The 57,671-nt window shown below is 36.9% G+C and carries 41 protein-coding genes and 1 tRNA gene (1 of these 42 running past the window's edge); 27 read left to right on the forward strand and 15 right to left on the reverse strand.

The features are described from left to right. Window positions 1–3: 3 nt before the first annotated feature. The 3 genes from HSM_RS07980 to HSM_RS07990 are packed head-to-tail and all read left to right on the forward strand — an operon-like array spanning window position 4 to window position 2,168. Window positions 4–1,368 (forward strand): sodium-dependent transporter, encoded by a 1,365-nt coding sequence (locus tag HSM_RS07980; protein ID WP_012340689.1) that lies wholly within the window; start codon window positions 4–6, stop codon window positions 1,366–1,368. Between the two features lie 30 nt (window positions 1,369–1,398). Further along, entirely contained in the window at window positions 1,399–1,614 is a 216-nt protein-coding gene (locus HSM_RS07985) for a glycosyltransferase family 25 protein (RefSeq protein WP_012340690.1), read from the forward strand. Window positions 1,615–1,619: 5 nt separating this feature from the next. Continuing rightward, a complete protein-coding gene (locus HSM_RS07990; protein WP_157857768.1) occupies window positions 1,620–2,168 on the forward strand; it encodes a glycosyltransferase family 25 protein in 549 nt (182 codons plus the stop codon). Between the two features lie 79 nt (window positions 2,169–2,247). Here HSM_RS07990 and HSM_RS07995 read toward each other — a convergent pair whose 3' ends face one another. Both HSM_RS07995 and HSM_RS08000 read right to left on the reverse strand, forming a co-directional pair. Continuing rightward, window positions 2,248–4,893, reverse strand: a complete 2,646-nt coding sequence (locus HSM_RS07995; RefSeq protein WP_012340692.1) for a PqiB family protein — start codon at window positions 4,891–4,893, stop codon at window positions 2,248–2,250. Next, complete coding sequence (locus tag HSM_RS08000) at window positions 4,871–6,124, reverse strand: paraquat-inducible protein A (protein ID WP_012340693.1); 1,254 nt, start codon at window positions 6,122–6,124, stop codon at window positions 4,871–4,873. Before HSM_RS08000 ends, HSM_RS07995 begins: the two co-directional genes overlap by 23 nt. A gap of 211 nt (window positions 6,125–6,335) precedes the next feature. Between HSM_RS08000 and proQ the strand changes: the two genes are divergently transcribed. The 6 genes from proQ to serS all read left to right on the forward strand — a co-directional run bounded on the left by proQ (window position 6,336) and on the right by serS (window position 13,309). Next, a complete protein-coding gene (proQ, locus tag HSM_RS08005) occupies window positions 6,336–6,971 on the forward strand; it encodes an RNA chaperone ProQ (protein WP_012340694.1) in 636 nt (211 codons plus the stop codon). A 79-nt stretch (window positions 6,972–7,050) separates the two neighbouring features. After that, window positions 7,051–9,078 (forward strand): carboxy terminal-processing peptidase, encoded by a 2,028-nt coding sequence (gene prc / locus HSM_RS08010; protein ID WP_012340695.1) that lies wholly within the window; start codon window positions 7,051–7,053, stop codon window positions 9,076–9,078. Window positions 9,079–9,142: 64 nt separating this feature from the next. Beyond that, window positions 9,143–10,570, forward strand: coding sequence for a L,D-transpeptidase family protein (locus HSM_RS08015; protein ID WP_012340696.1), 1,428 nt, complete (start codon window positions 9,143–9,145; stop codon window positions 10,568–10,570). 76 nt (window positions 10,571–10,646) lie between these two features. Then, window positions 10,647–11,210 carry a YcbK family protein gene (locus HSM_RS08020; protein ID WP_012340697.1) on the forward strand — a complete coding sequence of 188 codons (564 nt, stop codon included), beginning with the start codon at window positions 10,647–10,649 and terminating at the stop codon, window positions 11,208–11,210. A gap of 75 nt (window positions 11,211–11,285) precedes the next feature. Continuing rightward, window positions 11,286–11,918 carry an MBL fold metallo-hydrolase gene (locus HSM_RS08025; RefSeq protein ID WP_012340698.1) on the forward strand — a complete coding sequence of 211 codons (633 nt, stop codon included), beginning with the start codon at window positions 11,286–11,288 and terminating at the stop codon, window positions 11,916–11,918. Between the two features lie 101 nt (window positions 11,919–12,019). Then, window positions 12,020–13,309, forward strand: a complete 1,290-nt coding sequence (gene serS / locus HSM_RS08030) for a serine--tRNA ligase (protein WP_012340700.1) — start codon at window positions 12,020–12,022, stop codon at window positions 13,307–13,309. Window positions 13,310–13,355: 46 nt separating this feature from the next. Here the strand turns inward: serS and metX are convergent, their stop codons facing one another. Then, a complete protein-coding gene (metX, locus tag HSM_RS08035; RefSeq protein ID WP_012340701.1) occupies window positions 13,356–14,429 on the reverse strand; it encodes a homoserine O-acetyltransferase MetX in 1,074 nt (357 codons plus the stop codon). A gap of 187 nt (window positions 14,430–14,616) precedes the next feature. Between metX and HSM_RS08040 the strand changes: the two genes are divergently transcribed. The 3 genes from HSM_RS08040 (at window position 14,617) to HSM_RS08050 (ending at window position 17,013) form a co-directional block, all read left to right on the forward strand. Further along, the gene (locus HSM_RS08040) at window positions 14,617–15,312 is read left to right on the forward strand and encodes a SanA/YdcF family protein (RefSeq protein ID WP_012340702.1); all 696 of its coding nucleotides are present in this window, start codon (window positions 14,617–14,619) and stop codon (window positions 15,310–15,312) included. A gap of 465 nt (window positions 15,313–15,777) precedes the next feature. Then, window positions 15,778–15,853: transfer RNA gene (locus HSM_RS08045), tRNA-Asn, on the forward strand. A 188-nt stretch (window positions 15,854–16,041) separates the two neighbouring features. Further along, window positions 16,042–17,013, forward strand: a complete 972-nt coding sequence (locus HSM_RS08050; RefSeq protein ID WP_012340703.1) for a calcium/sodium antiporter — start codon at window positions 16,042–16,044, stop codon at window positions 17,011–17,013. A 20-nt stretch (window positions 17,014–17,033) separates the two neighbouring features. Here HSM_RS08050 and zevB read toward each other — a convergent pair whose 3' ends face one another. Both zevB and zevA read right to left on the reverse strand, forming a co-directional pair. Beyond that, window positions 17,034–18,041, reverse strand: a complete 1,008-nt coding sequence (gene zevB, locus HSM_RS08055; protein WP_012340704.1) for a zinc transporter permease subunit ZevB — start codon at window positions 18,039–18,041, stop codon at window positions 17,034–17,036. Then, the gene (zevA, locus tag HSM_RS08060; protein WP_012340705.1) at window positions 18,032–18,673 is read right to left on the reverse strand and encodes a zinc transporter binding subunit ZevA; all 642 of its coding nucleotides are present in this window, start codon (window positions 18,671–18,673) and stop codon (window positions 18,032–18,034) included. The genes zevB and zevA overlap by 10 nt, the downstream gene beginning before the upstream one ends. Before the next feature lie 231 nt (window positions 18,674–18,904). Between zevA and tsaE the strand changes: the two genes are divergently transcribed. The 5 genes from tsaE (at window position 18,905) to HSM_RS08090 (ending at window position 35,848) form a co-directional block, all read left to right on the forward strand. Further along, a complete protein-coding gene (gene tsaE / locus HSM_RS08065) occupies window positions 18,905–19,375 on the forward strand; it encodes a tRNA (adenosine(37)-N6)-threonylcarbamoyltransferase complex ATPase subunit type 1 TsaE (RefSeq protein WP_012340706.1) in 471 nt (156 codons plus the stop codon). A gap of 3 nt (window positions 19,376–19,378) precedes the next feature. Beyond that, window positions 19,379–20,587, forward strand: a complete 1,209-nt coding sequence (locus tag HSM_RS08070) for an N-acetylmuramoyl-L-alanine amidase (protein ID WP_012340707.1) — start codon at window positions 19,379–19,381, stop codon at window positions 20,585–20,587. Window positions 20,588–20,602: 15 nt separating this feature from the next. Then, entirely contained in the window at window positions 20,603–22,450 is a 1,848-nt protein-coding gene (mutL, locus tag HSM_RS08075) for a DNA mismatch repair endonuclease MutL (RefSeq protein WP_012340708.1), read from the forward strand. After that, complete coding sequence (gene miaA, locus HSM_RS08080; protein WP_012340709.1) at window positions 22,447–23,382, forward strand: tRNA (adenosine(37)-N6)-dimethylallyltransferase MiaA; 936 nt, start codon at window positions 22,447–22,449, stop codon at window positions 23,380–23,382. Before mutL ends, miaA begins: the two co-directional genes overlap by 4 nt. Before the next feature lie 694 nt (window positions 23,383–24,076). Next, window positions 24,077–35,848, forward strand: coding sequence for a YadA-like family protein (locus HSM_RS08090; RefSeq protein WP_012340712.1), 11,772 nt, complete (start codon window positions 24,077–24,079; stop codon window positions 35,846–35,848). Window positions 35,849–35,969: 121 nt separating this feature from the next. Here HSM_RS08090 and miaB read toward each other — a convergent pair whose 3' ends face one another. After that, window positions 35,970–37,394 carry a tRNA (N6-isopentenyl adenosine(37)-C2)-methylthiotransferase MiaB gene (miaB, locus tag HSM_RS08095; protein ID WP_011609310.1) on the reverse strand — a complete coding sequence of 475 codons (1,425 nt, stop codon included), beginning with the start codon at window positions 37,392–37,394 and terminating at the stop codon, window positions 35,970–35,972. Between the two features lie 150 nt (window positions 37,395–37,544). Between miaB and HSM_RS08100 the strand changes: the two genes are divergently transcribed. The 5 genes from HSM_RS08100 (at window position 37,545) to HSM_RS08120 (ending at window position 42,848) form a co-directional block, all read left to right on the forward strand. Further along, window positions 37,545–38,711 carry an FAD-dependent monooxygenase gene (locus HSM_RS08100; protein WP_012340713.1) on the forward strand — a complete coding sequence of 389 codons (1,167 nt, stop codon included), beginning with the start codon at window positions 37,545–37,547 and terminating at the stop codon, window positions 38,709–38,711. A gap of 158 nt (window positions 38,712–38,869) precedes the next feature. Next, complete coding sequence (potA, locus tag HSM_RS08105) at window positions 38,870–39,988, forward strand: spermidine/putrescine ABC transporter ATP-binding protein PotA (RefSeq protein ID WP_011609312.1); 1,119 nt, start codon at window positions 38,870–38,872, stop codon at window positions 39,986–39,988. Further along, window positions 39,972–40,832: a spermidine/putrescine ABC transporter permease PotB gene (potB, locus tag HSM_RS08110; protein ID WP_011609313.1), complete on the forward strand. Its 861-nt coding sequence runs from the start codon at window positions 39,972–39,974 to the stop codon at window positions 40,830–40,832. The genes potA and potB overlap by 17 nt, the downstream gene beginning before the upstream one ends. Continuing rightward, window positions 40,832–41,599 (forward strand): spermidine/putrescine ABC transporter permease PotC, encoded by a 768-nt coding sequence (potC, locus tag HSM_RS08115; protein ID WP_011609314.1) that lies wholly within the window; start codon window positions 40,832–40,834, stop codon window positions 41,597–41,599. Before potB ends, potC begins: the two co-directional genes overlap by 1 nt. A 163-nt stretch (window positions 41,600–41,762) precedes the next feature. Further along, the gene (locus HSM_RS08120; protein ID WP_012340714.1) at window positions 41,763–42,848 is read left to right on the forward strand and encodes an extracellular solute-binding protein; all 1,086 of its coding nucleotides are present in this window, start codon (window positions 41,763–41,765) and stop codon (window positions 42,846–42,848) included. A gap of 55 nt (window positions 42,849–42,903) precedes the next feature. Here HSM_RS08120 and mfd read toward each other — a convergent pair whose 3' ends face one another. Together mfd and ubiG are read right to left on the reverse strand one after the other, a co-directional pair. Continuing rightward, on the reverse strand, window positions 42,904–46,338 hold the full coding sequence (gene mfd / locus HSM_RS08125) for a transcription-repair coupling factor (protein WP_012340715.1): 3,435 nt from the start codon (window positions 46,336–46,338) through the stop codon (window positions 42,904–42,906). Between the two features lie 2 nt (window positions 46,339–46,340). Continuing rightward, window positions 46,341–47,057 (reverse strand): bifunctional 2-polyprenyl-6-hydroxyphenol methylase/3-demethylubiquinol 3-O-methyltransferase UbiG, encoded by a 717-nt coding sequence (gene ubiG / locus HSM_RS08130; protein WP_012340716.1) that lies wholly within the window; start codon window positions 47,055–47,057, stop codon window positions 46,341–46,343. Window positions 47,058–47,196: 139 nt separating this feature from the next. On the opposite strand from ubiG, the gene gyrA reads away from it, so the two are divergent. The 3 genes from gyrA (at window position 47,197) to HSM_RS08145 (ending at window position 51,784) form a co-directional block, all read left to right on the forward strand. After that, entirely contained in the window at window positions 47,197–49,842 is a 2,646-nt protein-coding gene (gene gyrA, locus HSM_RS08135) for a DNA topoisomerase (ATP-hydrolyzing) subunit A (protein ID WP_011609318.1), read from the forward strand. 361 nt (window positions 49,843–50,203) lie between these two features. Next, window positions 50,204–50,530 (forward strand): zinc ribbon domain-containing protein YjdM, encoded by a 327-nt coding sequence (locus HSM_RS08140; protein WP_012340719.1) that lies wholly within the window; start codon window positions 50,204–50,206, stop codon window positions 50,528–50,530. 36 nt (window positions 50,531–50,566) lie between these two features. Then, entirely contained in the window at window positions 50,567–51,784 is a 1,218-nt protein-coding gene (locus HSM_RS08145) for an aromatic amino acid transport family protein (protein WP_012340720.1), read from the forward strand. Between the two features lie 110 nt (window positions 51,785–51,894). Here the strand turns inward: HSM_RS08145 and murA are convergent, their stop codons facing one another. From murA to mlaF, 7 genes are read right to left on the reverse strand one after another with little or no spacing between them, the layout of a single operon-like run. After that, window positions 51,895–53,169 (reverse strand): UDP-N-acetylglucosamine 1-carboxyvinyltransferase, encoded by a 1,275-nt coding sequence (murA, locus tag HSM_RS08150; protein ID WP_012340721.1) that lies wholly within the window; start codon window positions 53,167–53,169, stop codon window positions 51,895–51,897. A gap of 19 nt (window positions 53,170–53,188) precedes the next feature. Continuing rightward, the gene (locus tag HSM_RS08155; protein WP_011609323.1) at window positions 53,189–53,440 is read right to left on the reverse strand and encodes a BolA family protein; all 252 of its coding nucleotides are present in this window, start codon (window positions 53,438–53,440) and stop codon (window positions 53,189–53,191) included. A gap of 12 nt (window positions 53,441–53,452) precedes the next feature. Next, complete coding sequence (locus tag HSM_RS08160) at window positions 53,453–53,785, reverse strand: STAS domain-containing protein (RefSeq protein ID WP_041605121.1); 333 nt, start codon at window positions 53,783–53,785, stop codon at window positions 53,453–53,455. Between the two features lie 3 nt (window positions 53,786–53,788). Continuing rightward, a complete protein-coding gene (gene mlaC, locus HSM_RS08165) occupies window positions 53,789–54,418 on the reverse strand; it encodes a phospholipid-binding protein MlaC (RefSeq protein ID WP_012340723.1) in 630 nt (209 codons plus the stop codon). Between the two features lie 35 nt (window positions 54,419–54,453). Then, complete coding sequence (gene mlaD, locus HSM_RS08170) at window positions 54,454–54,960, reverse strand: outer membrane lipid asymmetry maintenance protein MlaD (protein ID WP_012340724.1); 507 nt, start codon at window positions 54,958–54,960, stop codon at window positions 54,454–54,456. A 31-nt stretch (window positions 54,961–54,991) separates the two neighbouring features. Then, window positions 54,992–55,777 carry a lipid asymmetry maintenance ABC transporter permease subunit MlaE gene (gene mlaE, locus HSM_RS08175; protein WP_012340725.1) on the reverse strand — a complete coding sequence of 262 codons (786 nt, stop codon included), beginning with the start codon at window positions 55,775–55,777 and terminating at the stop codon, window positions 54,992–54,994. Next, entirely contained in the window at window positions 55,774–56,568 is a 795-nt protein-coding gene (mlaF, locus tag HSM_RS08180) for a phospholipid ABC transporter ATP-binding protein MlaF (RefSeq protein WP_011609328.1), read from the reverse strand. The genes mlaE and mlaF overlap by 4 nt, the downstream gene beginning before the upstream one ends. 219 nt (window positions 56,569–56,787) lie before the next feature. On the opposite strand from mlaF, the gene lptC reads away from it, so the two are divergent. After that, window positions 56,788–57,363, forward strand: coding sequence for an LPS export ABC transporter periplasmic protein LptC (lptC, locus tag HSM_RS08185; RefSeq protein WP_012340726.1), 576 nt, complete (start codon window positions 56,788–56,790; stop codon window positions 57,361–57,363). Then, window positions 57,344–57,671: the 5' portion of a lipopolysaccharide transport periplasmic protein LptA gene (gene lptA, locus HSM_RS08190; RefSeq protein ID WP_012340727.1), read on the forward strand. It continues 191 nt past the right edge of the window; the window shows 328 of its 519 coding nt (coding positions 1–328); it begins with the start codon at window positions 57,344–57,346; its stop codon lies beyond the right edge, outside the window. Before lptC ends, lptA begins: the two co-directional genes overlap by 20 nt.

Genomic DNA, 57,671 nt, shown 5'->3' on the forward strand with positions numbered 1-57,671 from the left:
ATTATGACAAACACCCCAAAAAGACAAACTTGGTCCAGTCGATTAACCTATGTCATGACAGTAGCCGGAGCAACCGTTGGATTTGGTGCAACTTGGCGATTTCCTTATTTAGTAGGTGAAAATGGCGGCGGTGCTTATGTACTGCTCTTTTGTATTGCCATGTTAGTTATCGGCATTCCAATGATTTTAGTGGAAAATGTCATCGGTCGTCGCTTACGTGTTAATTCAATTGATGCATTCAGTGATAAATTAGAAGGAAAAAATATTTCTAAAGCGTGGAAAATTATTGGCTATATGGGATTACTCGGTGCATTTGGTATTATGGCGTACTATATGGTACTTGGTGGTTGGGTAATGAATTATATCATCAATCTCATTACCGGTTCCCTAGATATTTCATCGGTAATTAACAAAGAATATGCCCAAAATTTTTATCAAGCGAGTATTACTGAAAGTCCGCTACAAATCATAATTTATACACTGATTTTTGTCGTCATTAACTATATTATTCTTGCTAAAGGAATTATTGGCGGCATTGAGCAAGCGGTAAAATATTTGATGCCCTTATTGTTTATTTGCCTTATCGGTATGGTTATTCGTAACGTTACTTTACCGGGAGCAATGGAAGGAATTATTTATTACCTCAAACCTGATTTTTCTAAAATCACGCCAAAATTGTTTATCCTCGTACTTGGACAAGTTTTCTTTGCACTAAGTTTGGGATTTGGTGTAATTATCACACTTTCCAGTTACCTCAGCAAAGAAGAAAATCTCATCCAAACCGCCGTTATAACCGGATTTACAAATACAATTATAGCTGTCCTGTCAGGCTTTATGATTTTCCCGTCATTATTTACTTTTGGGATTGAACCGAATGCAGGACCAACCTTAGTTTTCCAAAGTTTACCCATTGTTTTCTCACACTTATGGGCAGGGCGTATTTTTGCTGTTGTCTTCTTTAGCTTACTGCTCATCGCAGCCCTAACAACCTCAATCACCATTTATGAAGTAATTATTACCGCACTACAAGAAAAACTTAGAATGCGTCGTGCAAAAGCAATTTTTATCACGTTAGGCACAATTTTCTTAATCGGTAATATTCCATCAATATTAAGTGATAATTTGTTAAAAGACGTCACATTCTTTGGTAAAAGTATCTTCGATACGTTTGACTATGTCAGCGGTAATATTTTATTTTTATTGACCGCACTTGGGTGTGCTATTTTTGTAGGCTTTGTACTAAAAGAAGATGCGATAAAAGAACTCTCCCAAAATCCAAATTCTTTATTGACTCAGATTTGGTTCAATTATGTAAAATTTGCTGTACCATTAATTATTATCGTGATTTTTGTAAGTAATTTTGTTTAATCTAAAACTGTTTAATTTATAGAGGACACTATGCACCATATATTTATCTCAGATAAAAATAATGATATCCGTCGTCATCATATTGAAAATGAAACTAAAAAATTAGGGATTACCCCTAATTTTTATGATGCAATTATGGCTCGTGATTTATCAAAAGAAGAATTATCAACGCTTACTATCCCTAATACATTTTTAACCCCAGGAGAAATTTGTTGTGCAAAAAGTCATCTGGAGGGGGGGGGGTAAAACGATTGTTAGAAAGTAATCAAGAATACATTTTTATTTTTGAAGATGATATTCTCTTTTCTGATAACTTTACGCCTGAAGTCATTAACGAAATTACAAACTTTATATCCTCTTTGCAAAATCCATCTATTCTCGTTTTATTTAACAGCATTTATAAAAAGAAAAAAGTAAAAGATCTTAATAGTGCTATATCTATTTTTTCTGCTCACAATTTATTCTATGCTTGTGGCTATGTCATTAACAGACAAGCAGCAGAAAATATTCTAAACATCCAAACGCCAATCAAGTTTGAAATTGATGCTTTTAAGTTTTATTACTGGTTAGGTGCCTGCGATTTATATTGTCTAAATACTGACTTAGTAAAACCCGCTCCAGAAATTTCAAACTTATCAGAGATAGATTGCGACAACCCTAGAAAATATACAAAGCAACGCACAATTAAGAAAAATAACGCATATCGTCTTTTATACAACCAACTGAGTTGGCAAAATAAATTAAAAGCAAATATAAAGAGAATACAAAAAATGTTACATAAACCCTTTGAAAAATTGTAGTTTGTAATACATTCTAAATGGGTAGCTTTGTAGGCAGAAATCAATAATCTAACTTTTTAGGTTAGATTATTTCTGTTATTTACTCCTTTAAGATACCTAAATTCCAATTTTCTGCTGACGTTGGACGTTTTTCTTGCAATAAGAAACGTTGATTTGCTTTTGCTTGAGGTTGTATTACTTTACTTGATGGTGTAGAGAAAGAAATACCGCCTTTAAGCAATTGCTGCATGGTTCCCGTATTAATGGACAATCCGCTCAAGCCAATTTCCACACCGTACCCGGAAGAAATCCAAAACTCTGTATTTTGGCGAACAAAGTGTTGGTATTTCTTAGCAATTAATAAATGAACTAAAACTCGATCACCTAATTGATTTAGTTCCAGTTTAGATATAGTACCTACCTCTATACCACGATACATCACAGGGGATCCGATACTGATGTTTGTGGCATCAGTGGCTTCCAGAATAATTGGAAAGCCGTTGCCGTATTTGTTTGCCGGAGGTACGGACGAAAGCAAATTAAAGTTTGTTTTTTTTGCACCTTGTCCAATTTCTACATCAATATAAGGTTGTAATAAACTATCAATATTATCAATGCCACCGGCTGAAATGTGCGGTGAAATGAGGCGAAATTTACTGTTTTCTTTCGCAATGATATTCATGTATTTTGCATGAATTAATGCAGTAGCCTCGATTTTATGATCTTCGGTTAGATTAATTTGCTCTATTTCTCCTATAGAAAGCCCCATATAGCGTAGTGCCATACCTTTAGTCAAGTTTGTTGCATCATCAGCGATAAACGTAATAATTTGTCCTGCCGACTTAGCCTTCATTTCATTTGCATAAAGGGTTTTATTGCTTCCTGAGCCTGAATTATCAAAGCTGACAGCACCTTTCAAAGAACGGGCAATAGGGGTTGCCTGAATACTAATTCCCTTTGGCGTTATATCAATTTGTGCCGCACTTTCTACCCAAAAAAGACTTTTGGTTGTAAGTAAATGTTTATGTTTGGGGTAAATAAAAACATCAACTTCAAAATGATTAGCCGTTGGTCTAATATCTAAAATCTTACCAACTTCATATTGACGATAAAGTACAAGCGAGCCTTTATTTATACTTGGTAGATTTTTTGTAGTTAACGTGATATTAGGCTCTAAAATATTATCGGTAATACCGAATTCTGCACTGGTTAAATCCTTATACAAAGGATATTCTTGTTGTGCTTGTCCTTCCTTTTTACCGCTTGATATAACCCTAATTCCCCCTTGCAACCATTTTTTCGGACTAGCAGCTTCCATTCTTAAGCCATCAATACCCAAACTAATATCAAAGTTACTCGCTGCAATAAATAATGTATTTTTATGAATAAGTTGACGATATTTTTCCGCTATTGCTACTTGGAAAATAACGCGTTCCGGTGTACTGGTAATGTTGACAATTTCACCAATATTTTGGTGATTATAGTAAAGTGGTTGCCCTTCTGTAATACCGTAGGTTTCGGGTGAAATGAGGTTTATTACTAGGGTATTGGGTTGTTTGAGTAAAAGCTCGTTTTCTTTAATGACATGAAAAGTCGTTTGTGCTTCTCCCATACCGGCAATAACATCAATGTATTTTCCTCGCAAAAAATTTTTCACATCGGTTAAATCGCCGAGCGAAAGTCTTTGATCACGTAAAACAAGAATTGAGCCTGTTTTAAACAAATATTTCATATTCGGATCAACTAATAATTTCCCGTGTAAAATTTTTTCGCTATTTTCTACCGCACTTAATTCAGATAACACGCCAATTTGTATATCTTGCGAATAGATTTTAGTGTGTCCAGCATCTAATCCTGCTACATTAGGAACAATAACGTTGATTTCCGTACCTCTTTTAGCAGCTTGAATATTTTCATATAACGTATAGTGTGCATTATTTTCAGCTCTAGGACTTTCTCTTGGAGAATCAAATGCAACAGCCCCCTGTACTATTGCGTTTAAGCTATCTGCTTGAATATTGATACCTGATAAACTTAAATTTGCGTTGATTCCGGTAATGTTCCAAAAATGACTGTCTTTTTTGACAAAGTGAGAATAGGCTTTGTTGATGATAACATCAACTTCAACTTTTTTCTGATCTTTCGTGAACCGGTAATCGGCAATTTGTCCCACAGGAATTTTTTTAAAGTAAACCGAGGCTCCGCTGGATAAAGAACCCAAATCATCTGCCAGTAAATGAATTAACAAATCACCATCATTAACTTGTGTTAATGGAGCTTCGGTTTCCGCAATAAACGTATTTTCCGGCTTACCATCGCCGGGTTGTAATGTGATATAATTACCAGAAACTAAAGCATCAATTCCGGAGATTCCCGCCAAAGAAGCACTAGGCTGCACTAACCAAAATTTTGTATTTTCCTTGAGGATGCTTTTTGCCTCCGGATAAATATTTGCTAATACTTCCACTTTTTTGAGATCATCAGTGAAATTTACTTTTTTTACTACGCCAATTTGTAACCCTTGATAGCGAATTTGTGTTTTTCCGGCAACTAAACCGGCTCCATTCACAAAAGTTATCTTAATACTTTCCCCTTGCTCTTTAATAATCTGAAAGAACAAAAGTGTACAGATACATAATGCAATAAAGGGCAGTAACCAAAAAGGCGATATACGTTTGGTTTGTTTAATTTGGGCTTTCAATTCTTCCATTGTTTCTATTTGATTATCTAATTTTTTGTTTGTCATAAATATTCCAAAGTAAACGACTATCAAATTGTGAAGTCGACATCATTGTTAAAAATACCGTTGCTCCGAAATAAAATGCGGCAGGACCTACTGAAAAATCAATAAGTTGCCCTCTTGTTACTAATGACATCATCAGAGCAAGTACAAATAAGTCAAGCATGGACCAACGTCCTACGAAATGTACAAAATGGAGCAAGCGTATTTGCAGGTGAATCGAATGTTGCCATTTAAAATGAATGGAGAACAAAAGATAACACATAATTAAAATCTTACTGAAAGGAATAAAAATACTGGCCACAAATACAACAAATGCTACAAAGTAGCTTCCTAAATTGATAAAGGTCAGAACGCCGGACATTAATGTGTCTTCTGTTGCTATACCGTTCACATAAACTATCGACATTGGAAGCAAATTAGCAGGAATAATCATTACGACCGCAGCCAATAAGGTTGCCCAAGTTCGCTGTAAATAGACTTCATCTGAAAAATCAAGGCGTGATAGACAACGTGGGCAAATGGGGCGTCGTTTTCTATCCGTATGACAATGATTGAAAGTATGTTCACAATGCTTGCACGCAATAATAGGAAGATTTTTTTGTTGTAGCGGAGTTTTTTGGGGATAAAAATGCCGCCACAATTCAGCAGGATTGATTTTTATAAATAATAATGTGGTCAAAAGTGCGGTAAAAATAAATGCAATTAAATAGCTATTAATATGTAGGCTTGCATATTCTTGTACTTTGAACATGGTTACGCCCAAAGCAACTAAATAAACATCAAACATCACCCAGGGTTTTAGATAATTTAACGTTAACAGTAAGTGACGAGGTCTGATGTCTAATAGCTGTGATAAACGAAGTAAAATAACTAATAAAGCAAAGCTTATAGGCATAAATACCGCACATAGAAAAATCATAAATGCAGTGTAAGGATAGCCTTGAATTGCCATTTTCCATATACCTTGCCAAACAGACGCATTTACTGGCGTACCAAGCAGGTTGATGGTTAATAATGGGTACCCTAAGGCAAACGGCATTAAAATCAAAATAGTCAATGCGATGATTGCACAACGTTTCAAATTCCAACCGGAAGTGTTTTGCAGTACTTTGTGACAACGAGGACAATTCGCTGATTGATTTTTTTGTAATAAGCCAACAGAAACTAACGCATTACAATCAGTGCAACTTATAAGGCAGTATTTAGCTTGTGATAAATTAGTTTTTTTCTGCATGTTGTCTTATTGATGAATAATAAAGAAAGGCTATTCTAACCTAATTTTTATCGGAAATACTATTTTTCATTATAGTCATAAGAGAAAAGTGCGGTCATTTTTAGTGAAAGTTTCGTTTCATTTAAGTATTAATTGTTTATTTTTTTTTGTTTTAAGCTAAAATGTGGCGAGTTTTTTTATCTAAAAAGTCATTAAGACAGGAATATATAACATGACTGAAATTCAAAAATTAACAAATAACAAAGAAATTATTGCTTACTTAGCAGAAAAGTTCCCATTATGTTTTTCATTGGAAGGTGAAGCGAAACCATTGAAAATTGGTTTATTTCAGGATTTGGCTGAAGCGCTAGCAAACGATGAAAAAGTGAGTAAAACTCAATTACGCCAAGCCTTGCGTCAATATACTTCTAACTGGCGTTATTTACATGGTTGTCGTGCCGGTGCGGTACGTGTGGATTTAAATGGTGAACCTGCCGGTATTTTAGAACAAGAGCACGTTGAGCATGCAGCAGCTAAGTTAGCAGAAGCTAAAGCGAAAGTTGCTGAAAGACGTGCGGTTGAAAAAGCAAATAATCCAAAAGCAAATAAAAAACGCTCTGTACATCATTCAGGGAATAAGTCAGAAAATAAGAAATCAGCTGGAAAGAAATTCTCCAACCCCCGTCAAGTTGAACAAATTTTTGTCAACGTTGATTTAGCAAATTTACAAAAAGGAGATGTGGTGAGAGTTAAAGCGGGAGATAAAACTACTAAGGCTGAGATATTAGAAGTGGTTAAAGAGGGTGCCCGTGTTGAATTAGAGAATGGATTGATATTAACTGTAAGTGCGGATCGTTTATTTGCGTAATTTTATAATACATGGCTAATTTAGTACCTCATCTCCTCTGGTATTATTTTCGTGTTTAATTATTTTAGGAAAGTGATCTATGAAATTACCTCAACAACTGCGTTATTTGCTTTGTTTGCTGTTTGGCTTTGTTTTAAGTTTAAATTACGCCGTCGCAGTTGAACCAAAACTGAAACTAACGGATCTTGTTATTCCACAGATAACGCAAGAAAATCAATTAGCAACTAAAAGAACTGCTGCTCGTTTGGTTCATTCACATTATCAAGCAGTAGAACTCAATGATGAGTTTTCTCAGCGGATTTTTGATCGTTATTTGAAAGCACTTGATTTTAATCGTAATACTTTTTTGCAATCTGATATTGATAATATGAGAGCAACGTATGCGGATAAAATTGATGATGTGTTAAATGAGGGAAAACTAGATATTGCCTTTAATATGTATGAGTTATTGATGAAGCGTCGCTATGAGCGTTATCGTTATGCTCTATCTTTATTGGATGAAGAGCCTGATTTAAATGGCAATGATCAAATTGAAATAGATCGGGAAAAAGCGGATTGGCCAAAAAATGAAACTGAGGCAAATAAGTTATGGGAACATCGAGTCAAAAATGATGTGATTAACTTAAAGTTAAAAGGTAAAAAATGGCCTGAAATTCAAACGAGGTTAGTTAAACGTTATAATTTAGCTATTCAGCATCTAAGTAAAGTAAAGTCTGATGATATTGTACAATTGTATTTGAATGCTTTTGCAAGAGAGATCGATCCCCATACCAGTTATTTGGCACCTCGCACAGCTAAAAATTTCAATGAAAACATGAACTTGTCTCTTGAGGGAATAGGTGCAACTTTACAGTCAGAAGATGGTGAAACCACTATAAAATCGCTTGTTCCCGGTGCTCCGGCAGATCGTAGTAAAAAGCTTAAAGCCGGTGATAAAATTATTGGAGTCGGGCAAGCGACAGGGGAAATTGAAGATGTAGTCGGTTGGCGTATTGATGATGTTGTTGATAAAATCAAGGGGAAGAAAGGAACAAAAGTTCGTTTAGAAATAGAACCAGCTAAAGGTGGAAAATCTCAAATTATTACGTTAGTGCGAGATCGTGTTCGTTTAGAAGATCAAGCGGCTAAACTAACAGTTGAAACTGTTGCTGGTAACAAGATCGCCATGATTAAAATTCCGGGGTTTTATAATGGCTTAACTGAGGATGTACGTAAATTACTTGCTGAAGTTGAAGCTAAAAAAGCGGAAGCTTTAATCATTGATTTACGTGGAAATGGTGGCGGTTCTTTACCGGAAGCTATTGAGTTAACCGGTTTATTTATTACTGACGGTCCTGTGGTTCAAGTGCGGGACGCACATCAACGTATTCGTATATATGATGATCCTGATACAGAGCAAGTTTATTCCGGTCCCTTGCTTGTTATGATTGACCGATTTAGTGCATCCGCATCGGAGATTTTTTCAGCTGCGATGCAAGATTATAATCGAGCCATTATTCTTGGGCAAAATACTTTTGGCAAAGGAACGGTTCAGCAAAGTAGATCACTGAACTTTGTATATGATTCAAATAGTATGGCTCCTTTGGGTTTACTGCAATATACTATTCAAAAGTTTTATAGAATTAACGGTGGCAGTACTCAATTAAAAGGAGTCGCTCCGGATATTATTTTTCCCTCCTCTATTGATGATGAAGAATATGGGGAAGAAAAAGAAGATAATGCGTTACCTTGGGATAAAATTCCATCAGCGTCATATTCTGAAGTCGGTAATGCACGCCTGCCGGTAGATATATTGAATCAGAAACATCTTGAACGTATTGCGAAAGACCCTGAGTTTATTGCACTGGATGAAGATTTAAAGATTCGTGATGAAAGAAAAAAACGTAAGTTTTTATCGTTGAACTTTGCTCAAAGAAAAGCTGAAAATGATAAAGATGATGAAAAACGCTTGAAAGATCTTAATGCTCGTTTCAAACGAGAAGGGAAAAAACCACTAAAAGATCTTGAAGCTTTGCCGAAAGATTATGAGGATCCTGATTTTTATTTAAAAGAAGCTCAGAAGATTGCGGTAGATTTAATTGAATTTAATAAAAAAATGGCTGAGTAAAATAAGATTTAAAATATCCGCACTTTTGAAAAGTGCGGTCTTTTTTGTTATCTAAGGAACTAAAATGCGAAAAATTAAAGTTATCTTATTAATCTTATTATTAGGCACTACGACTCATATTTATGCACAACAAAAGTTTACTTCTGTAGATGAGATTAATAACATTACTTTAAGTAAATCACAATTATTGTTTGAATTAGATTTATTGGAACAACAACTATCCGAGGAATATCAGCCTAGATTATATGAACAATTACATTCTTTGCTCAGAAATATAGATTTACAATTTAAAACTACAATTGGTCGTATTTATGTTGAAAATGACTATGCATTGCTTTGGGAAGATAAGCAAGCTGAAAAAATGTTTTTACGTGAATATGCCGCAATAGTTGCAAGCGGAGTCTCTGAAAGAGCGGCAAGATTATTGAATGATATTTATAAAGCATCTGAAATAGGAGGGTTAGTTTATGATATGTTGCTGACCGACGCATTTTTGGATTATATGTATTATTCAAAAAATGCAAAAAATTTTGCACAACAGTGGTTCTACTCAACGAATAGCTACAAAGCTCAATTGCCATCAAAACAAGATATTCAACGATGGCTATCATCAATAAAACATAATGAAAATTTGATGTTCATCGAACAATTAGCTCAACATAATGAGCAATATGAGAAAATTATAACTTACCTGAGTAAATTAATACCCCAAGATGACAAGTCAATATTATACAAATTAGCAATTAATGCACAGCGTTTAAGGATTATTCCTGATTTTAACAACGGTATTTTTGTTAATATTCCAAGTTATCAATTAAATTATTATAGAGATGGAGAATTAGTTTTAAACTCTAAAGTCATTGTCGGTAAAAAAGCACGTAAAACACCGGTAATGTATAGTAAGCTAAGTAATATTGTTGTTAATCCGCCTTGGATACCTACTCCTCGTTTAATTAATGAAGATATCGTGCCAAAGATTAAACTTGATCCGGATTATGTTGCTCGTAATAGTTATACCATAAGTGATAGCAAGGGGCAGGTTATAGATCCTTCTTCAATAAATTGGAATACTATAGGCACTAATTTTCCCTATCGAATCCGCCAAGCTCCGGGAGGAAGTGCATTAGGAAACTATAAATTTAATATGCCCAGTTCAGATGCAATTTATTTACACGATACACCAAATAGAGGATTATTTAGCAAAAAAAATAGAGCATTAAGTTCAGGTTGTGTTCGTGTAGAAAAGTCAGATCAACTGGCGACAATTTTATTAACAGAAGCCGGTTGGACAGAAGAACGTAAGCAAAACGTGCTTAATAGTAAAAAAAATACTTCGGAGAATATTCGCTCCGATAATCCTGTATATTTATATTATGTTACTACTTGGGTTGAAAACGATGTCGTGAAAACATTACCTGATATTTATGAGTATGATCAAGTACCTCATTTAACTTATATTAACTGGAATATTATTAAATGGTATCTAAATTAAAATGTGAGCAGCAAGAACTAAATATTATGTTTGCTGTCGAAAGCAAATCATTTAGCACTTTATAACGAAATATTATATGAATGAAATTAATCAAAATCGTCGCAAATGGCTATCTTTAGGAGGGATTATTCTTAGTGCAGCCTTGTTACCTCAAAGTGTTTTAGCCGTATTACCGAAGCCTTCTAAATCTAAATTTTTATCTTTTAGAAACATCAATACTGGAGAGAGATTTCGTGGTGAATTTTTTGCCAATAAAGGTTTTTCCAGCTCTGATTTGAAAAAAATAGATCATTTAATGCGAGATAAACGCAATAATCAAATTCATAAAATGGATCCCAAGTTATTTCATAAATTTGTTCATATTCAAAACAACTTAGGTTTGCAAAATTCTGAAATTCAAATTATTTGCGGGTATCGTTCTCCGGCGAGTAATTCCGCCATGCTACGTAGTGGTCGAGGTGTCGCACGTAACAGCTATCATACTCGTGGACAAGCAATTGATTTTCGCATTGAGGGGGTTTCATTAGCGAAACTTCGTCAAACAGCAGAAAATTTGAAAAATGGCGGTGTTGGTTACTATCCTCGCAGCAATTTTATTCATGTGGATACGGGGCCAGTTCGTACTTGGCGAGGTAGCTAAAATACTAAACGTAATATAGTTGACCGCACTTTATTCAAAGTGCGGTTTTATTATTTAAATAAATAAGGAAATGATATGAATATTGAAATTGTGCCGGTAACGGCATTTCAGCAAAATTGTTCAATCATTTGGGATAATAACAAAAGTGCGGCTATTATTGATCCCGGTGGTGAAGCGACAAAATTAATTAAACGCATTGAAGAATTAGGCTTAAATCTTGAATTGATCTTACTGACCCATGGACATATTGATCATGTCGGAGCCGCACTGAAGTTAAAACAATATTTTAATGTAGAAATTTGGGGTTCTAATGAAAAAGATGATTTTTTATTTAATAGCTTACCACAACAATCTGAGCAATTTGGCTTACTTTTTGAGACTGAGGTATTTAAACCTGATAGATGGTTAAATCAGGAGTATGAAATTGTCCGTATTGGGGAAATGAATTTTGAAGTATTGCATCTTCCGGGGCATACTCCCGGTCATGTCGGTTTTATCGAATATAGTAAAAAAATTGCTTTTACCGGAGATGTTTTGTTCCAAAATAGTATCGGAAGAACAGACTTTCCAAGAGGAAATCATACTGAATTAATTCAATCTATTCGTGACAAGTTATGGAAGTTAGATGATGATATGATTATTATTTCAGGACATGGTAATTATACAACCATAGGAAAAGAGAAAAAATACAATCCTTATATCCGCTAAAAGTTAAGATGCAAATTATGTTATTGATTTACACTTAAAGGACAATTCACTAGAATAGTCAACATTTATTAATTTATCTTGAATTCTATAAAGGTAGCAAAATGATTGATCCAACTTTATTACGCAATAATCTTTCTGAAATTGCGGAAAAATTAAAAGTAAGACGTGGCTTTATTCTCGACGTAGATAAATTTTCACAATTAGAAGAACAACGTAAGACTTTACAAATTAAAACGGAAACTTTACAAGCCGAACGTAACTCTCGCTCAAAAACAATTGGTGCGGCAAAAGCTAGAGGAGAAGATATTTCTACTTTATTGGCAGAAGTTGATCATATGGGAGCCGAATTAAATACTGTCAAAGAAGAATTAGCGAATGTATTAACGGAAATTGAGCAATTGGCATTAACAATTCCCAATATTCCTGCTGATGAAGTACCTTTAGGAAAAGATGATTCTGATAATAAAGAAGTTTTTCGTTGGGGAACACCAAAAAAATTTGATTTCGAAGTGAAAGATCATGTTGCCTTAGGGGAAATATTAGGTGGGTTAGATTTTGCTGCTGGTGTTAAATTAAGTGGTGCTCGTTTTGCCGTAATAAAAGGGCAAATTGCAAGAATGCATCGAGCCTTGGCACAGTTTATGCTAGATTTACATACTGAGCAACATGGCTATACAGAGGCTTATGTACCTTATTTAGTCAATCATACAACACTTTATGGAACGGGGCAGTTACCAAAATTTGGTGAGGAGTTATTTCATATAAAACCCCTAGAAAATGAACAGACTTATGCGTTAATCCCTACCGCCGAAGTGCCTGTAACAAACTTAGTTCGAGATGAAATCATCGATGAAGCTGATTTACCAATAAAAATGACCGCACATACGCCTTGTTTCCGTTCTGAAGCAGGTTCTTACGGTCGTGATACTCGAGGTTTAATCCGTATGCATCAATTTGATAAGGTTGAATTAGTACAAATTGTTGAACCGGAAAAATCAATGGAAGCACTGGAAGAATTGACAAATCAGGCAGAAAAAGTATTACAACTTTTAAATTTACCTTATCGTAAAGTTTTATTGTGTACAGGCGACATGGGATTCGGAGCTACTAAAACATATGATTTGGAAGTGTGGATTCCGGCACAAAATACGTATCGTGAGATTTCTTCTTGCTCAAATATGTGGGATTTCCAAGCACGTCGTATGCAAGCCCGTTGTCGTGCAAAAGGCGATAAAAAAACACGCTTAGTACATACTTTAAATGGATCGGGACTAGCTGTTGGCCGCACTTTAGTTGCCATTCTTGAAAATTATCAAAATGCAGATGGCTCTATTACCGTACCGGAAGTATTACGCCCTTATATGAATGGAATAGAAATTATTGGTAAATAATCTGTTGCCGAAAGATAACAACGCTCCTTTTGGGAGCGTTATCTCATCAAGCCAAACCTGTCATAATCTTACTCTCAAAGAAATCATAATCTACTAAAAAAGCATCATGTCCATAATCTGAAGGAAATTCATAATAATTTAAATCAACGCCGCTTTGCTCCAATAATGCTTTACTTTTATGTAGATCGGTCAATTTAAACAGCTGATCAGTAGTAACTGCAACCAAAGTATAGCGTGCTTTTATACGACTTAATGCAGCCTTAATGTCCTTATAGTTCCAAGCCGGATCATATAAATCTAAAGCCCGCAATAAATGCACATAGCTATTGGCATCAAAACGTTCCAAAAATTTTTTCCCTTGATAAGTTAAATAAGATTCAACTTGGAAATAATCTCCCCAATACAGACTTTCCGCTTTTTTAGCTCGTCCAAACGCTTTTTCTAATTGAAAATCGGTACGATAGGTCAGCATACCCAACATTCTCGCAATAGATAACCCTTTACTTGGAGGCAGTCTGTCATAATAATCTCCATTATTAAAATGAGGATCATTAATAATCGCTTGACGCATCACATGATTAAACCCGATTGCCTCCGCACTTAAATAAAGTGACGAACAAAGATTAACCACTCTGCTAACGCAATCAGGATAATCAATAGCCCATTGTGTCGCTTGCATTCCCCCGAACGATCCACCAATCACAGCATAAAGTTTTGCTATATCCAATGTATTCAGCAGTTCTCGCTGAACTTTCACCATATCTTGTACAATAATATGCGGAAACTGACTACCGTAAGGTTTATTTGTATCAGGATTAATGGACGAAGGACCTGTTGTCCCTTTACAGCCGCCCAATACATTAGAACAAATAAAAAAATATTTACTCGTATCAAGTGCCAATCCCTCCCCCATAAAACTCTGCCACCAACCATTTTGCGATTTATCAGCAAAATAGGGTTCAGCATCGCCGGTCAAAGCATGACAAATTAAAATGACATTGCTCTTATCTTTATTTAAAGTACCATAAGTCTGATAAGCAACTTCAATATTTTTTAATTGCCCACCTTGTACTAACATCAAGGGATAATCGGTAAAAAGCGTTAAAGTTTGTACAGCCATGTAAATTTCTCAAAAATCTTAATAAAAAGCACCGCACTTTATAAAAGCAACCCATGTAAACTACTCATACTCTGTTTCATTGTCAAGGAATTTTTAGCCATCCAAACATCTAGACAGCCAATAAAATTTACTTGAAATTACCCGCTTTTTTCATTATTTTGTAGCCTCCGAACGAGGCAGCTATAAAATGAACTTAGATTTCACACAACTTTCTTTTCCACAATGGATAATAACACTCGTCAAGCGATTACTACATTACGGCTTTGCTTTCAGCATTTTTACATTTTTTTCCCTTATTATCATTGATCGTTGCATAGCTTGGTATGTTCAGGACAGAATTTATACAAAAATTGAAGAACTTCCCTCCCGCCCTTATGGTATTGTATTAGGCACAGCGAAATACTTTAGTAAAAATAATCCCAATCTCTACTACAACAATCGCCTGACTGCTACTGTTGAGCTTTTTAAACAAGAGAAAATTGATTATTTATTATTGAGTGGTGATAACAGAACAATGCAATACAATGAACCCATAACCATGTTTAAAGATTTGCGAAAAATGGATATTCCGGAAGATGTTATGTATATGGATTTTGCCGGTTTTAGAACGTTAGATTCCGTCATTCGTGCAGATAAAGTCTTTAAAGCACAGCCCATGACAATTATTACCCAACAATTTCACTGCGAACGGGCCTTATTTATCGCAAAATTCTACGATATTGATGCTATCTGCTTTGCGGCAAAATCACCTGCCAACTACTTATCTGTACGAATGAGAGAATTATTTGCAAGAGTAAAAGCGATTTTAGATATTGTATTAGAAAAAGAGCCTTATTTTTTGGGAAATCCAGAACCGCTCCCGACGCCAATAACTCAATTATGATCTTCGCTAAATAATCTAGTAAGCTTATAAAAAAGACAATAAAGTTAAAAATCCCATCAGACAACATATTATTTTCCAACCATTTTCTACCGCACTTTTGACAAAACATTTATTAATCACGAACAAGTAAAAATTTTAAGGTTTTACACAGACTTATATTTGTCAAGATTGAAAAAAGAAAAAAAACAGAAAAATTTTAAAAAAAACTTCTAGACTTAATGTAACCATTTGAAAAATAATAAAATGTCATTTTACAACCAATTTTATATGAGGATATGGAAACCCTAGATTTTACAAGGTTTAAGCGAAATAAATCTTGAATAATTTACAGAGTTATCCACAGGTTATGTGGATAGTAATTTGCATGAAAAAATTTTTACTATAATAAAAAAATCCTGTTGACAAGCATACACCAGATCATTATCATACGCACCTCTCCTTATGAGACCATATTTATGGTATTTTTCCTCCTTAGTTCAGTCGGTAGAACGGCGGACTGTTAATCCGTATGTCGCTGGTTCAAGTCCAGCAGGAGGAGCCAGTTTTTTCTTTTGGGTTGTTTTTATTTGTCTCCTTTTATAAAAACTCAATTTACCAAAAGACTTTAAGCCCATTTAGATCTTCTCCTTGTATGGGCTTTTATTTTTTCTTTTCTATATTCAAATTTCTCGAAATTTATTTTATACTCGCTACTTTCACACTTCATTTATATCTCGTTTAGGTTCAAATATGTTATTCCCTATACTCGCTATTATTTCAGGTTTAATTATTTTAGTTTGGAGTGCTGATCGTTTTATTGACGGTGCTGCATCGCTGGCTCGTTTCCTCGGTATGTCCGCATTATTGATCGGCATTATCATTGTTGGTTTTGGAACATCTGCCCCTGAAATGATCGTTTCTGCCCTTTCCGCTTTAAATGGAAATCCCGGGCTTGCTTTAGGTAATGCTTATGGTTCAAATATTGGTAATATTGCCCTAATTTTAGGTTTAACCGCCTTAATCAAACCTGTTATAGTTAATTCGCTGGTTTTAAAACAAGAATTACCCATTTTAACTTTCGTCACTTCAGTTTCTGCTTACTTAATTTATGATGCTGAAATTTCTCATTTAGATGCAATTATTTTACTTGTTATTTTTGCTATATACATGGCTTGGAGTATTTGGCAAAGCAAAAGATCAGCACAAGACAGTTTTGCCGAAGATGTAACAACAGAATTGGAAGAAAAAAAAACCATATCAGTAAAATTAGCAGTATTCTGGATGATTACGGGATTGATTTTACTAATGGGAAGCTCACAATTATTGGTGTGGGGAGCTGTTCAAATTGCTTCTCAATTAGGTGTGAGTGATTTAGTGATCGGTCTTACTATTGTAGCAATTGGCACTTCATTACCTGAGTTAGCAGCCTCAATCATGGCGGCTCGTAAAGGTGAAGTAGATCTTGCGGTTGGTAATATTATTGGTTCTAATTTATTTAATACCTTAGCTGTCGTTGGCATAGCTGGCTTAATTTCCCCAATTCAAGTGAGCAATGAAATATTTACTCGAGATATGTTAGTTATGGGAGGATTAACGCTCTCACTGTTCTTTTTCGGCTATGGATCTCATCAAAAAAATGGCTCGATTAATCGTATTGAAGGCGGTTTATTGATAACAAGTTATATCGTCTATACTTATTTCCTCATTACCACCGCACTTTAAACAATAAATTAATTGGGAGATTAATTTCTCCCAATTAACAAAGCTCCCCCACGTATCGGTAAAGTTGTGCCATACATTAAACTCAAGGCAAAAAATATAATCATCAGACCAGCAAGTATCCTGACTAAGATATGCCAAAACTTCTTATGTGTTGAAAAATAAAAATGCCCTAACTGAACCGCACTTTTCCGTGCATACAACACAATTAATGCAAAACCTGACAGCATTAATCCAACACCTAGTGACATCGCTACAGTAGCCAACATTCCCCAAACATACAAATCCAACATATACGACAAAAATAGGATAAATATTGCTCCAGAACAAGGACGCATTCCAATAGTGAAAATAACCAAACATTGTGATTTTAAACTCTGTGCTTGCTGTAACTGTTGCTGATTAGGTAAATGCTGATGCCCACAAGAACAATTATCCGTATGCTCATGAAATCTTGACAAATTTTGTACCGCACTTTGCATACCTATTTTATTGGTAGGTATTGAAGAGAGCGTGAATTGCTTGATTTTTAGCGACTGACTATTTTTTTTCAAAAAAGACTTGCTCCCTTGCCAAATCCATTGCAATCCCAAAATAATCATCAAGAAATAAGCTCCACGTTCTAACCAAAGCTGACTTAATTTAAAATAGCTCGAGGATAACTGTAAAATAGCCACAACAATTAATGTCAGGGAAATCGCCACAATACCTTGCATTAAAGAAGCAAAAAAAGTTAATTTCATACTGGTTTTGAGCTGGGATTGATGGGTTGCTAAATAACTACCAATAATAAACTTTCCATGACCAGGACCTAACGCATGGAGAACACCATAAATAAAACTCACCACAATTAATCCCATTCCTGCATAAACAGGGGCTTGTTTTACTTGATGCAAGTAACTTGAAAGTAATTGATTAAATTCTCTCTGCCAAATTAAAACGTGTGAAAATAAATATGATAACAAATAAATGCCACCTAACGATAAAAATACAAGCAATAATATAAGTTTATAGGTTCTTTTTATTGACATTGGATAACTACTTTTTGTGCAAATATAACGCCTAACGAGCTGTCTTCATCACGTTGGTTACGATCTAAAGAGGCAGCATATTCTCGTAATTTTTGATCAACTTGAGGTTCGACAACATTTCCTTGACAATGTTGCGGAAGTGACGAAAAATCTACCGCACTTTTCTCCTTGTCTTTATCGTAATACATAGATACATAGTAGGTTGAATCATAAGTAGATAATTCAAAAAGGTTATTGGATAACTCCTGAGGTTTAGCTAATAAAAAATCAAAAAAATATAAAACTTGTGCACCGTTAGATTTTAATCCATAGTTTTGAGGAATTGCAGAATACTTAATTTTATTTCCTTTCTTATCATACAAATAACTAAAATAATGTTCATTAACAACATTTTGGATCATATCATCAATAAATTTTTGTAATTCTTTTTGATCATCTTGCAAAAAAGCCAAATCATATAAAATAGCAGATGAACTTGATTCATCTAAAATCCATTGCATAGAAAAACCAACTAATTTTTGCTTGTCAATAATGGGTTTTGTCTGCATTTCAATAAAAGCGTGTGGGTGAGCTAAACTGTATATAGGCAAAAAACCAAGAATGATCCCGAATAAACGAATGAATTGTTGCATATTCTTCCAATCAAATAACTAAGTACGCATTATGCTATCACAATATAGCGTTGATTTTTATCTTTTCAAAAAAATCATGAGAAGTTGAGTTTGCGGAAATTAAGCCCCCTAAAGAACAGAGTTTTACGGCACCGTCAGATAAAAAACTTACGGATTATCACACATAAAGCTAACAAAAATCAGTAAAAGTGCGGTACAATTCGCAAGTTTTTCACTTTTAAAACGTGGCTTATGAACTATCAAACATACATTCCTGATGAATATACTATGTGTCAATTTGGTAAAAAGTTGATACATAGTATTGCTCAAATCAAAAGTAACAAAGGAATAACCCTTTATTTACAAGGTGATTTAGGAGCAGGAAAAACTACGTTAAGTCGAGGAATGATCCAAGGTATAGGACATACCGGTCATGTTAAAAGCCCTACTTATACCTTAGTTGAAGAATATCATCTTGATGAAAAAGATATTTATCATTTCGATCTTTACCGCCTTAGCGATCCTGAAGAATTGGAATTTATGGGCATTCGAGATTACTTTAATGAAAGATCCATTTGCTTAATCGAATGGGCAGAAAAAGGGCAAGGCATATTACCTGAGCCTGATTTAATCGTTCATATCAATTACTTTGATGATGCACGTAGTATTGAATTACACTCTATATCAGAACAAGGCCATTTAATTATTCAACAATTAGTTTAAACCATGAATTACTTACAACGCTTGATTTTCATTATTTTAGCGATTTTCGCCTTTAATCATGCTTTTGCTCACGTTTGGACAATTGCCATCGATCCCGGACATGGGGGAAAAGACCCCGGTGCTATTGGACGTCGTCTCAATATCTATGAAAAAAATGTTACCCTTTCCATTGCTCGTGAACTAAAGAAATTGTTAGATAAAGATCCTCACTTTCGTGCCGTACTCACACGAGAAGGCGATTATTATATTTCAGTCTCTAAACGCTCGGAAATCGCACGTAAACATAAGGCAAATTATCTCATCTCCATTCATGCCGATTCATCTGAATCAAGTTTGTTACGTGGTGCATCGGTTTGGGTTTTATCCAATCGCCGAGCCAATAGCGAAATGGGACAATGGCTGGAAGATCATGAAAAACGTTCCGAATTGTTAGGCGGTGCTGGTGATGTCTTAGCTTCACATAAAGAAAAATATCTAGATAAAACTGTATTGGATCTGCAATTTGGACATAGCCAGCGTGTTAGTTATGAACTTGGTTCAGTTGTTTTACGTCACTTTGCTCGTATCGCAAAATTAAGTCGTAGCACACCGCAACATGCCAGTTTAGGCGTTTTACGTTCCCCTGATATTCCGTCTATTTTGGTTGAAACAGGTTTTCTTTCCAATGCAGAAGAAGAAAAAAAATTAAATACCCTTGCCTACCGTAAAAAATTGGCAAAAGTTATTTATGATAGTTTAGTAGAATATCGCAAACGCAATTTAAAAGTAGATCTCAATACCACAAAGAATACCCGCCAAACTAAACCAAAAACCAACAGTGCGGTAGATAATACAAATAAAACACCCGTTAAAGACAGCGGTATTCGTCATAAAGTAAAAGCAGGCGAAGGATTAACGAGATTAGCAAGAATCTATAAAGTGAATATTAAAGATATTATCAGTTTAAATAAACTCAATCGTAATCAACTTTGGCTTGGTGAAATAATAAAAATTCCTGCTAACAATGAAAATACACCAAAAGAGAAAGAGAAAGCGAAAGAGAAAAAGAAAGCTAAAGATAAAAATGCAACATTCCATGTAGTGAAAAAAAATCAAACACTCTATGCAATTTCACGTCAATACAACATTCCTGTGAAAACTTTGCTCAAACTCAATCCCAAACTAAAAGATGGCAAAGTACAAACAGGGCAAAAAATTAAATTACGTGAATAAGGGCTAAGCAAACGTATGACAATTAAAATTCTTCCTCCACAACTGGCTAACCAAATAGCGGCGGGCGAAGTGGTAGAGCGTCCGGCTTCTGTCGTCAAAGAACTGATTGAAAACAGCTTGGATGCAGGAGCGACACACATTCAAATTGAGATTGAAAATGGTGGTGCAAATTTAATTCGTATTCGTGACAACGGCATAGGAATTGCAAAAGATGAACTCCATTTAGCTCTTGCTCGCCACGCAACAAGCAAGATCGCCAGCCTTGATGATCTTGAAATGATTTTAAGTTTAGGCTTTCGTGGCGAAGCACTCGCAAGTATCAGTTCAGTTTCCCGTTTAACCTTAACCTCTCGTACAGCACAACAAAATGAAGCATGGCAGGTTTATGCACAAGGTCGAGATATGGAAACCAGCATCACACCCGCTTCTCATCCGATTGGCACAACAGTTGAAGTAGCAAATTTGTTTTTTAATACGCCTGCCAGACGCAAATTTTTACGTACAGACAAAACTGAATTTGCACATATTGATGAAGTAATCCGCCGTATAGCGTTGGCAAAACCTCAAGTTGCTTTTACGTTGACCCATAACAATAAATTAATACACCGCTATAAAAGTGCGGTAACAAATGAGCAAAAAATTAAGCGTATTGCGACTATTTGTGGCAATGATTTTATGCAAAATGCGTTACATATTGATTGGAAACATAATGATCTACATCTTTCCGGCTGGGTTATACAACCTCAGTTTGCTCGTCATCAAAATGACCTCAATTATTGTTATATCAATGGCAGAATGGTGAAAGATAAAGTGATTACTCATGCTATTCGTCAAGCTTATTCAGAATATCTGAGCAATGAAAAATATCCGGCATTTGTATTGTTTATTGATCTCAATCCGAATGAAGTAGATGTAAACGTACACCCAACCAAGCATGAAGTTCGCTTTCATCAAGCTCGTCTAATTCACGATTTTATTTATCAAGGCATGACAAATGCACTCACCTCTGAACAAACCAATATTCCAATACAGAGTGAACAATCCAATCCAACCAAAGTTGCCGAACCTCAAGGTATTTGGAACTTGACCACGCATAACAAAGGTAATCGAGCGACTGCCGGCAAAAATATTTTTGCCCAGCAACCTAAAGATTATGATAAAAAATCGTCTCAATTTAAACCGCACTTTGCAGCAAATTACAGCGAAGTAACGCCAAAGAAAGCAGTGCAAAAAGCCTATGCAGAATTACTCGCAACACATGAAGAAAAAACTATCGCCTCTTCTACTCTACCCCATCAATTTACACACAATGCAACGCATATCAGCGAACAGAAAAATGTTTTACATGCACTTGCATTAATTGAAAATAAGGCATTGTTATTGCAACAAAACCAGCAATATTTCCTCCTTTCTATTCAGGCATTGCAGCATTTCAATATCCGCTTACAGTTGCAACAAAGTAATATTGCACAACAAACATTGCTTATTCCGATTTTATTGCGTTTAAATAAACAACAATATCAATCTTGGCAACAGCAAGCTCTATTTTTTCAACAAAGCGGTTTCGATTTTACAGACAATTCTGCACAACGCAGAATAACTCTAAACCGTTTACCTATTTGCTTGCGTACACAAAATATACAAAAAATAATTTTACAGTTATTGGATCAACCTCATGAAAAATACACTATTTTTCTTACCGCACTTTGCTCACACTTGGAATTTCCCTCGCTCAGTACTTTCTCCGAAGCTGTAAATTTACTCACAAAAACTGAGCAACAATTTTCAACCCAACATCAACTAGAATTCCAATCTTTATTAGTCAAAATAGAGTGGGATCACTATTTAGATAAATTGCAATGAATAAAAAATCAACTGCTATCTTTTTAATGGGGCCAACCGCTTCCGGCAAAACCGACCTCGCTATCCAATTACATCAAGAACTTCCTGTTGAAGTCATCAGTGTCGATTCAGCTTTAATTTATAAAGGCATGGACATTGGTACAGCAAAGCCCAATGCACAAGAATTAGCACTAACACCTCATCGCCTAATTGATATTAAAGATCCAAGTGAAAACTATTCTGCCGCAGAATTTCGCCGAGATGCCTTGCGAGAAATGCAAAAAATCACGCAACAAGGAAAAATTCCGCTTCTTGTTGGCGGTACAATGTTGTATTACAAAGCCTTATTGGAAGGACTTTCACCGCTTCCTTCAGCGGATGAAAAAGTGCGGTTGGAAATAGAACAAAAAGCAGAAAAATTTGGTTGGGCAACACTACACAACGAATTAGCCAAAATCGACCCAATATCAGCACAACGTATAAATCCCAACGACAGCCAGCGAATTAATCGTGCATTGGAGGTCTTCTATTTAACAGGACAATCTTTAACAGAATTAACCGCACAAAAAGGCGAAGAAATTCCTTATCACATCATACATTTTGCTATCGCACCTGAACGAGCTGTTTTGCACCAACGCATTGAACAACGTTTTCATAAAATGATCGAACAAGGCTTTCAACAGGAAGTCGAAAAACTTTATCAACGCTCGGATCTACACCCTAACCTACCCTCTATTCGTTGTGTCGGTTATCGACAAATGTGGGAATATTTACAGGGTAATTATGGTAAAGACGAAATGATATTTAGAGGTATTTGTGCCACAAGGCAATTAGCAAAGCGACAACTTACATGGTTGCGTGGTTGGAAATCGCCCATAGAATGGCTAGACAGCTTAAACCCAAAAAGTGCGAAAGAAAAAATCATAAAAACTATAAAACATAACTGTAAATAAAGTTCACAAAATCGTTTTTTTCTATAAAAATTTAGGATAAAATGGCTCGAATTTTTACTTGACAAATAAAATAGAACCGAAGAAATGACAGCCTACAGCCTACAGCCTACAGCCTACAGCCTACAGCCTACAGCCTACAGCCTACAGCCTACAGCCTACAGCCTACAGCCTACAGCCTACAGCCTACAGCCTACAGCCTACAGCCTACAGCCTACAGCCTACAGCCTACAGCCTACAGCCTACAGCCTACAGCCTACAGCCTACAGCCTACAGCCTACAGCCTACAGCCTACAGCCTACAGCCTACAGCCTACAGCCTACAGCCTACAGCCTACAGCCTACAGCCTACAGCCTACAGCCTACAGCCTACAGCCTACAGCCTACAGCCTACAGCCTACAGCCTACAGCCTACAGCCTAGTATATTGCCTAAAATCAACCTTGCAAGGTAAATTTGTGAGGTTGGACATGTTCAAACAACATCTTAAAAATCACCTATTTCAACCTCAACCTTTCGGCGAAAGTATTATTCGCCTTTTTTTGTTGTGTCTTAAAAAGCAAGGCATCGCCGATTTATTTATCAATCTATCTAAAAAGTAACACGTTTAATCAATAAACAACCGTAAAAAAGTTAAAAAAATCAACAAAATAAATCAATAAAAAAACCTAATTTTAAAAGCTTAAAGAGAGTGAATTTATGAACAAAATCTTCAAAACCAAATACGATGTAACAACGGGTCAAACGAAAGTTGTGTCTGAATTAGCGAATAACCGTCAAGTGGCGAGCCGTGTTGAGGCGACGGAGAGTAAGCCGAAGTGCGGTGTGTTTTTAGGCATGTTTAAGGTGTTGCCGTTGGCGTTGGTGGTGTCGGTAGCTCTCTCATCAAATACTTTTGCTGCATGGATAGGCACTTATGGAGGTACTGTAGGTTCAGAAAAAAGAGAAATGGAATATATTTATAAAGGTAGGGATAAATATAGATTACATGGAGTTGCTTTGAATCCTTCAGGAAATAATAATGGCTCAAATTATTCTAAAGTTAGTATAGGAGGTGTGGCTGTAGGACATGATGCTTGGGCATCAGGGGATAATTCAACAGGTGTTGGGGCAGACGCACACGCTATAGGTATGCAGTCTGTGGTAGTGGGTAATAATTCTGGAGCTAACAATCAGTCTGTCGCTATAGGAAGTGACGTATTTGCTTATGGTAAATCTGCTATTGCTATTGGTAATGATGATATAGATGATCATAGGTTTAATGATAGATTGCCGGTAACAACGATTAACAATTTGTTTAGTAACCTTGGTTCGAATCTAGAATTTTTTAAAGACGGTTGGTCTTCTTTTGCAAAAAAATACATCAGTGACAACGGTACAGATAATCGTCATTACAGCCCTACGTATGCTAAAGGCGTGGGTAGTATTGCGATAGGTTCAAGAAACATTGCGGGTGGAGAGTTTGCTACTTCCTTAGGTGCATTATCTTTTGCATTAGCAGACAGGTCAACAGCCATTGGAGTTCGTGCATTTGTTGACCAAAATTCCACAGGTGGTGTTGCTATTGGAGATGAATCAAGGGTTTTTGCTGCAAATTCATTTGCTATAGGAAATAAAGCTGAATCAACAAATAAAGGCTCTTTATCATATGGTTCAGGAGCAAAAGCGGTAGGAGAAGGATCCATAGCGATAGGGTCGACAGTAATATCTAATGCTAAATATAAAGATGGAACGGATGAAAAGTTTAGAACAAAACTTATGTCTGAATTAGGTATTGGAATGGTTACCGAAAAAGTAGATACTTCAAATCACGTAAAAGAAACCTCAGCAAAGGTAAGTAATCTTAAAGTTGGAAATAATAATGAAATTGTTCAATCCGGATTTTCTGCTCATTTAGATAGAGATCAAATTAATGAAAAAATTAATAAGGTTATTCAAGGCTTAACATTCGCTTATGAAGAAGAAAAAGATACTTTATTATCAGTAGGTGGTACAGATATCAAGAAAACAAAGAGCGATGGAAAACATGGCATAACTGTTGGGTATTACACTGTCAATAGTGGTGATAATACTGTCGCTATAGGTACAGCTTCCTATGTAAAAGGAAGAAATTCTGTCGTTTTAGGTGCGTTAAATAATGTCGGACAATATGCAAGTAATACGATAGCGATTGGGGTTGGGACAAATGTACATAAAGAAAACTCAATCGCTTTAGGAACGGGCACAACAGTAACAGGTGCGGGCGTTGTGGCTATCGGTTCCGGCGTTGGTGTAACAAAAGACAATACAATAGCTGTGGGTTATGGAGCATTGGGAAAATCAGGAGAAAGTATTGTTTTAGGTAATTCAGCAACATTAGAAGAGCATGCCTCAAAATCTATCGTGATAGGTAATGGTGCAAAAGTTGAAAATACAAAGAAAGATGACACAATTAAAAAACTAAGTTGGCCTGAGGATGAAAAATATAGGAATGGTGAAAAAGAATTAGAAATGTCGGCTATTGCTATAGGAACTAGTGCAACAGCTAACGCTCAAAATAGTGTAGCGTTCGGAAATGAAGCTCAAGTAAGCATGGAAAATTCTGTGGCATTAGGGAATAAATCACATACAAAATATTTCTATCAAGATGATAATAACAAAAACATAGCCACGCTCATCGGAAACGGCAAAAATGATGCGATTAATTTAGATCCCTATGTTCCAGAGGGTTCTAGCTATAACTTAAAAACTGATAAAGCGGCGGGTATTGTGTCCGTCGGTTGGACAAAGGATAACAGTAGAAATCAAGAACTGGGCTTAAGACGGATTGTCGGGGTGGCACCGGGTGCGTTGGATTCTGACGTGGCGACGATTGGACAATTAAAAGCCTTAGAATATGTAAAAAGAGAAGGCTTAGTCGTTTATTATACGGAAGATAATGGAAAAATATATAAATTAGTTAAAGGAACAGATGGAAAATTCTACAAGGTCAATACCAAAAATGGCACACCATTAGATAAACAAGAAATTCCAAAAGAAAAAGTATTAGTTGGGGCTAAAGGGCATAACGAGAAGATACAATACATAAATGCTGATAAACAAATTGCGGACATAGGAGAAAAGATAAGATTCGGGCATTTAGCCGATGGAGAGATTTCCAACAAATCCGATCAGGCGATTACTGGGGCACAACTTTATGATCTTAAAGGTAAGTTGGGGTTGGAATTAGAGACCAATAATACACAATTCAAAGGACATAATTTTACAGCAGTTGAATATATTGAAGGAACACAAGGATCGCAAAATACTTTTAAAGGTGCAATAACGGAACTGATTAAAGCCGTCAATAAAGGTTATAAGTTCAGTGATGGAACGAAAACTATTGATAAGATTTATTTTGGCTCAACGATTGAAATAAAACCAGAAGATATTTCTGATAATGGTACTCAATATAAGAGTAAAAATTTAAAAACAAAAGTTGAAAAAAACAGTTCAAAGGCACAATTCACCATCGGCTTAAAAGACGATCCAGAATTTAATACTGTAAAACTTACCGGCACCCCTACAGAGAACACTCACGCCGTTAATAAAAAATACGTTGATGACAAACTCAAAGACGTGGCTTCAAATATCCACTTTATGTCAGTACATACACCGACCACAACACCAAAAACAAAAGGCAATTACAACAACGACGGTGCAAAAGTTGAGGGGGCGATTGCGATTGGTGTGGACGCAAGTGCCGCTTCTGAAAACTCCATCGCTATGGGTAAAGGCTCGAAAATTGAGGCGGAAATATCGAACGCCGTCGCTATCGGGGCGAATAATCATCTCAGAGGGAAGAATAAAGGTCAAGATAAGCATACGGTGGCTATTGGTTCAGACAATATCATCACCGGACGAAAAGTTGTGAATTTAGGTTCGGAGAATAAGATAGGCAGTTCTGAAAATAATTATAAAACTGACCCATCAGCAGGTGCGGTCAGCATACGAGTGATCGGGGATAATAATATCGTTCGTGGGGTATGGAATACCGTCATCGGTGAAGAGAATAAATTTACAGATTCCTCAGTCTATGTTCATTTGATGGGTGATAAAAATACCGTCACAGATTCTAAAAATACCATCATATTAGGCGATAACAATATTGTCTCAAAATTAGCAAACTCTATCATCATTGGTAAAAACATAACTGCTAAATCTAATGTTAAAAACGATAATAATTTAATCGTCATGGGTAACCAAGCCCAAGCAACAAATGCGAATAACAGTGTTGTGATCGGTGCGTCTGCAAAATCTACAGCGACAAGTGCGGTTGTGATTGGACAAGGTGCCGAATCCAAAGCCCAAAGTGCGGTAGTTTTAGGTAAAGGGGCGACTGTTCAAGCCAACGCCACCGGTGCAGTAGCGATTGGTGAAGGGGCGTCTGTATCTACAAATGCTGGTAATTCGATTGCGTTAGGGAAAGGATCGCAAGCGACGGCTAAAGCGAATGCAAAGGCAAATGCTACTGTAGAGGGCGTGAATTTTGCCTTTGCAGGTGGGACTGGAAATAATAAGACAGTATTAAGCATAGGTAAAGCTGGAACAGAGCGTGTCATTAAACACGTGGCAGCGGGCGAAGTGAGCAAAATCTCAACAGATGCTATTAACGGAAGTCAATTGTTCAGTGTGACAACAGAATTTGCAAAACTGGCAAAAGATGTCCTTGGGGCGGAATTAGGCACAACTAATCAATTCAAAAAATCAGCATTTAAGACATTAAAAGCCACAAGTACGTCTACGGATACCGCACAAAACAAAACATTTAGAGAAGCGATTAATGCAAATATAGACCAAATTAATAAAGGCTTGGTATTTAGCGACGGCACAACGCATGGCACAAGACAGCTGGGCGAAAAGATCACCATACAAGCCGGTGTTGTTGATGGTGGCGATTATGTCAGCGATAACATCAAAACGAATTACGGTAAGGATCAAGGAGTATTCCTAATTGGAATTAAAAAAGCTCCACGTTTTGAAAAAGTCACAGTAACTAAAGATGTTGAAGACACAAGTCCTGAAATGACCTTAACCACGAAAAAATATGTGGACGGAAAACTTGCCAATGTCGCCGCTAAATTTACCGTCAAGGGCGATACTAACGGAACAGACGGCAAAGGGTATGAATTAAATAAAGACAATACGGAATTGAATATTAATGGAGATGCTAAAAACATCACCACAGAGGTGGATAAAACCGCTAAAAAATTAACAGTATCGCTTAATAGTGCTTTAACAGGCATTACATCGATCGGAAAAGACGAGAGTAACAAAATCACGTTTAATGGTGGTACAACTATCACAGCCGGCGGTGCAGGGTTAACTTTAGCGAATGAGGGTGACAAAGTTAAAATCTCAAATGTGGCTGATGGTACAACTGCTAATGATGCGGTGAATAAAAGCCAATTGGATACAAAACAAGATAAATTGACAGGTACTATCACCGCAAATAATGGGCTACAAATTACATCGGGAGATGGTAAAAATACTGTCGCTAGTAACATCACTTTAGGCTTAGAAACTGGCTTAAAAGACAAAATCGACAATGCCTTAAGTAAAACCGAAGCAGGGAATACCTATGCGAAAGTGGATGCGTCGAATATAAACAATGGTAATCAAACAGCATGGAGAAATAAACTAGACGTCTATTCTAAATTGGAAACAACGAATGAAATCGCCAAAGCGAAAGAAACAGTCACAAATGGTGCAGGAATTACGGTTACAGAAACGGCTGCTGGAAATGGAGCTAAAACATTTAAGGTTGCATTAGAAAATAGTTATAAAACAAAAATAGATGATATAGGTACCGGAACTGTATCAGATAAAAATGACAAAACCGTAACGGGTGGCAAAGTACACGAAGCTATTGAGGCGGCAAAAACTGATATAAAAGGTAAACTGTATGCAAACACAGCAACATTTGGCTTAAAAGGTAATGATAGTCAAGAAGTTAAAAAGACACTAAATAATAGTATAGAAATCAAAGGAAGTGAAACGGCTAGAACTAGTGGCACAAATATTTATGTATCAAAAAATGATGAAAACGGTCTAAAAATCGAATTGGGTGAAACGTTAAAAGGAATAACTTCGATTACTAAGGGCGATAATAAGTCTAAAATCGACTTTAAAGATGACAGTATTGATTTAACGCCAGTTAATGGAAAAACTGTCTCTATAACAAAAGACGGTAAAATCAGCGGCTTATCAGATGGTCAAATTGAGAACGCCTCAAAAGACGTGGTCACAGGAAATCAATTGCATGATCTAGCGGGTAAATTAGGCGTTAGTGTGGATACAAATTCTAAAACCGGTTTTACCGCACCGTCGTTTGTCGCCGTCAATTATCAAGGGCAAACAGAAACTAACGGAAAAACCACCTTTAAAGAAGCAATCAATGATTTGATCGTGGCTGTGAATAAGGGGTTTGTAATTAGTGATGGAACCGATAATGGAACGCTTAATCTAGGAGATACATTACAAATTAAAGCGGGTAATATCGATAAACCTGATGCACAAACCTTAGGATTTACCAGCGATAACATTAAAACAAAATATTTATCAAATAAAAAAGAAGTGTTAATCGGGATTAAAGAAAATCCGAATTTCAAAACGGTAACAGTAACTGACACAATTGATGAAAAAACGCCGGAAAATACGTTGATCACGAAAAAATATGTTGATGAAAAATTAGCCACTAAAGCAGGGACATTTAACGTGAGTTCGGATAAAGGTGACACAAACAATATCACCGGCACTTTATCTGTCAAAGGTAAAGAAGATGATGCTAATGGCAAACATAAAAATATTAAAACAGAAGCGACAGGATCGAATTTAACGATAGCACTTAATAGCGACTTAAAAGGTATATCGACTATTGGAAAAGATGATAAGGCTAAGATTAGCTTTAATAAAGATACTGCTAAAAATGAGATCGAGTTTAGTTTGGGAGATAACACGAAATATAAATTCGATGAGAATGGATTAGACTTAGGAGGTAAAAAAATCACCGCACTTGCGAGCGGTTTAGGGTTGAAAGATGCTGGTACTGGAAACGGAAATGCCGACATTATTAAAAAAGTCCTCGAGGGAACTCTTGATAATGGCAGTAACATTAAATCCACTAACGCCGTCAATGTAAAAGACCTTTCCGAAGTCGCCAAAGCCCTTGTGGAAAAAGGACTATCCTTTGAGGGTAATGGTGGTTCTTCTGATAAAGTCACACGCAAACTCGGCGACACTTTGAAAATTGTGGGCAAAGGAAGTGGTGCTAACTCAATAACAACCACTGAAAATAATATTAAAGTGTCTAAAAATACAGCAAACGATGGACTGGAAATTGGCTTGTCTGATACTTTAATAGGTATTAAATCTGTTGGTAATGGCGATAATGCGAAAATTACTTTAAGCGGAAGTAATGGAAGCAAGGACAAAATTACCTTCAAAGCAGGTAGTTCAGAGGTTACCCTAGCCGATGGTAAATTTAGCGGCGTGTCTGAAATTAATAAAGAATCAGGCAAAGCTGCGTTGAAACTTGAAGCCGACAAAGCGACCTTAGAAAGTGCTAGCGGTAATTCCAAAGTGGAATTAAAAGATAAAGCAGTAACAATTACAGCTAAAGAGGATAAAGGATCGTTAAAACTCACCGAAAACACTGCAACCTTAGAAAGTGCGAAAGACGGTTCAAACCTGGCATTGGATAATACCAGTGCAACGTTAAGTGCGGGTAAAAATAAGGGCAGTATTAAAGTTACCAATGGAGCGGATAACAAAATTGAGTTAAGTCCGGAAAACGGCTCAACCGTTACGTTGAAAAAAGACATGACAAATGGCGGAGTGCAAGCCACCGGCTTGTCTACCATCGGTAAAGATGAGAATAACGCTTTAGTGTTTAAAAACGGTACGAGTGGCACGAACACGGCAGAGTTAAAAGTGGGTGGTGCGACTTTGACCTTCACGCCTACTGGAAATGGAATAAGTGGAACTAACCAAACAGTGAAAATCTCTAATGTTGCGACTGGTAAGATAGAAAGTGGTTCATCAGAAGCCATCACTGGCGGACAACTTTCCGATTTAGCAAGTAAATTGGGGGTTGAGGTTGACAGTGGGAAAACTGCGTTTACAGCACTATCATTTAATCCGATAAAAGGCGGTACTAAAGACACTACTAGTGGCACGACTGCGGCTGCCCCAACAACCTTTAAAGAAGCTATTACACAGTTAATTACCGCCGTGAATGGTGGCTTGACCTTTAAAGGGAATGATACTTCCCAAAGTAAAACCACATTACAATTAGGTGGAACATTGACCATTGATAGTTCGAGTGCTGGTAGTGAAAAAGACATTACAGCAAAACTGGAACCGTCTAATGGTAGTGATCCTAAAGATAACGGTAAATTAACGCTGACGTTAAATAAAGCTACTTCTGTAGATAAAAATGACGAAAAAGTCATTACCTCAAAAGCCGTAGCAACTGAGCTGGAAAAATATACGAAAACTGCTGATTTAGGTAATACGTATTTGAAAATAGACGGGTCGAATATTGGTGGTGCTTCAGGTAAACAAAAATTTGGTAGCAATGTCGGTATTGCTGAAATCAAACTTGGCGAAACTGACAAGAGCGACACTGAATTGGTACAAGCTAAAGCTTTAATCAGCTATCTAAAAGGTACAGGTCAAAAATCCGTTAAAGTATCCGATAATCCAGAAACTAAGGCTGAAGGAGACTATTCTATTGCTATTGGCGATAAAGCGGTAGCACAAAATGAAGGTGCAATTGCTATCGGTTATGGTGCTAATGCTAAAAATAGAAACGCACTTGCCATAGGCAGAGATAGTGAGGTATTGGGCGAGCATGCTACGGCTATCGGCTACAAAAATAATGTATCACGCAATCATTCCGGTGCATTCGGGAAACAAAACACGGTTAAAGGAGATCATTCCTATGCTGTGGGTGCTTATAATACGCTAGCTGGCGAACACACTTATGTCTTGGGTTCAAATATCACGACAGACGACAAAGTAAAAAATGCTGTTATCTTAGGTAATAACTCAAAAGGTGAGAAAGATGCGGTATCTGTGGGTAGTGATACGCAACAAAGACGAATTGTTTATGTTGCCGATCCAACGAGTAAATATGATGCTGTGAATAAACAATATGTCGATGCACTTGGATTAAAATTCAAAGGTAATGATGATAAAAATATACACAGAAAATTATCAGAAACATTAGAAATAGTTGGTAAGGGATTAAATAAAAACCAAACTACTAAATTTAATGGCACAAATGGAAATATTGCCGTTAAATCAAGTAATGGTAAAGATAAAAAATTAGAAATATCTCTTAATGAGAAATTATCAAATATTAAAACAATAGAAAATAAAGGTAGTTCAATAGAATTTAATGCAAATGATAAAAATGGATCTAGCAAAACAATTAAAAATTTACTTCTTACAGGAAATGGAACAAAAATGGTTCTTTCTTACAAAGGAGTACATTTAAATGAAAAACAATTGATTGGACTAAAAAGTGGACTATTAGAAAAACACAACGGAGAAGATAAAGATAGAAAAGATTTAGACTATTTAATAGAAAATGTTGATAAATTATCTATTAAAACGCATGCAGTTAATGTAGGAGATTTAGCTAAAATTTCTAAGGAAATAGTTGAAAAAGGGTATAAATATAACGCTGATATTCCGTCAGGTAATAGCAATGATACCAGCATAAAACTAGGCTCAACTATATCTATTGTTAAATTATCCGGTACATCAACAAATGGAGTAATAACATCTTCACAACCGAGTACACCTACAATAAATATTGGAGACTATAAAGGAGATAACCTAATCACTCGATATACTAACGAGAGTGGAAACGCCAAGATCGAAATCGGGTTTAAAGACGCACCGATGTTTAGCAAAGTGACACTTTCTACACCGCAAATTTATGGTAATGGTACAGGTAGCGGAAATGCTGTTAGTGATAACGATTTGATCACCAAGTCCTACCTTGATGCTGCATTAAAAGACTTTAAGTTTAATGTGGAATATGGTGATAAGAAAGTCCAAATCGGTCGCAACGACACCTTGAAATTTGCAGATGGGCTGAATATTAAATTAGAGTTAGCCCAAAATGGTACTACAAAACCAAGTGCGGGTAGTTCTGCTACATCGATGACGGCACCAACTACAAGCACTCCATCAAGTAGTGCAGTTGGATCAATTGGTGGAGATAGTGCAGGTAGCACAAGCACTACAACAACATCAAATTCTTCTTCAAGCACTGCTCAGTCAAATGGTGCAGGTACAAATGGCAAAAGTGGTACAAGCAGTACAGCTTCGTCAGGAGCTACTCCAAGTACGACAACAGCCGGCACAGCAAGCAGTACAACATCGAACACTACAGCGGTGGTGACGATTGGTACGACTGAGGACTTGACAGGCTTGAAATCTGCCGAGTTTAACGGCGATAACGGTAACACGACTCACATTACCGGCAATGAAATTGTGTTGAAAGATCAGGCAGGTAACGCTCATACACAAACGGCGACATCGCAAATCATCACGGATAATACAGATCCCGATAAGGAAAAAGCGGTTGTGACAACGGCTGAGGGCGTGACAATGTCTGTGGTCAGCGATGATCAGGTTTTGGTCAATGATCAAACAGCAGAAGCGAATGTTTTAAGCAATGGCAAGCACACAACCGAGGTGAAAGCCGGTGAGGTTGCTATTAAGGACAAGGCTGGTAAAGATGTCGTGAGCTTGAAAGTGGCTGACGGTGAGGACGGTCAAGATGGCAAGGGAGCTACGCTGGCGTTTGCTAAAGGCACTGACGGTAAATCGGGCACTGGCGTAATCACGGGCTTGAAAGACCTAGATGCCACGGCTGACGGTTCAAGTGCGGCGAATAAAAACTATGTGGATGAAAAAGTGTCCGACTTAGATAGCAATCGTCCGTTTAACTTCTACATCCAAGAGGGCGATGACTATACCAAAGTCGTGAAAGGACGTGATGGTAAGTTCTATGATCCTAAAGATTTAGAGGGGGCGAAGTATGATGCAGAAAGTAAAAAATATACTTCTCAAGATGGACAAGAAGTTACACCAGAATCGGATAAAGTCATTATTCGTGCCGAACCGACTGCCGCACCTATCGGGATGAATAACGTAGCGAGTGGTTTGGGACTGGCAGATCCTGAAACTGATCCTAAAAAAGTTGAAGAAGCGAAAGCAGAAACGGCGAAATTAGAAAAAGATGTGACGGATAAAAAAGCAGCCGTCAGCGAGAAAGCCAAAGCACTTTCTGAGCAAGCGAAAAAAGCCACTGATTGGATGCTTGTTATCAATGGTTTAGAGCAAGCCATGAATGCCATGCCTGAGGGTGAGGATAAAACGAAACTTCAAACTCAATTGGAGGAAAACAAGAAACAGCTTGAAAAAGCTAAAGAAGAGCTAGGGAAAGCAAAAACTGCTTTAACCGAGGCTCAGACAGAATTAACAAAAGCCAATGACGCTTACGAGAAAAACTACGAGGGCTATGAAAAAGTTGCTGACTTAGTGAAACCTGATAGCCAAGCGGATTTAACCAACGTAGCCACCATTGCTGACGTGCAAGCGGTAGCGAAATCGGGCTTGAAGTTTAAGGGCAATGATGGTGTTGAAGTGCGTAAACAACTCAGCGAAACCTTAGCAATTAAAGGTGAAGAAAATGCAAGTGACGAGAAGTTTAACAGCAACCTCACCGCCGCCGGCAATATCAAAGTGGAAATGGCACAAGATGGCAAAGGCTTAGAAGTTAAATTGTCTGACCAGTTGAAAAACATGACTTCGTTTGAAACTCGTGAAGTGGACGGTAAGAAATCCCACTTGGACAGCAACGGTTTACAAGCGAGCAGTCTAGACAGCGAAACTTTTGTAAATGCACAGGGTACCCATATTACGGGCAAAGGAAATCATGCCGGTCAATCAGCAAGTTATACCCTCGATGGCGTGGCGATCACAGGTAAGAACGAAAGCGTGCAGTTGAATACGACCGCTCTTTCCTTTGCAACCACTCGAGACCAAGCTGGTAAACCTGTCGGTACAGGGGTTATCCGAGGTCTGAAAGACTTGGATGCCCATGCTACCGGTGATATGGCGGCAAATAAAAACTATGTGGACGAAAAAGTGGGTGCTGCCGTTAATCGCCTAGATAATGTCATCAGTACCAACAACCGAACCTTACAGGCGGGTATTGCCGGTGCGAATGCGGCGGCAGCATTGCCTACAGTAACGATGCCGGGTAAATCGACCATTGCGTTGTCCGCAGGGACTTACAAAGGCAGAAATGCGGTAGCGATAGGCTATTCACGTCTAAGCGATAATGGTAAGATAACGCTGAAATTACAGGGCAACAGCAACTCTGCCGGTGATTTCGGCGGTGGCGTGGGTGTTGGTTGGACATGGTAGTCTAGTTTAACCGCTATAAAAAAGCAGTGAGTAATCACTGCTTTTTTTATGATAAAAGTTTCACCGCTCTTTTTAGTTTTTGACGTTCGACAAAATCGAAAAGAAAATCCTGTTAAATTAATTACCCTTGATAATGTCCGACGCCCAGCTCGTCTTCTTTACGAGTGCGGTTAATAACGACTTGCGGAGATTGAACAATACGTAACCCCATTTCATCTTCGGTACGAACTACCTCACCTCGCAGAGAATTGGTATAGACATCAGTAATTTTAATATCTACGAACTTACCGATCATGTTAGGCGTTCCTGCAAAATTAACTATACGATTTGTTTCCGTACGACCTGTTAATTCCATAATATCTTTTTTCGATGGACCTTCAACCAATACACGTTGCTCTGTCCCTAACATTGCTCGACTAAATTGTGCTGCTTGATTGTTAATGCGTTGTTGTAGCAAATATAGGCGTTGTTTTTTCTCTTCTTCCGTTACATCATCAGGCATATCTGCTGCCGGCGTTCCGGGACGAGCAGAATAAATAAAGCTAAAGCTCATATCAAAATTCACTTGAGCAATTAAATTCATCGTGTCTTCAAAATCCTGATCCGTTTCCCCCGGAAACCCAACAATAAAATCTGAACTAATCTGAATATTCGGCCGCACTTTTTTCAATTTGCGAATAATTGATTTATATTCAAGTGCGGTATGATTTCGCTTCATTAAATTCAGTACACGATCTGAACCGCTTTGCACAGGTAAATGTAAGAAACTCACCAATTCAGGCGTATCCGCATATACATCAATAATATCATCAGTAAATTCAATTGGGTGGCTGGTGGTAAAACGTAATCGATCAATTCCATCAATAGAAGCGACTAAACGTAATAACTCAGCAAATGAACAAATACCGCCATCATGTGTTGGTCCACGATAAGCGTTCACATTCTGCCCCAATAAATTGACTTCACGCACCCCTTGCTCTGCAAGTTGTGCAATTTCGAATAAGACATCATCTACGGGACGACTTACCTCTTCACCTCGAGTATAAGGCACTACACAGAATGAACAATATTTATTACAGCCCTCCATGATAGAAACGAACGCTGTCGGTCCTTCCGCTCTCGGTTCCGGTAGGCGATCAAATTTCTCAATTTCAGGAAAACTTACATCAACCACCGCACTTTTTCCACCACGAATTTGATTAATCATTTCAGGTAGGCGATGCAATGTTTGTGGTCCAAATACAATATCAACATAAGGTGCACGTGAACGAATATGCTCCCCTTCCTGTGAAGCCACACAACCGCCCACACCAATTACCAAGCTCGGATTTTGTTTCTTTAATTCTTTCCAACGACCTAACTGATGAAACACTTTTTCTTGTGCTTTTTCACGAATAGAACAGGTATTTAATAGCAATACGTCTGCTTCTTCCGGTACATCAGTCAGTTCTAAACCATGGGTATTTAAAAGCAAATCTGCCATTTTCGAACTATCATATTCGTTCATTTGGCAGCCCCAAGTTTTAATATGTAATTTTTGTGTCATGTCAGTTTTTAAAATTAATATCTAAGTAAAAAATCAGTCGGTCATTTTACCGAGTTGTTGTAGCTGTTGCCAGCTAAAAATCAGATTTTATTTTTTAAATTTAACCAATAACGCTAAAATAGCGAAAATTAGTCTGTGGAGAAAACACGTATGCAAAAAGATATTATTGTTGTTGGTGGCGGTATGATTGGTGCGGCTTGTGCGACAGGATTAGCTCAATTGGGATTACAAATTCACGTCATTGAACATCATTCTCTACCTGAATTTGATTCGACATCGGAGTATGACATTCGCATTTCTGCAATTAGTGCTGCATCAGTTAATTTATTGAAAACCCTAAAGGCATGGCAGCATATCGAAAAAATGCGTATTTTCCCTTATCGAGGACTGGAAACTTGGGAAATTGAAGGTTTTGCAACCCAATTTCACTGCCAAGATTTACAGTTAGCGGAACTTGGATTTATGGTAGAAAATAATCTTATTCAACTAGGATTATGGCAGACATTTTCTTCCTACCATAATATTACTACCAACGTGGAAAATGCGATTAAAAATGTTGAAAAGTGCGGTAAAAATTGGCGTATTTTTTTATCCAATGGAGAAAGTTATCAAGCACCTCTCATCATTGCAGCTGACGGTGCCAATTCACAATTACGCCAAATTGCAGGCATAGGTTTGACAGGCTGGCAATATCGACAAGATTGCATGCTCATTTTAGTGAATGTAGAACAAGATCAACAACATATTACTTGGCAACAATTTTATCCCTCCGGACCTAGAGCCTTGTTACCATTACAAAATAAGCAAGCCTGTTTAGTTTGGTATGACAGCCCACAAAAAATACGTGAATTAAAACAGCTGTCAAATGAAAAACTTGCAGAAGAAATTCATCAAGCATTTCCCCCTAGACTGGGCAAAATAAACGTACAAAAATTTGCGACTTTTGCACTAACACGTCGTCATGCACAAGATTATTTCAAACAAGGTATTGTTTTAGTTGGCGATGCCGCTCACACGATTAATCCTCTTGCCGGACAAGGTGTCAATTTAGGTTTTAAAGACGTCAAAGTCCTGCTTAGTGTAATTGAAAGTGCGGTAAAAAATAATGAAGATTTTTCAACGGATCATGTTTTACAACGTTATCAAAACCGACGGAAGCCTGATAATTTACTGATGCAATCTAGCATGGATTTGTTTTATAAAGCCTTTAAAGAAGATAGCATGCCATTAAAAATAGCTCGTAACTTGGCATTACTGGGTGCAAACAAAATCACGCCTCTTAAAAAACAAGCGTTGAAATACGCACTTGGTTTGTAAAAAATCACCTAAAAATGAAATCATCACTTTCAATTATGAGCTAATCGCTATATCATTAGCCATTCAAAACTAAGGGCGCTTGCAATTTTATTGTGGGCTTTTTATTTCTACTCAATACCTGAACAAACGCAGGTTCATTAGGGAGAAAACCAAAGCTAGTGGAAAATACAGTTCAAAACAAGCCTATTATTGAGCTTCGTTCTCTTACTAAGTCTTATGATACAAAAACCATTATCAATAACTTCAATTTAACTATTAATAACGGTGAATTTTTAACAATTCTAGGTCCGTCAGGTTGCGGTAAAACAACAGTGTTACGTTTGATTGCCGGCTTTGAAGAGTTAAATGAAGGTCGTATTATTCTTGATGGTGAAGATGTGACGGATATACCGGCAGAGCGTCGTCACATAAACACCGTATTCCAAAGTTATGCCCTGTTCCCACATATGACGATTTTTGAAAATGTGGCCTTTGGTTTACGCATGCAAAAAGTACCGAATGCAGACATTAAACCTCGTGTAATGGAAGCATTACGCATGGTGCGTCTAGAAGAAATGGCGGATCGTAAGCCAACTCAGCTTTCCGGCGGTCAACAACAACGTGTCGCCATTGCAAGAGCGGTAGTAAATAAACCTAAAGTTTTATTGCTTGATGAATCTTTATCCGCTCTTGATTATAAATTACGTAAAGAAATGCAAAATGAGTTGAAAGCATTGCAACGTCAGTTGGGAATTACCTTTATTTTCGTTACTCACGATCAGGAAGAGGCATTAACTATGTCAGATCGTATTATCGTAATGAACAAAGGCACTATCCAACAAGATGGTTCACCACGTGATATTTACGAGGATCCTAAAAATCTATTTGTGGCAAAATTTATCGGTGAAATCAATATTTTTGATGCGATAGTTATTGAGCGTACAGACGAAAAAACTGTTAAAGCCAATGTAGAAGGTCGTGTTTGCGATATTCATACAGAGTTGACTGTCCAACCAAATCAGAAATTAAAAATCTTGTTACGTCCAGAAGATATTATAATTGAAGAACTTGATGAAAATGAAAGTTCCAAAGCAATTATTGGACATGTTGTTGATCGTAGCTATAAAGGCATGACATTAGAGTCAAGCATCATTCTTGATCATAATAAAATGAAAGTATTGGTGAGTGAATTCTTTAATGAAGATGATCCGCATATCGATCATTCAGTGGGTCAAAAAGTGGCACTAACGTGGCATGAAGGCTGGGAGGTTGTACTGGACGATGAAGATGAACAGTAATAAATTTCAAAACTTAACTGTTAGTGTCATTTTCGGCTGGTTACTCTTCTTTGTTTTAGTACCAAACCTGCTAGTCTTAACAGTTAGTTTTTTATCAAAAGATAGCAGTAATTTTTATGCTTTGCCTTTTAGCTTGGAAAGTTACGCAAACTTAGTTGACTCACATTACGCCAAAGTAATGTGGAATTCACTCCGTATGTCTGCGATTGCAACTGTTATCTGTTTACTTGTAGGTTATCCTTTTGCATTTTTCATTGCCAAAATAAAACCCTCATACCGTCCATTTTTGCTATTCCTCGTTGTTTTACCTTTTTGGACGAATTCGTTAATTCGTATTTACGGAATGAAAATCTTTCTTGGTATGAAAGGTATTTTAAACAATACCCTAATTGCAATCGGTATTATTGACACACCAATTCGTATCTTGAATACCGAAACTGCGGTAATCATTGGATTAGTTTACATCTTACTGCCTTTTATGATTTTACCGCTTTACGCTGCCATTGAAAAACTGGATCTTCGTTTATTGGAAGCTGCAAAGGATTTGGGAGCAAATTCATTTCAACGTTTTATTAGAATCATTATTCCATTAACAATGCCGGGAATTATCGCAGGTTGTTTGTTAGTTCTATTACCCGCAATGGGAATGTTCTATGTGTCAGATTTGCTTGGCGGTGCGAAAGCAGCCCTAGTAGGTAATGAAATTTATGTCCAATTCTTAAAAATAAGAAACTGGCCTATGGGTTCAGCAATTAGTATAGCACTTACTCTACTAATGGCTTTATTAATTTTTATTTACTATAAAACAAGTAAATTATTAAATAAAAAAATGGAGTTGGAATAATGAGTCGTTTACTACGTAATGTCTTTTTGTTTGTGGTATACGCTTATCTGTATATCCCGATTATTATTCTAATCAGTAATTCATTTAACAATGATCGTTTCGGTAATACTTGGAAAGGTTTCGGTTTCCAATGGTATGAGCGTTTATTCAACAACGATACTCTCATTCAAGCCGCTATTCATTCCATCACTATTGCATTTTTTGCAGCCTCATTAGCAACAATTATTGGGACATTAACTGCTATCGCACTTTATCGTTATCGCTTCCGTGGTAAACAGGCTATAAGCGGAATGCTGTTTATTGTGATGATGTCGCCTGATATTGTTATGGCTGTCTCCCTACTTGCATTGTTTATGATAGTAGGTATCTCTTTAGGATTTTGGTCATTACTTTTAGCTCACGTAACATTCTGTTTGCCTTATGTTGTAGTCAGTGTTTTCTCTCGTCTAAAAGGTTTTGATAACAAAATGTTGGAAGCGGCAAAAGATTTAGGTGCCGGTGAAGTAACAATACTACGCAAGATCATTTTACCGTTAGCGTTGCCTGCCATTGTTTCAGGTTGGCTACTTAGCTTTACCATTTCATTAGATGATGTAGTTGTGTCCTCATTTGTCAGTGGTGTAAGTTATGAAATTTTACCATTAAAGATTTTCTCCTTAGTGAAAACCGGGGTAACCCCTGAAGTCAATGCACTGGCAACACTAATGATTATTTTCTCTTTAATCTTGGTAATACTCAGTCAACTTGTTGCCAAAAAAGGGAAATAATAATATTCCAAAACTGTGAAATAATATTTCACAAATGATCCTATATCACATAAAATAACACGCCCTACTTTCGGTAAGGCGTTTTTATTCCTTCAACACCGAAGTATATTCCGCATGTTAAAAGTGCGGTCGTTTTTTACTCTTATATTGGAGAACAATAGAAATGAAAAAATTTTCAGGTCTTTTCACACTGGGAATGATCGCTGTAGCTCTAGCGGCTTGTAATGATAAAGATACTCAAAAAGCAGAGACTCAAGCACCTGCTGCTTCTACAGGTGATACTGTTTATCTTTATACTTGGACAGAATATGTTCCTGATGGATTATTAGAAGGCTTCACTCAAGAAACAGGCATTAAAGTCAACCGTTCAAGTCTAGAATCTAACGAAACAATGTATGCAAAAATTAAAACTCAAGGTGCTGCCGGCGGTTATGATGTTATTGCTCCGTCAAACTACTTTGTTTCAAAAATGGCTCGTGAAGGTATGCTAATGGAATTAGACCACAGCAAATTACCTGTCATCAAAGAATTAAACCCTGATTGGTTAGACAAACCTTACGATAAAGGTAACAAATACTCTTTACCTCAATTGTTAGGAGCACCGGGCATTGCATTTAATACAAATGAATATAAAGGCTCTGACTTCACATCGTGGGCTGATTTATGGAAACCTGAATTTGCCGGTAAAGTTCAATTATTGGATGACGCACGAGAAGTATTCAATATCGCATTGTTAAAATTAGGACAGGATCCAAATACACAAGATCCTAAAATTATCGAACAAGCGTATGAAGAGTTATTAAAATTACGTCCAAACGTACTATCTTTCAACTCAGATAACCCGGCTAATTCTTTTATTTCAGGGGAAGTGAGTATTGGTCAATTATGGAACGGTTCTGTACGTATCGCTAAAAAAGAAAAAGCACCTTTAGATATGGTATTCCCGAAAGAGGGGCCTGTTCTTTGGGTTGATACATTAGCCATTCCATCAACATCTAAAAATCCGGATGCTGCACATAAGTTAATTAACTACATGTTAGGTGCAAAAACAGCAGCACAACTCACCTTGGAAATTGGTTATCCAACCTCTAATATCAAGGCGTTAGAATTACTTCCGGCTGAAATTACTCAAGATCCGGCAATCTACCCTACAGCTGAAGTTTTACAAAACAGTTACTGGCAAGATGATGTCGGTGATGCAGTTCAGTATTACGAAGAATTCTATCAAAAATTAAAAGCGGCAAAATAATCTTTGCACACAAAAGAAATGCTCCCATTGGAGCATTTCTGTTTTGAAAATAAGCTTAAGCTAAATTCCCAACTAAATTTTTCACAAATTCCAACCGCTCTTTATGTGACGTCAATGACTTACTAAACCTAAACTTAGTCGGTCCGTCAAATTTAAATACAGTAGGCTGAGACTGAATTAATTGCACAAATTTCATCGGATCAAGTTCTGCATTTTCAGAAAACTCAATAAATCCCCCATTAATTGTGCTATCAATTTTGACAATTTTTAAGGTTTTTGCCAGCAAACGTAACTCAGCAATTTGCATTAAATTCTTACCTGCCTCCGGTAATAAGCCAAAACGATCAATCAACTCTACTTTCAATTCATCTAACTCTGCCTGATTTTCCGCTCCGGCAATCCGTTTATAAAAAGATAATCTCATATTCACATCACCAAGATATTCTTCCGGTAATAATGCGGGTGCACGTAAATCAATCTCTACTTGCTGTTGTGTTAAAGTATCCAAAGAAGGTTCTCGCCCTTCTTTTAATGCAGCGACAGCATTTTCCAATAATTCCATATAAAGCGAAAAACCGATACTTTCAATTTGACCGCTTTGCTCATTTCCGAGCAATTCACCGGCTCCCCTAATTTCTAAATCATGGGTAGCCAAAATAAATCCGGCACCTAAATTATCTAGACTTTCCAGTGCCTCTAAACGCTTAACGGCATCTTTGGTCATTGCTTTTGGATGAGGTGTCAACAAATAAGCATATGCCTGATGATGAGAACGTCCAACTCTTCCTCTCAGCTGATGTAATTGGGCTAATCCAAAATTATCCGCCCGTTCAATAATAATCGTGTTAGCCGTTGGGACATCAATCCCTGTTTCAATAATAGTAGAGCAAACCAGTACATTAAAACGCTGATGATAAAAATCGGACATTACACGCTCCAACTCTCTTTCTCGCATTTGCCCATGCCCAACAACCACTCTCGCTTCCGGTACAAGTGCGGTCAGTTTTTCTGCACAATTTTCAATACTTGCCACATCATTATGTAAATAATAAACCTGTCCTCCCCGTAAAATTTCACGCAACACAGCTTCTCGAATAATCAAATCGTCTACCTGTCTTACAAAGGTCTTTATGCTCAATCGTCGTGCCGGCGGTGTGGAAATAATTGATAAATCACGGATGCCACTCATCGCCATATTTAATGTTCGAGGAATAGGTGTTGCCGTTAGGGTTAAAATATCAATATTGGTTCGTAGCTGTTTGATTTTCTCTTTTTGGCTCACTCCGAAACGATGTTCTTCATCAATAATGAGCAAACCGAGATCGCTGAATTTTACTTCTGACTGAATTAATTTATGCGTACCGATTAAAATATCAATTTTACCTTCATTCAAGTGTTGTAAAATTTGTTTCTGCTCTTTTGCCGTTCTAAAACGTGACAACATTTCGACATTAACCGGCAGATTGGCAAATCGATCTTTAAAATTTTCATAATGTTGCTGTGCCAATAAAGTCGTAGGAACCAAAACCGCTACTTGTTTATGGTTCATCACGGCTAAAAATGCCGCTCTCATTGCCACTTCCGTTTTACCAAACCCCACATCACCACAAACTAAACGATCCATAGCTTTTTTTTGGCACATATCAGAAATAACCGCATTAATTGCCATTTTTTGATCGGGTGTTTCTTCAAAAGGAAACGTGGCAGCAAATTGTTTAAATTCTTCTTTATCATATTGAAATGCAAAGCCTTTTTTAACTTCACGTTGAGCATAAACATCCAGCAGTTCAGCAGCAACATCACGAATTTTTTCTATCGCCTTATGTCGGGCCTTTGCCCAACTATCATTACCAAGTTTATGTAAAGGTGCATTTTCATCAGATCCGCCAACATAGCGACTAATTAAATGCAAAGAGGTAACGGGTACATAAAGTTTTGAATTATTCGCATATTCCAATAATAAAAACTCAGCTTTAATTCCACCATTTTCTAAACTCACCAATCCACCATAGCGTCCAACACCATGCTCTAAATGCACAACAGGTTGTCCTATTTTTAATTCAGCAAGATTGCGAATGAGTGTATCGGGATTGGCAACTCTACGTTTATTACGCTCACGTTGTTGCACTCGCTCTCCCAATAATTCAGTTTCACAAATAATGGCAACCTTATCCTCATTATCAATAATAAATCCATGTTCTAAACTACTGATGAGCAGGCTTTTAGCTGGCTTATCTTTTTCACCCAAATCCTGAATTTGCGTTGGTTTGAGCTTTAAAGGTAAGAGTAAATCCAATAATGTTTCCCGACGCCCTTCTGTTTCTACTGAAAAAATAACAGTTCCGTCAAATTCCTCAATAAACTGACGCAATTTTTGCAAAGGTTCTTTTTGTTGTACTTGAACGGTTAATTCCGGCAACGGCTGCACAGGTAAATTTTTTTGACGAACAGAAGTGCGGTCCAATTTTTTACTTTTTAAACTCAATCTTGGATAATTTTTTAACTGCCGATTAACTTCATCAATGCGTAACCACAATTTTTCCGGCATCAGCAACGGACGCATCGGATCAACACGACGGCTTTCATAACGTTGTTCAATATCCTGATAAAAACGTTCTGCTTGCGGCACAATTTGTTCAAAATCCACAAACAATGTATTTTCAGGTATGTAATCAAACAACGTCGCCATTTGATTAAAAAAGAGCGGTTGCCAATATTCGATTCCGGAAACTAGAGTTCCTTTACTGATTTGTTGATAAATATGTTCAGGATCTCGTCTAATTTCCGCAAAAGTTTCTCTAAATTGACTACGAAAAAATTCAATGCCTTTTCTATCTGTTGGGAACTCTTGTGCAGGTAATAAATTAATACGTTGAATTTCCTCTAATGTACGTTGCGTATCTACATCAAAAGTACGAATACTATCAATTTCATCATCAAAAAAATCCAATCGAAAAGGCACCGCACTTCCCATCGGAAATAAATCCAATAAAGCACCTCGTACTGCAAATTCGCCATGTTCCAGTACTTGTTCGACTGCTCGATAACCGGCATTTTCCAGCTGTAAACGAAATCTTTCGATATTTAATCGATCACCTCGTTTTATCAATAATACATTGTGTTGTAAAAATTCTGCCGGACAAACTCGTTGCATTACAGTCGTAATTGGTGCAATAAAGATACCTTTGTTGCTATGTTGCAACTGAAACAAGGCACTTAAGCGAGCTGAAATAATTTCTTGATGCGGCGAAAAATTATCGTAGGGTAAAGTTTCCCAATCAGGAAAAAATGTAACAGGTTGTTGAGTGAATTCAGTTAAAATTTTTTCTAAACAGACCGCACTTTTAACATCAGGGGTCATCACAAAAATCAACCCATCATATCGCCGTACAATTTCTGCAATCACAAGACTATCAGCCCCCTGTAATACATTACCTAGAAGTTTATGCTCATTGGGCTGGGTAGGTATGTCAAAATTAAAATACATCATATTCAAATGGATTTATGTTGAAAAGTTGCCATGTAATTTGCACTGACATCTTGATTTAACCAAAATTTTCCGGTTAAAAGATTGTAATGATAACCACAAATATTTTTACAGACTAAATTTGCTTGGTCAGTCCAATGCAGTAACTCAGCCGGTTTGATAAATTTATCGTAATCATGTGTTCCTTTCGGTAACATTTTAAGTATATATTCTGCACCTAAGACCACTAATGCCCATGCTTTAAATGTGCGATTAATAGTCGAAAAAAATAAGACACCATTCGGTTTTAATAAAGCTCGGCAAGACTGAATGATGGATAAGGGGTCAGGAACATGCTCCAGCATTTCCATACAAGTAATCACATCAAATTTTTCAGCGTAAAGTGCGGTTTGTTTTTGTAAAAATTCTTCAACGGTAATTTGCTGATAATCTATGACCAGTCCTTGTTCCTTGGCGTGTAAACGAGCGACTTCAAGAGGAGCAACGGTCATATCAATTCCTGTTACTATTGCCCCTTGCTTTGCCATAGCCTCAGACAAAATACCGCCACCACACCCCACATCAAGCACTTTTTTTTCCGTTAGTCCGTTAGCTTGCTGTTGGATATATTGTAATCGTGTCGGATTAAGTTGATGAATAGGTTTAAAATCTCCATTCGGATCCCACCAACTTTTTGCCATTTTTTCAAATTTTTCTAATTCTTGCGGATCAAGATTTTGCATTTTTATCAGTCCGTATAGCAGTAAAAAATAATTACGCTATTATTCCTTAACTGCGTTAAAAATTCACTACAAAATTTCGAGAAAATCAGAAGTTATGCTATAATCTCGCCAATTTTTCGTACCTAATTAGGAAATCTCAATGACTGATTTTACCCCCAACGTTACTCCTGTGAGTATAGAAGAAGAGCTTAAATCTTCGTATCTTGATTATGCGATGTCTGTAATTGTCGGGCGAGCTTTGCCTGATGTACGTGACGGTTTAAAACCGGTGCATCGGCGTGTGCTTTTTTCTATGGATCAAAGTAGCAATACTTACAATAAAGCCTACGTAAAATCTGCTCGTGTTGTAGGGGACGTTATCGGTAAATATCATCCTCACGGTGATAGTGCGGTGTACGATACTATTGTTCGTATGGCACAACCTTTCTCGTTACGCTATATGTTGGTTGATGGTCAAGGTAACTTCGGTTCGGTAGATGGTGATGCACCGGCTGCAATGCGTTACACCGAAGTACGTATGCAAAAAATCACCCAAGAATTACTCACCGACTTAGATAAAGAAACAGTGGATTTTTCGCCAAACTATGATGGAAAAGAAATGATCCCTGATGTCTTGCCAACCAAAATTCCAACATTATTGGTCAATGGTTCTTCTGGTATCGCTGTGGGTATGGCAACCAATATTCCGCCACATAATTTAAATGAAGTATTGGATGGCTGTTTAGCCTATGTGGATAACGAAGAAATCAGTATTGATGAACTAATGCAGTATATTCCTGGTCCTGACTTCCCTACTGCCGCTTTAATCAATGGACGTAAAGGAATTGAAGAAGCATACAAAACAGGACGAGGAAAAATCTATGTTCGTGCAAAAGCGGAAATTGAAACTAACGATAAAGGTCGAGAAACCATTGTTGTTACTGAAATTCCGTATCAAGTCAATAAAGCAAAATTAGTAGAAAAAATTGCGGAACTCGTGCGTGAAAAGAAAATTGAAGGCATCAGTAATGTACGAGATGTGTCAAATAAAGAGGGTAACCGTGTTGAAGTAGAAGTTAAACGTGATGCAGTCGGTGAAGTCGTACTTAATAATCTGTATGCCTTAACCCAAATGCAAGTGACGTTTGGGATCAATATGGTTGCCTTGGATCATGGTCAACCAAAGCTATTAAATTTAAAACAAATTATTGAAGCATTTGTTCGCCATCGCCGTGAAGTTATTACTCGTCGCACTGTATTTGAACTTCGAAAAGCTCGTGAGCGTGCACATATTTTGGAAGGCTTGGCAATTGCCTTAGCGAATATTGATCCTGTTATTGAATTAATTCGTGCCTCTAAAACCGCTGATGAAGCTCGTGTCGGTTTATTATCTCAAGCTTGGGAATTAGGTAATGTAGCAACAATGCTCAGTGCAACAGGCGTAGATAGTTCTCGTCCGGATAATTTGGCTGATAACTTAGGCATCATCGACGGTAAATACTATCTTTCCGATGAACAAGCTCGTGCAATCTTAGATTTACGTTTACAACGCTTAACGGGGCTTGAACACGAAAAAATTGTTACTGAATATCAAGAAATATTAATTGAAATTGGCAAACTTTTACATATTCTAAACAGTGCGGATCGTTTGAAAGAAGTCTTGTGTGAAGAACTGGAAAAAGTAAAAGAAGAATTTGGTGATGCACGTCGCACTGAAATTACATCGGCATCCGGCGATATTAATTTAGAAGATCTTATTACCCAAGAAGATGTCATTGTTACACTTTCTCATGCAGGTTATGTAAAATATCAACCGCTTACAGACTATGAGGCACAACGCCGTGGCGGTAAAGGTAAATCTGCAACTAAAATGAAAGATGAAGATTTTATTGAGCGTTTATTAGTTGCCAATACTCATGACACTATTCTTTGCTTTTCAAGTCGAGGCAGATTATATTGGTTAAAAGTATATCAACTACCGCAAGCAAATCGAGGGGCTCGTGGTCGTCCTATTGTTAATATTCTCCCATTACAAGAAAATGAACGTATTACGGCAATTCTACCAGTGGCTGCCTATGAAGAGGATAAATTTATCGTCATGGCAACTGCCGGAGGGCTTGTGAAAAAAATTGCGTTAACCGAATTTAGTCGCCCTCGTTCAAGCGGTATTATCGCACTTAATTTACGTGATGAAGATGAATTAATCGGCGTTGATATTACAGATGGTACCAATGAAATCATGCTCTTCTCATCACAAGGTCGAGTAGTTCGTTTTGAGGAAAATGCAGTTCGAGCAATGGGACGTTTAGCGACAGGGGTACGAGGTATTAAACTGGCATTAACAAATGATATTTCCGATGATGAAAGTGCGGTAGAAATTGAGGATATTTCTGATGAGGATACAAAAGAACCTCTTGATCTCAATGTAGATAAAGTGGTGTCATTGGTTATTCCAAAAAATGACGGTGCAATTCTAACCGCTACACAAAATGGTTATGGAAAACGTACCGCACTTTCCGAGTATCCAACCAAATCTCGTAATACTAAAGGGGTCATCTCAATTAAAGTCAGTGACAGAAATGGTAAAGTAGTCGCTGCAACGCAAGTAGAGGAAAATGATCAAATTATGCTGATTACCGATGCTGGTACATTGGTTCGTACGAGAGTGAGTGAAATCAGCATTGTCGGACGCAATACTCAAGGTGTTCGACTCATTCGAACAGCGGAAACAGAACAAGTCGTTAGCTTAGAACGAGTTTGTGATACTGATGAAGATGAAGAAAATATCGATAACAATTTTGAATAGAGAACAGACTAAATCATCATAATTTCAAGGGCGATTATCGCCCTTTCTTTATGTCCAAAAAATATGACTCTCTACCTTATTTATACCCACTTAATATGTGCTTTTTTAGCTTGGCATTACTGATTATTCGAGGGCTGATACAAATGGATAATAAATCAGCAAAAATACTCAATCCGCTATTTTTTCCTGATTTACTCTGTCTAAGTGCGGTCGTTTTTTCTCGGATTTTTTCATAATTGAAAAATCAATAAAATATGTCATTATTTAATCCCTCATTTCTCTACAAAAAAGCTATTTTCCCTTTTTGGTAAAGCGAATTTTTTTGCTATACTCGAGCACTGCTTTTATTAGGAGAAACAATATGGAACAAATGCCGAATTGCCCAAAATGTCAGGGTGAATACGTATATCACGACACAATTAATTTTGTTTGTCCTGACTGTGGAAATGAATGGACTGACAATGAAATTGAACAACAAAACGAAGATCAACTCATCGTAAAAGATAGCAATGGAAATATATTAACTAATGGCGATGATGTGCTTTTAATTAAGGATTTAAAATTAAAAGGATCTTCAGAAGTACTAAAAAAAGGCACAAAGTACAAAAATATTCGTTTAGTAACAGGTGATCATAATGTTGACTGCGGCAAATTATTACTAAAATCTGAATTTTTAAAGAAAGCTTAAATTATAACTATCATGTTTATCTAAATTGGAGTTGTTATGAAAAATAAAATTCTCGGCAGTGCATTAATGATCGCCGGCACAACTATAGGTGCGGGCATGTTGGCTATGCCATTGACCTCAGCCGGCATGGGGTTTTCCATGACGTTAGTGCTACTTGCAGGATTATGGTTATTATTGACCTATACCGGCTTGTTGTTTATGGAAGTTTATCAAACTGCAAAAGAAAAAGATGTAGGCGTTGCAACTCTTGCAGAACAGTATTTCGGTTTAACCGGACGTTTTTTGGCGACTATTAGCTTGCTCGTTCTACTCTATGCCTTACTTGCCGCTTATATTACCGGTGGCGGCTCTCTTTTATCAGGCCTTTTAACGGGTATTGGTGATGAAAAACAAACTTCTCAAATCTCAATATTACTCTTTACCCTAATTTTAGGTGCATTTGTTGTGATTGGTATTAAAGGGGTTGACGGCTTAACCCGACTCTTGTTTATCGGAAAAATCATTGGCTTTATTGCGGTCTTATTAATGATGTTACCAAAGGCAAAATTAGAAAACCTAGGGGCAATTCCTTTAGATAATCTATTGGTTATTTCTGCAATTCCAATTTTCTTTACCTCTTTTGGCTTCCACGTCATTATGGGGAGTATCAATAGCTACCTTGATGCAGATATTCGTAAAATCCGTTTAGCCATTATTATTGGAACGTTAATTCCATTATTTGCCTATTTATTATGGCAATTCGCAACACATGGCGTATTAAGCCAAACTCAATTTGTTAGCCTATTAAAACAAGATCCGACCCTAAATGGATTAGTAAAAGCGACTAGTCAAATTACTGGAAGTAGCCTATTAGGTGAGGTAGTTCGCCTATTCTCATCTCTTGCATTAATTACTTCTTTCTTAGGCGTTGCAATGGGAATTTTTGAAGGAGTTGGTGATCTATTAAAACGTATTAATCTGCCGACAAATCGCCCGATACTGGCACTTTTAACTTTTATTCCGCCACTAGCCTTTGCTCTATTCTATCCAAACGGTTTTATCACCGCACTAGGTTATGCCGGCATTTTATTTGCCTTCTATGGGCTACTTCTTCCTGTTGCTTTAGCTTGGAAAGCTCGTCAGTTGCATCCCAACCTACCTTATAGAGTCGCTGGCGGTAATCTTGCATTAGTCATCGCATTTATTATGGGCATCGTTATTATCGTTATCCCGTTCTTAATGCAAGAAGGTATCCTTCCTACTGTTGCCGGATAAATTAAAAAGAGCGGTTAAATTTTTATAAATTCAACCGCTCTTTCTATTAAATTTTAAAAATAATGCCTCACAATTCATATTATGAAGTGTTACGTTTATCTAAAAGCAATTTAGTCTACTATTTTTTCGGTAAAACGTTCAATTTTCGCACCCAATCCACGTAATTTTTTTTCAATATGCTCATAACCACGATCAATGTGATAAATGCGATCAACGATGGTTTCACCTGTGGCAATACAACCGGCTAAGACAAGACTGATAGAAGCACGTAAATCCGTTGCCATAACTTCTGCTCCGGATAAATATTCAACACCATGACAAAATGCTGTGTTACCTTCAATCTCAGCCTTTCCTCCCATACGAATTAATTCAGGAATATGCATAAAACGATTTTCAAAAATAGTCTCGGTAATTTTACTTGAACCCTCTGCAACCATATTTAATAAAGTAAATTGAGCTTGCATATCAGTTGGAAAACCGGGATAAGGTTCAGTACGTATATTTACCGCTTTTGGTCTATTACCTTGCATATCCAATGTAATCGTATTTTCCGTGACTTCAATTTTAGCACCGGCATCACGCAATTTATCAATTACTGCATCTAAAGTTGATGCTTTAGTATTTTTACAAATGATACGTCCGCCGGAAATAGCGGCTGCAACTAAAAAAGTACCGGTTTCAATACGATCCGGCACAATACTATGCTCACAACCTCCTAGGCGTTCAACACCTTCTATCGTGATAATATCTGAACCCGCACCGCTAATTTTTGCTCCCATCTTATTTAAAAATACAGCAGTATCAGTGATCTCAGGTTCACGAGCTGCATTTTCAATTACTGTTATGCCTTTCGCTAGAGTTGCAGCTATCATAATAGATAAAGTCGCACCAACACTTACTTTCTCAATAACAATTCGTTTACCGATTAATTGACCATCAACAAAAGCCTTAACATAACCGTCTTCCAATACAATTTTTGCTCCAAGTCGCTCCAGCCCGCTGATATGTAAATCAACAGGTCTTGCACCAATAGAACAACCTCCCGGTAATGAAACTTGCCCTTGTTTAAAACGAGATACTAAAGGCGCTAATGCCCAAATAGACGCACGCATCGTCTTAACCAACTCATAAGGAGCTACAAAATGATTAATATTTGAAGCGTCTAAATGCACCGCACCTTGTTCATCTCGATAAGTTACCACACCTAATTGTTGCAGAATTTTTAACGTGGTATCAATATCTTTTAACTCAGGTACATTAGTTAATTTGACAGGCTCTTCAGCTAGAATGGCCGCAAACAAAATAGGTAAGGCGGCATTTTTAGCACCGGAAATATTCACTTCTCCATTTAAACGAGACTGCCCATAAACATGAAATTTTTGCATATGTTACTTCCTACTTATGCTACATATTCAATAAACGATCACGCTTCCACTGTTCAGTACTGAATGTTTTTATTGTTAACGCATGAATCGCACCGGATTTAAAATGTGCCATTAAAGGTGCATAAATAGTTTGCTGTTGTTTTAGTCTGGACAGTTGTGCAATTTCATCGTTTACAACAATGACACCAAAATGTGCATTTTCACCCTGAACATATACTTCATCGAGATTCAATGCTTCCTTTAAAATTTGCTCAATTTGCTGAGTTTCCATTAATATTTTCCACTATTGTAAAAAAGGCTTAAGCCAATCAGATAAGCCAAAAAGATCTGCCAAAATTTCCAATTGAATTGGGGCATTATGAATTTTTTGTGAACTTACTTGTTTTTCAAGCTCATTAATAAAATCACCTAGCAAAGCAAAACCAGCACTATCAATGCGATTAACTTCACTGAGCTCCCAAACAAGTTGCTGACCAACAAGCTCCGCACTTGATAAAAGTTCATCACGTTGTTGCAAAAAAGGAAGCAATGTATCTCGTGATAACGCTCCCATAATTCGGAGCGTCATCTTATCACTATTTTTTTCTAATGCCCAATTCAGATTGTTCTCTTTCATACGTTATTTACTACTAATAATAATTGGTTGTTTAGAAAATTCTTCCATCTCATCAATCAAAGTTTCTATACCTTTTTTGCGTAAAATAGGTAACCATTCCTGTCTTGTTGAGTGAACCGTACTCACACCGTTAGCGGACATATCATACACTTGCCACTTACCTGATTTACTGTTCTTACGCCAATAAAACTCTAAATCAATAGGTGCAACATTGCCGCTTTGCAGTATTTTAACCGGCACATTCATTTGATCTGCCGTTACATTAATCGGCTTTAATACACTAATTTTCTGATTACTATAAAGCGTTAATGCTTTGGCATATTGATATTCGATAAATTTATCAAATACCGCAAAGAATTTTGCACGTTGTTCCGGTGATGTTGATTTAAAATAAGGCCCTAACACTAAAGATCCTGCATAATTTACATGAGCATAGGGCATGAGTCCTTGACGTACGATAGTACGCAAATAATTAGGATCTTGTTTAATCTTACTTTGGTTAGTATCAATGGCTTTAAATAAACGCTCAGATACATCAAGCGTTAGTTCATAAGGTGTTTCTTCCGCCATAGCTTGTACAGCAAAAAGTGCGGTCATTGCCACAATTATTTTAAAAAATAGTTTTTTTAACATAAATATTAGCTCCTAAATCTACAGTGTATAAAAAATTATTGAACATCCGATTCCAATTGCTTTTGAGTGCTTTTATTTTCTTTGCTGCCATATAAGAATTGCCCGACAAGATCCTCCAATACCATAGCTGATTTAGTATCTACAATACGACTTCCCTCTTTTAACATGGAAGTTTCACCATCATCAAATCCAACGCTAAGGGAAATATACTGCTCACCTAACAAACCTGAGGTTTTAATTGATAATGAACTGTTATCTGGAATTTCATTGTACTTTTCATCTATAGCAATTTTAACCAGCGGTAAATAGGTTTTATCATCAAGTTCAATTGATGATACTCTGCCTATTACAACACCACCGACTTTCAAAGGAGCTCTAACTTTAAGTCCGCCAATATTATCAAAAACAGCATAAACTTGATAAGATTTTGCTTGATTAAACCCTTGTATATTCGCAACTCTTAATCCAAGAAAAACCAATGCCCCAATACCAATTAATAAAAATAATCCCACCCAAAATTCATGTTTAACTGTTTGTCTCATAAAAAATCCTTAATTTTCTACCGCACTTTATTTATGAACCTGCACCAAACATCAACGCTGTTAGTACAAAATCCAATCCTAAAACAACAAGAGAAGCATGCACCACCGTTTTCGTTGTCGCTTTACTAATTCCCTCTGATGTCGGGATACAATCATAGCCGTTGAATAATGCAATCCAAACAACAGCGATGGCAAAACATAAACTCTTAATACAACCGTTTAATAAATCATATCCCCAGCTAACGGAGTTTTGCATCACAGACCAAAAACTCCCTGCATCCACACCTTTCCAATCCACACCGACTAAAGAACCGCCCCAAATACCGATTGCGGTAAAAATAACGGCAAGAATGGGCATAGAAATCACACCTGCCCAAAAACGAGGTGAAATAACTCGACGCAAAGGATCAACTGCCATCATTTCTAAGCTGGATAACTGCTCTGTTGCTTTCATTAAACCTATTTCAGCCGTAAGAGCTGAGCCGGCTCGACCAGCGAATAAAAGTGCGGTTACAACAGGGCCTAATTCTCGTAACAATGATAATGCAACTAATTGTCCAAGACTTGTTTCTGCGGAAAAATCCACTAACACCACATACCCTTGCAACCCCAACACCATGCCAATAAATAAACCCGATAACATGATGATTAACAAAGATTGTACACCTAATACATAAAGTTGTTTAATAAGTAAGGGGAAATGCTTCCTCATCTGTTGTTTCCCAACCAATGCACCAAAAAGCATAAAACCGGCTCGCCCTAAAGAACGACAAAAATCCATTCCCCATCTACCTAAAGATGAAATAACTCGGATCATGAAAACAACTCCTGTACATAGTCTTGTGCAGGAAAATGAAAATGAACAGGTCCATCTTCCTTACCTTGAATAAATTGCACAACTTGCGGATCTCGGCTTTGTAAAAGTTGCTCCGCACTTCCTTCAGCGATCACTCTTTTATCTGCAATAATATACGCATAATCCGCAATACTTAATACTTCCTGCACATCATGAGAAACCACAATTGAAGTTAATCGCAACGCTTCATTTAAACGTTTAATTAAGCTAATAATCACTCCCATACTAATGGGATCTTGCCCTGCAAAAGGCTCATCGTACATGATTAACTCCGGATCAAGTGCAATGGTGCGAGCTAATGCGGCTCGTCTTGCCATACCGCCTGACAATTCCGACGGCATTAAATTTGCCGCACCACGCAACCCCACAGCTTCCAATTTCATCAACACAATTTGACGAATAAGTTTTTCCGGTAAATGTGTATGCTCTCGAATAGGAAAAGCGACATTATCAAAAGTTGATAAATCGGTAAATAATGCGCCAGACTGAAATAACATTCCTATGCGTTGACGAACTCGATATAACTCACTATTGGACATTTTACAAATATCTTGCTCATCAAACAAAATTTCGCCTTTTTCAGGTTGAAGTTGTCCTCCAATCAGTTTTAGCAACGTGGTTTTACCAATGCCTGACGGTCCCATAATTGCAGTAATTTTGCCTTGCTGTACCTGCAAATTGAGATTGTCATAAATAATTCGATTACCTCGCTTAAAAGTTAGGTTTCTGACTTCTATTAAAGGTCTTGTCATAGTTTCTTCATTACTCTACTTATATTTGTACAAAATGAGATCGGATATTCCACGAATTTCCGGTCATTGTCAAATTAAATTATGATGATTTTCAACCGCACAATCCAAACGAGATGTCTAAGTTAACACCCCAGACTTTAATAGATTATTACATGCTTTTTTAAAAACTATGCTATGATTACGCAATTTTTGTCAAACACAAAACAATATAAGGATTTTATGCATATTCGCTGGAATATTATTTTATCGGTGATAGCTCTTGTTTTACTCGCTTGGTTTTATACTTTACAGCCAAATGATAATGAACTCAGTCAGCTTATAAAGTCAAGTACACAGCCGGAATACATAGGAGAAAAGATGTCAACCTCTGTTTTTTCGCCAACAGGAAAAAAACAATATTTAGCGACAGCAGATAAAATTGAACACTACAATGAGGATAGACGCACAGAATTTCACCAACCACTGGTCTATTTATTTGATATTGATGATGAAAAATTCGGTAAGCAAAGTTGGAAATTAAGTGCTAAAAAAGCTAAATTAACAAAAAATAATATGCTTTATCTTGATGGTAACGTTATTGCAGAAACTTTATTGGATAATGCTAAATTACAACGAGTTATGACTGAAAGTGCGGTAGTAAATTTAACTACTCAAGACATCACCTCTGACACGATGGTTACTATAAAAGGTCAAAATTTCAGCTCCACCGGCTTAAAACTGACCGGAAATTTACAACAACAAATTGCAACCTTAAAAGAACAGGTAAAAACCCATTATGAAATCAACAACAAATAAGTATTTATTAATTACCGCACTTATGATGACTTCAATATCAGCTTTAGCCCTAAAAGATGATACAAATCAACCGATAGATATCGTATCTGACCATCAATCCCTTGATATGGAAAACTCTGTGGTAACTTTTACAAATAACGTAGTCATTAAACAAGGGTCAATTTTAATTAAAGCGAATAAAGTCGTTATTACTCGCCCAACAGAAAAATCCAATAAAAAAGAAACTGTTGAGGCTTTCGGTAATCCGGTTCTCTTTAATCAATTACTTGATAATGGAAAACCTGTTCAGGGCAAGGCGAATAAAATCC

The organism is Histophilus somni 2336 (assembly GCF_000019405.1).
Classification (GTDB): domain Bacteria; phylum Pseudomonadota; class Gammaproteobacteria; order Enterobacterales; family Pasteurellaceae; genus Histophilus; species Histophilus somni.

Excerpts from the sequence above, each read along its gene's own strand:
- HSM_RS08020 (WP_012340697.1), top strand. The coding sequence starts at position 10,647 with ATGAATGAAATTAATCAAAATCGTCGCAAATGGCTATCTTTAGGAGGG.
- HSM_RS08090 (WP_012340712.1), top strand. The coding sequence starts at position 24,077 with ATGAACAAAATCTTCAAAACCAAATACGATGTAACAACGGGTCAAACG.
- HSM_RS08015 (WP_012340696.1), top strand. The coding sequence starts at position 9,143 with ATGCGAAAAATTAAAGTTATCTTATTAATCTTATTATTAGGCACTACG.
- HSM_RS07980 (WP_012340689.1), top strand. The coding sequence starts at position 4 with ATGACAAACACCCCAAAAAGACAAACTTGGTCCAGTCGATTAACCTAT.
- tsaE (WP_012340706.1), top strand. The coding sequence starts at position 18,905 with ATGAACTATCAAACATACATTCCTGATGAATATACTATGTGTCAATTT.
- miaB (WP_011609310.1), bottom strand. The coding sequence starts at position 37,394 with ATGACACAAAAATTACATATTAAAACTTGGGGCTGCCAAATGAACGAA.
- HSM_RS07985 (WP_012340690.1), top strand. The coding sequence starts at position 1,399 with ATGCACCATATATTTATCTCAGATAAAAATAATGATATCCGTCGTCAT.
- HSM_RS08100 (WP_012340713.1), top strand. The coding sequence starts at position 37,545 with ATGCAAAAAGATATTATTGTTGTTGGTGGCGGTATGATTGGTGCGGCT.
- HSM_RS08000 (WP_012340693.1), bottom strand. The coding sequence starts at position 6,124 with ATGCAGAAAAAAACTAATTTATCACAAGCTAAATACTGCCTTATAAGT.
- HSM_RS08160 (WP_041605121.1), bottom strand. The coding sequence starts at position 53,785 with ATGAAAGAGAACAATCTGAATTGGGCATTAGAAAAAAATAGTGATAAG.
- mlaE (WP_012340725.1), bottom strand. The coding sequence starts at position 55,777 with ATGATCCGAGTTATTTCATCTTTAGGTAGATGGGGAATGGATTTTTGT.
- HSM_RS08155 (WP_011609323.1), bottom strand. The coding sequence starts at position 53,440 with ATGGAAACTCAGCAAATTGAGCAAATTTTAAAGGAAGCATTGAATCTC.
- serS (WP_012340700.1), top strand. The coding sequence starts at position 12,020 with ATGATTGATCCAACTTTATTACGCAATAATCTTTCTGAAATTGCGGAA.
- HSM_RS08070 (WP_012340707.1), top strand. The coding sequence starts at position 19,379 with ATGAATTACTTACAACGCTTGATTTTCATTATTTTAGCGATTTTCGCC.
- HSM_RS07995 (WP_012340692.1), bottom strand. The coding sequence starts at position 4,893 with ATGACAAACAAAAAATTAGATAATCAAATAGAAACAATGGAAGAATTG.
- zevB (WP_012340704.1), bottom strand. The coding sequence starts at position 18,041 with ATGTCAATAAAAAGAACCTATAAACTTATATTATTGCTTGTATTTTTA.
- murA (WP_012340721.1), bottom strand. The coding sequence starts at position 53,169 with ATGCAAAAATTTCATGTTTATGGGCAGTCTCGTTTAAATGGAGAAGTG.
- zevA (WP_012340705.1), bottom strand. The coding sequence starts at position 18,673 with ATGCAACAATTCATTCGTTTATTCGGGATCATTCTTGGTTTTTTGCCT.
- mlaC (WP_012340723.1), bottom strand. The coding sequence starts at position 54,418 with ATGTTAAAAAAACTATTTTTTAAAATAATTGTGGCAATGACCGCACTT.
- potB (WP_011609313.1), top strand. The coding sequence starts at position 39,972 with ATGAAGATGAACAGTAATAAATTTCAAAACTTAACTGTTAGTGTCATT.
- gyrA (WP_011609318.1), top strand. The coding sequence starts at position 47,197 with ATGACTGATTTTACCCCCAACGTTACTCCTGTGAGTATAGAAGAAGAG.
- mlaF (WP_011609328.1), bottom strand. The coding sequence starts at position 56,568 with ATGACAAGACCTTTAATAGAAGTCAGAAACCTAACTTTTAAGCGAGGT.
- mlaD (WP_012340724.1), bottom strand. The coding sequence starts at position 54,960 with ATGAGACAAACAGTTAAACATGAATTTTGGGTGGGATTATTTTTATTA.
- metX (WP_012340701.1), bottom strand. The coding sequence starts at position 14,429 with ATGGCTGTACAAACTTTAACGCTTTTTACCGATTATCCCTTGATGTTA.
- mutL (WP_012340708.1), top strand. The coding sequence starts at position 20,603 with ATGACAATTAAAATTCTTCCTCCACAACTGGCTAACCAAATAGCGGCG.
- HSM_RS08050 (WP_012340703.1), top strand. The coding sequence starts at position 16,042 with ATGTTATTCCCTATACTCGCTATTATTTCAGGTTTAATTATTTTAGTT.
- HSM_RS08025 (WP_012340698.1), top strand. The coding sequence starts at position 11,286 with ATGAATATTGAAATTGTGCCGGTAACGGCATTTCAGCAAAATTGTTCA.
- HSM_RS08145 (WP_012340720.1), top strand. The coding sequence starts at position 50,567 with ATGAAAAATAAAATTCTCGGCAGTGCATTAATGATCGCCGGCACAACT.
- potC (WP_011609314.1), top strand. The coding sequence starts at position 40,832 with ATGAGTCGTTTACTACGTAATGTCTTTTTGTTTGTGGTATACGCTTAT.
- HSM_RS08140 (WP_012340719.1), top strand. The coding sequence starts at position 50,204 with ATGGAACAAATGCCGAATTGCCCAAAATGTCAGGGTGAATACGTATAT.
- mfd (WP_012340715.1), bottom strand. The coding sequence starts at position 46,338 with ATGATGTATTTTAATTTTGACATACCTACCCAGCCCAATGAGCATAAA.
- HSM_RS08120 (WP_012340714.1), top strand. The coding sequence starts at position 41,763 with ATGAAAAAATTTTCAGGTCTTTTCACACTGGGAATGATCGCTGTAGCT.
- lptC (WP_012340726.1), top strand. The coding sequence starts at position 56,788 with ATGCATATTCGCTGGAATATTATTTTATCGGTGATAGCTCTTGTTTTA.
- ubiG (WP_012340716.1), bottom strand. The coding sequence starts at position 47,057 with ATGCAAAATCTTGATCCGCAAGAATTAGAAAAATTTGAAAAAATGGCA.
- prc (WP_012340695.1), top strand. The coding sequence starts at position 7,051 with ATGAAATTACCTCAACAACTGCGTTATTTGCTTTGTTTGCTGTTTGGC.
- proQ (WP_012340694.1), top strand. The coding sequence starts at position 6,336 with ATGACTGAAATTCAAAAATTAACAAATAACAAAGAAATTATTGCTTAC.
- miaA (WP_012340709.1), top strand. The coding sequence starts at position 22,447 with ATGAATAAAAAATCAACTGCTATCTTTTTAATGGGGCCAACCGCTTCC.
- HSM_RS08040 (WP_012340702.1), top strand. The coding sequence starts at position 14,617 with ATGAACTTAGATTTCACACAACTTTCTTTTCCACAATGGATAATAACA.